Genomic DNA, 57,671 nt, shown 5'->3' on the forward strand with positions numbered 1-57,671 from the left:
TACAAATGTAATCGTTGAAATTTCAAATGGGGATTTCACTCTTTTTTTATTTAAGGTATTGATTTTTTCTCCAAGATGATATACTTTAGAAAAGTAAGTGAGCATTTGTTTTAAATAACTTTTGTTCATTTCATCAGCATCCTTTTTATGTTTGTTTGTGGTAAAACTATTATAAAAAGGATGCTTTCTTTATGCAATTTTTTTCTCTATATTTTCCAGTAAAAATCGGAAAATACCTAATTTCTACTTACTATTTCTTAACCATTATAAATCAACGGGCTTATCGCCCTAAAAATTTTCAAGTGCGAAATCTCTGTAATAATATAGAAATTTTTTTACATTTTATTTTTCAATTTGACGAGTAGATAAAAAACAAAACTATCAATAAGTATTTTTGCCTTTTTTTATTAATTTTATACAGAAAAAAGCTTAGAAGTTGATTAGCTTCTAAGCTTTTTGAGTTCTTCAAGCAATTTGTCATTTAATATTTTAATATGTGTTCCCTTCATTCCAAGGGATCTAGATTCAATAACTCCTGCACTTTCAAATTTTCTTAATGCATTAACTATTACAGATCTTGTAATTCCAACTTTATCTGCAATTTTACTTGCTACAAGAAGTCCTTCATTTCCTTCAAGCTCGCTGAAAATATGTTCAACAGCTTCAAGTTCTGAATATGAAAGCGTTCCAATAGCAAGTTGTACAACAGCTTTTTTCCTTGCTTCCTCTTCAAACTCATCCTGTTTTGAACGAATTATCTCCATTCCAACAATTGTTGCGCTGTATTCAGCAAGCACAAGATCTTCATCCGTAAATTCAGAATCATATCTTGCAATTATTAGAGTTCCAAGCCTTTCTCTATTTCCCATTATTGGAACAATAGTAGTTATCTTGTTATGATGCAGGCATTCTGTTTCGTTTTCAAATACACAAAGCCCTTGTTCTTTTATATTTGACTTTGTCTCAGTAATCTTTAATATTTTATTATTATATTCTTCAGGAAATTTTTGTTCAGCAAGTACTTTATTGTTTACAATTTCACATTCAAAGCCTGAAAAAAGGCTGTATCCTAAAACTTTACCTTTCCTGCTCACTACGTATACATTGCAGTCCATTATCTTACTTAATAGTTCACAGATATCAGTAAATATAACAGGTTCAGTTGCAGATTTTTGAAGTATTTTATTTAACATACGTGTTTTATCGAGTAATGTAAGCATTAATTTATCCTCACCTTTCTAAATAATATATTTATTCAAATCCTTTTCTTTAATGTATTTTTTCATTTTATCATTTACGTATGAATCATCAATTATAATCTTTTTTTCGTTTACATCCGGTGCTTGAAATGAAATATCCATCAATACTTCTTCAAGTACTGTATGAAGTCTTCTTGCACCTATATTTTCATATTGTTGGTTCATATAAAAAGATACTTCTGCTATTTTACTTATCGCATCATTTGTAAACTGCAAATCTATTCCTTCAGTTTTTAACAGTTCAATATATTGTTTTGTTAATGCATTTTTGGGCTTTTGAAGTATTTGCTCAAAATCTTCCTTTGAAAGATTTTGAAGTTCAACATGTACAGGAAATCTGCCTAATAGTTCAGGTATTAAATCAGTAACTTTGGATACATGAAAAGCGCCTGCAGCAATAAAAAGCATGTAATCTGTTTTAATTGGTCCATATTTTGTATTTACAGTACTTCCTTCAACTATTGGAAGTATATCTCTTTGTACACCCTCTCTCGAAATGTCAGGTCCATGGGAACTACCTTTTCCAGCTATTTTATCGATTTCATCTATAAAGACAATTCCATGCTCTTCAGCACGTTTTTTTGCTTCTTTATATACATCATCCATGTCAATCAGCTTATCGGCTTCTTCCTGCTGAAAAATTCTTAAAGCTTCTTTTATGGTAACCTTCTTTTTTTTCTTCTTCTTTGGGAAGATGCTGCCAAACATATCCTGCAGGTTAATATTTAAGTCATCCAAATTCCCGCCAGCTATTAAATCAAAAGGTGCTGATGAATTATCATCGACTTCAATTTCAATCATTGTATCATCAAGAAGTCCCATTTCAATCTGCTTTTTAATCTGCTCCTTTTTTAGATAGTTATCGTCGCTATTATCATCTTCTTCATCTTCTTCGTTATAAGATTTATCACTTTGCGTATTTGCAAAAAGATAGCCAAATGGATTTATAAAATCAGATTTTTTCTTTTGACTTGGGGCAAGATGTTCTGCAGTTCTTTCAATAGCGAGGTTTCGTGCTTTTAATTCTGTAATTTTATATTTTTCTTCTTTAACTATTCTTACTGCTTCTTCCATTAAATCTCTTATTATTGAATCAACGTCTCGTCCCACATAGCCCACTTCAGTAAACTTTGTTGCTTCAACCTTTACAAAAGGTGCATTAATAAGCCTTGCAAGCCTTCTTGCTATTTCTGTCTTTCCTACACCCGTGGGTCCTATCATTAAAATATTTTTGGGCATTATTTCTTCTTTAATATCGCTGCACAACAGGCTTCGTCTATACCTGTTTCTTAATGCTATAGCAACCATTTTTTTTGCGTCATTTTGCCCAATTATATATTTATCAAGTTCTTCAACGATTTTTTTTGGCGTTAGATTCTCCATAATATTACCCCCTTACCCACAGGCTATTATAGATTTTCAACTATTATGTTATTATTTGTATATACACAAATTTCTGAAGCAATTAATAATGATTTTTCTGCTATTTCTGCTGCAGAAAGATTAGAATGTCTATATAATGCTCTTGCTGCGGCAAGTGCATACATTCCTCCAGAGCCAATAGCAGCGATTCCATCGTCGGGCTCAATTATTTCCCCGCTCCCAGAAATTATGAGAATACATTCTTCATTTGCAGCAATCATTAAAGCTTCAAGCTTTTTTAATATTTTATCGTTTCTCCATGCATTAACAAGATCCACTGCTGCTTTTTTTATATTTCCGCTATGCTGCTGCAATTTTTCTTCAAACATTTCAGATAAAGTAAATGCATCCCCAACTGATCCTGCAAACCCAATCAATACTTTATTATTATATATTTTTTTTATTTTTTTTGCTGTACCCTTAATTATAGTATGTTCTCCCAAAGTTACCTGACCATCTCCGGCTATTGCCACATCGTTTTCTCTTTTTACTGCAACAATGGTGGTTGCTTTAAACATTTTGCCACCTTCCCCCTGAATTTAATATTGTTAGAATAGTGTGAAATGTTTTGAAGTTTGAATAAAAAACAATAATAAGAATATAGCATAAAAAGAATTAATAATCAATACATATTCGATTATCTTCGACATATTTATTTAATGAATTTATTGCTGTTTGCGAAATTTTCATATTTTTTAATCTTTTATCTCTTATTTTTTCCTTTAAGGGCGGCATTATTCCAAAATTAATATTCATGGGTTGAAAATTTTTTACAGTGCTATTAGAAATATATTTTGACAGAGAACCTATAGCAGTATTTTCAGGAAAAATAAAGGGCTCTTTATTACTTACAATCCTTGCCATGTTTATCCCTGCAAGCATTCCCATCGATGTAGATTCAATATATCCCTCTACTCCTGTAATTTGACCTGCAAACATTATTTTAGGGTATTTTTTCATCTGCAGAGTCGGGAGAAGAAGTTTTGTTGAATTTATGTAGGTATTTCTATGCATAACACCATATCTTACGAATTCAGCATTTTCAAGACCTGGGATTAATCCAAATACTCTTTTTTGTTCTCCCCATTTAAGGTTAGTTTGGAAACCAACTATATTGTATAAAGTTCCATCTGAATTATCCTGTCTTAATTGTACAACTGCATAGGGCTGTTTGCCTGTTTTAGGATTAATCAATCCTACTGGCTTTAATGGCCCATAAAGAAGAGTATCTATTCCTCTTTCAGCCATTTTTTCAACAGGCATGCATCCTTCAAATACGATTTGCTTTTCAAAACTTTTAAGTTCGGCTCTTTCAGCGTTTATAAGTTCAAAATAAAAGCGTTCGTATTCTTCTTTATTCATTGGACAATTAATATAAGCTTCTTCATCTCCCTTATTATATCTAGATGCTTTAAACACCTTTTCTAAATTTATTGATTCATATGTTAAAATTGGTGCTGCTGCATCGTAAAAAAATAAATACTCACTTTCAGTAATTTTCTTTATCTCTTCAGAAAGCAAATCTGAAGTTAAAGGACCTGTTGCAATAATAGTATAGCTATTTGTATCAATATTTGTTATCTCTTGCCTTATAACTTTAATATTAGGATGAGCCATTATTTTATTTGTTATGCAATCAGAAAAAGACTGCCTATCTACAGCAAGTGCCCCTCCAGCTGGAACAGAATTTTTGTCTGCGCACTCCATAATAAGTGATTTTAAAATTCTTAATTCTTCTTTTAAAAGTCCAACAGCATTTTCGATTTGATTAGATCTTAAAGAATTGCTGCATACAAGTTCTCCAAATTTATCTGTGTGATGAGCTGGTGTGAACTTTATAGGCCTCATCTCATAAAGATTCACTTTAATTCCCCTAATTGCAAGCTGAAAAGCAGCTTCACTTCCCGCAAGACCAGCTCCTATAACATTAACTTCCATAGATATCACCTTTCACTTTTTTTGTATTTACATTCTTCATTTGAACAAATTAATTGTTTATGACCTTTGTAATTCTTTTCAAATAGTATATTTCCACATTCGGGGCACTTTTCTTTTGTTGGTTTATTCCAGCTTACAAAGTTGCACTCTGGATATCTGCTGCATCCGTAAAATATTTTACCTTTTTTAGTTTTCCTTATCACTACCTTTGCACCGCATTTTGGACAAGGTGCTTCTATCTCTTCAAGTAAAGGCTTAGTATTTTTACATTCAGGATATCCTGGGCAGGCAAGGAATTTACCAAACTTACCCTTTTTTATAACCATATATTTACCACATTTATCACATTTAATATCTGTAACTTCTACAGGTTCCTCAACTTCAATTCTATTTATTTTTTCTTCTGCAGAATCTATTTGCTTTTTTAATGGAGTATAGAAATTGTCAACTATTTTTACCCAGTATTCTTTTCCATCTTCTATTTCATCTAATTTATTTTCCATTTGAGCTGTAAATTCTATATCAACTATATCTTTAAAATACTCTTTTAAAAGTTCTGTTACAACTATTCCAAGGTCTGTGGGATATAAAGATTTTTTTTCTTTAATTACATATCCTCTATCTAATATTGTACTTATAATAGGAGCATAGGTACTTGGCCTTCCTATTCCATTTTCTTCTAAAGCTTTAACCAAAGTAGCCTCAGTAAATCTAGCTGGGGGCTGAGTAAAGTGTTGAGCAGGATCTAATGACTTTAGATTTAAAACTTGACCAATTTTTAACTCTGGTATTTTATTTTTCTCATCTTCGTCATCATCAAAATCATATACTGTCAAAAATCCGGAAAATCTTAAAGTACTTCCACTTGCTTTGAATAAATAATTATTTGCTTTTATATCAACAGTTGTAGTGTCATATACAGCCTCTGCCATTTGGCTTGCAATAAATCTTGACCAAATTAATTTATATAATTTATACTGGTCTATTGATAAAGAATCTTTAATACTGTCAGGATCTCTATCTATCATAGTTGGTCTTATTGCTTCATGAGCGTCTTGAGCATTTGCTTTTGTTTTGAATGTTCGTTTTGTTGATGGTGTATAGCTATTACCATATTTTTTATTAATATATTTAAATGCATCTTCCTGTGCCTGAGAAGATATCCTTACAGAATCTGTTCTCATATATGTAATAAGTCCTACTGTACCTTCATTTTTTAAATCTATACCTTCATAAAGCTGCTGAGCAACTGACATTGTCTTTTTTGTTGTAAAATTCAGCTTTTTATATGCTTCTTGCTGAAGGGTACTTGTAGTAAATGGCGGAAGGGGATTTTTCTTCCTTTCTAATTTTTTTACTTCTTTTACTATATATTCTCCATTTTCAATTTCACTTATTATTTTTTCTGCCTGTTCCTTAGAGTCAATAGATATTTTTTCATTTTCGTTTCCATAGAATTTAGCTTCAAAAACTTTGTTTCCCTCTTTAAATTTGGCTGTTAAAGACCAATATTCCTTTGGAATAAAATCTTTAATTTCCTTTTCTCTATCACATATTAATCTTACAGCAACGGATTGAACTCTTCCTGCGCTAAGTCCCCATTTAACTTTCTTCCATAGTATCGGACTTATTTCATAGCCAACAAGTCTGTCTAAAATTCTTCTTGCCTGCTGAGCATCAACCAAATTCTTATTTATTGTTCTTGGCTTATTTATTGCTTCTAAAACAGCTTTTTTTGTTATCTCATGGAATTCAATTCTACATTTATTCATACTATCAAGACCAAGTATTGCAGCAAGATGCCAGGAAATAGCTTCGCCTTCTCTGTCAGGGTCTGTTGCTAATAGGATTTTATCAGATTTCTTTGCTTCTTTTTTAAGTTCATCAATGAGTTTACCCTTTCCTCTTATGGTTATATATTTAGGATTATAATTGTTTTCAACATCAACACCAATTTGGCTCTTAGGTAAATCCCTTACATGTCCCATTGATGCCTTAACTTTAAAGTTTTTGTCTAAAAATTTCCCTATAGTTTTAGCTTTAGCTGGTGATTCAACTATAACAAGGGATTGAGCCATTTAAATAACACCTCCGGTAAAATTTACACAATGTACAATAACTGTATTATAACAAACTTTTACATAAAATCAAGTTATGCATTTTATATAATAATTTCCATAAGCTCTTTTTATAATTCCTTTACACTCGAGTTTGCTTAGCATAGAAAGTAAATCTGCCGCATCTATATTAAGCATTTCCGATAGATTTTCAATAGTAGAACCATTACCTTTTAGACTATCTATAATTTTAGATTCCATCTCATCAAAAATTATATTATTATGATTTATATTTTCAAGTTTAAATTCTTCTAATATATCTTGACTGCTGAGTATAATTTTAGCTCCATCTTTTATTAGTCTGTTTGTTCCAATGCTGTTTGGACTAAAAATATTTCCTGGTACTGCAAAAACATCTTTGCCTTGCTCTAACGCAAATTCTGCAGTAATCAGTGAACCGCTTCTTTCTCCTGCTTCTACTACCATAGTATATTTAGATAGACCGCTTATTAGTCTATTTCTTTCAGGGAAATTGCTTGAATAAGGCTTAATATCTGGAAAATATTCTGTTATAACACATCCATTTTCTGATATTTCATACATGAGTTTTTTATTTTCAGACGGATAAATGTTTTTAAATCCGCTGCCCATTACAGCTATTGTTTTTCCATTGCTGTCTAATGCTCCTCTATGGGCACTCGTGTCTATTCCCCTTGCCATACCGCTTATTATTACAATTCCTCTTAAAGCAGTATCATATGACAGTTTATATGCAGCAGTTTTTCCATAATCGCTGGCTTTGCGTGCCCCTACTATTGCTAATGAATTATTTAGATTAGGCATTTTTCCTTTAATAAAAAATCCAACTGGTGGACTGTTTATATTTTTTAATATTTCTGGATACTCGTCATCGCAAAATAAAACTATATTAATTTTTTCTAATTTTAAATAGCTGATAATTTCTTTGTATATACTTAAATCTTTAGATTGCTTTATCATTTCTGATTCAATTATGTTTAAATTATATTTTAAATAATCTTTAGTATCCATTTTATAAAAAAGTTCTGGTGTTATTCCGCTTTTTAATGCATTTATTTTGATTTCATTTTTTATCTTCAAATTATGAAACCAAAGAGAAAATATTTTATCATCCATAGCATCCTCCATATTTTTAATTATCCCCAGTATTTTCTGTCAAGAGATCTATATTGAATTGCCTCAGCTATATGGTTTTCTTTTATTTCTTCACTTCCGTCCATATCAGCAATTGTCCTTGATATTTTAAGAATCTTATTATATGCTCTCGTGCTTAATATTAATGATTTAAATGCGCTTTCAAGAAGCAGCAGTCCCTTTTTATCAACTTTGCAATACTTTTTTATATGCTTAGTCTTCATTTGAGAATTATAGCTTATTTCATCATCTTTATAGCGTATACTTTGAATTTCCCTCACTTTCATTACCCTTTTTCTTATTTCTTCCGACCCTTCTTCCTTTTTATTGCTGCTTATTTCTTCAAATTTTATTGGCTCAACATTTATATGTAAATCTATTCTGTCAAGCAATGGTCCCGATATCTTATTTAGATAATTTTTTATTTGAATTTGAGTGCAGCTGCATTCTTTTAGCTGATAACCATAATATCCGCAGGGACAGGGATTCATCGATGCAATTAATAAAAATTTAGAAGGATAAGTATATTTACCTTTTACTCTTGATATTGATACGATTCCATCTTCTAAAGGCTGCCTTAGAGCCTCAAGTGTATCGCGCTTAAACTCTGGTAATTCGTCAAGAAAAAGCACCCCGTTATGTGCAAGAGAAACCTCTCCAGGCGCTGCATTTGTTCCTCCTCCAATTATTGAAATTGATGATGCTGTATGATGAGGATTTCTAAAAGGAGGATATAAAACAATTTTATTATTATCCTTTAACATTCCAGCTATACTATATAATTTTGTAACTTCTATAGCTTGTTCATAGGATAAAGGTGGAAGAATGGTAGGAATTCTTTGAGCTATCATCGTTTTACCGCCTCCAGGGGGGCCTGTCATAATAAGATTGTGATTTCCTGAAGCTGAAATTTCTATAGCTCTTTTTACAAATTTTTGCCCTATAACTTCACTAAAATCTATATCATATTTAGAAATATTTATTCTTTCAAAGTTTTTATTCTCTATTTTTTCTAAATAAATATCTTCATTAAAAAAATCTATTAATTCATTTAAATATGATATTCCATATATATCAATACCATCTATAAATTTAACCTCTTCAATATTACTATAAGGAATAAAAACTTTTTTAAATTTTGAACGTTTTGCTTCAAGAACCATTGGGAGTATACCGCGTACGCTTCTAACTTCACCATTTAAAGATAGTTCTCCTATAAATATGCAGTCTCTTATATCTGTATCCTTTATTTTGCCGCTGCTCATTAATATTCCTATTGCAACAGCTAAATCAAAGCATGGTCCTTCCTTTTTGATATCTGCTGGAGCAAAGTTAATTATTATTTTGCCTAAAGGAAATTCATATCCTGAATTTTTAATTGCAGAGCGAACTCTTTCTTTAGATTCTTTTATAACGGTATCAGGAAGTCCAACCATATTAAGTCCTGGCAGACCATTATGTATATCAGTTTCTATTTCAATAACAAAGCCATTTATTCCAATAAGAGATATTGAATAAGTCTTGCTTAACAAATTATCACCTCTATCAGTAATGATTATTTCCAGAAATTCTTAACATAAACAAAAGTACTATATGTTATATAGTACTTTTAAGAAAAAATATATAAATCAATTCCGTAATGTGCCAAATTAAGTGTTTTGATAAAATGTATAATTATTTTAATCAAAAGCATCTTTAATTATTAAAATAGATTTAACATTATCATTATTATCAAGAATGATTTCAACTACGTCAAAACGAACTTTAAAATTTGAATTTTTCTTTGATGCTAAATATAAACTTGCTATATTTTTTATTCTTGACTGCTTATATACATCCACAGCCTCCCTTGGATATCCAAAGGTTTGGCTCCTTCGTGCTTTTACCTCTACAAATACTAAAAAATTGTCATCCTTTGCAATAATATCTATTTCCCCATACTTCGTTCTATAATTTTTTTGAATGATTATGTATCCATTATCTTTTAAATGTTTTACCGCAATTTCTTCCCCCAATTTACCTGTAAGTTTATTATTCAACATAAATTTATCACCTATTTAAATAAAATTTTTAACAAATCCTTTTCTGTGTATTTCGCAAATACCAAATTTTTTAATTGAATCTATATGATCTTTTGTACCATATCCTTTGTTTTTATCAAAATTATATTGAGGGTATATTTTTGACATTTTATCCATATATGAATCTCTTTCAACTTTAGCAATGATTGAAGCAGCTCCTATAGAAACAGATAAATCATCTCCCTTTATTATCGGCATTTGAGGTATTAAAACATCATCAAGCTTTAGTGCATCTATTAAAAGATAATCAGGCTTTATTTTTAATCCTTCTATTGCTCTTTTCATAGCAAGTTTTGTTGCATTTAAAATATTAATATTATCTATTTCTTCAACAGTAGCATAACCTATTGAAAAATCTATACAATTATTTTTTATTCTTTCTGATATTTTAGTTCTTTGAGAATGGGACAGCTTTTTAGAATCTTTAATTTCTATTATATCTATTTTGGGATTTAATATGACAGCTGCTGCATATACAGGACCTGCGAGAGGCCCTCTTCCTACTTCATCAACACCAGCAATATATTTAAAATTTTTTTCATAAAGTTCTGTTTCATATCTTTTTCTATAATTGTATTCTTCATTTTTTTCCTTAAGCATCTCAAATTTGTTTTCATATTTTAATATAAGATTTTTAATGCTTTTTCTATCGTCATCTTTAAGGATTTCCTTTTGCTTCATAAACTGTTCATATGTGCATTCTGATAATATTTTTTTGATTTCATCAACGCTCATTTTCATTACAATCAACCTTTCTTGGCCTTTCAAGCGAAATCTTTCCCATTTTCCCATTTCGATAATCTTCAAGTATAATATTTGAAGTTCTTATAATATCAATGTTCCCGCCAGATACTACACATCCTCTCTTTTTTCCAATCCTCTCTATAGTTTCAATAGGATTATCTGAAAGTTCTATGTTATATCTCTCAGTTATAACATTTGGTTTTATTTGACTTATTTCTTTTATAAATTCAAAGGATAATTCTTCAATATCCAATACCTCATCCTTTATTGCTCGTGTAAATGCAAGGTGAAGAGCTGTTTTTTTATCATCGAATTTAGGCCAGAGAATGCCTGGAGTATCTAAAAGTTCAAAACTGCTATTTACTTTAATCCATTGTCTGCTTCTTGTAACCCCTGGTTTATCCCCTGTTTTTGCTGAAGACTTTGAAGTGAGCTTATTAATAAATGTTGATTTCCCTACGTTTGGTATACCTAATATAAGAGCTCTTATTGGTCTTCCTATTATTCCTCTTTCCATTTGTCTTTCAATTTTATCTTTAATCGTTTCTTTCACTATATTATATACTTTTTGAATATTTTTACCGGTTGATGAATCAACATCGATTGAATTATATCCCTTGCTTTTAAAATATTTTATCCACTCATATGTAACTGTATCTTCTGCAAGATCGCATTTATTTAGAATTACAATTTTAGGTTTATTCCCAATAATATTATCTATTTCTGGATTTTTGCTGCTTTCTGGTATTCTTGCATCTAATATTTCGATTACAATATCAATTAGTTTTAAACTTTCCGCTATTTCTCTTTTGGATTTTACCATATGACCTGGATACCATTGTATATTCATAATATTACCCTGCCCTTTTTAAAATTCTTAATATATTTTAACCTAATATATAAAACTTAGCAATTAAGATAAAATAAAACAGGACCTCTTGGCCCTGTTTTAATATTCATTATTCTATTATTTCTTTTACTCTTGTAGCTGACTTTCCTACTTTTTTCCTTAGATAATAAAGTTTTGCTCTTCTTACTTTACCTCTTCTTGTCACTTCAATCTTATCAATCATTGGTGAATGCACAGGAAATGTTCTTTCAACGCCAACTCCATAAGCTATTCTTCTAACAGTAAAAGTTTCTCTTAAACCGCCATTTTGTCTTTTTATAACTAAGCCTTCAAAAATCTGAATTCTTTCTCTGTTTCCTTCTTTTACTTTTACATGAACTTTTACTGTATCACCCACTCTAAAGCTTGGAAGGTCTTTTTTCATCTGCTCAGCTTCAATTGCTCTTATAATATCCATACTACTAACCTCCTTCTTCATAGACGTTCATACACGTTGCTGCAGAGGAACGCCCGTAATACACATATTGTATTTTAACACATATTTTTTTTTATTACAACATTTATTTCTCTTTTTTTCTATTTTTTATATCTTCAAGCATCTTCATATCTTCATTAGATAAATCTATTTTTTTCAAAAGATCAGGTCTTCTTTTATAAGTAATTTTAAGGGACTCGTATCTTCTCCATTTTCTTATATTTTCATGGTGGCCGGATAATAAAACATCAGGAACTTTCATTCCTCTAAATTCTTCCGGTCTTGTATATTGGGGATATTCAAGAAGTCCAGAATAAAAGGACTCATCTTCAAAACTTTCATTCGAGGATAAAACTCCTGGTATTAGTCTTGATACTGAATCGATTATTGCCATACAGGCAATTTCTCCACCGGTTAAAACAAAATCTCCAATAGATATCTCTCTATCTATCAAAGGCATTATCCTTTCATCTATTCCTTCGTAATGACCGCATATTAACATAACATGATTTATGTTACTTAATTCTTTAGATATATTTTGATTGAAAACTTCTCCTTTAGGAGACATTAAAATAGTATAGGGTTTATAACCATATATATTTTTAACGTAATCTACAGTATTATAAATAGGTTCAGCCTGCATAACCATACCTGCGCCGCCCCCATAGGGGTAATCATCGACTTTCCTATGTTTATTAGTTGTAAAATCTCTAATATTATATATATTAAGACGAATTAAATTATTATCCCTGGCTCGCTTTATAATACTGTAACTAAATATATCAAACATTTCGGGAAATAGAGTTAATACATCAAATATCATAGCAGTCCCTCGATAACATTTATTATCATTTTACCTTCATTAATATTAATAAGACTGACAACATCTTTTATTGCAGGGATGTAAAAAGTTTTTCCATCCTCTGCAGTAATTTCATATACGTCATTGCTTCCAGTAGAAAAGACAGATGTCAGTTTCCCAAGTGCTTTTCCTTTATTGTCAAATACATCAAGTCCTATAAGATCAGCTATAAAATAAGTATTTTCAGGCAATTTAACAGCGTTTTCTCTGTCTATATAAATATATTCACTTTTTAATTTTTCAGCATCATTCATTGAATCTATCCCTGAGAGCTTTAATATAGGAAATTGTTTAATATATTTTACTGCTTCAACGTTTGTTTTTACATACTCATTTTCTATTTTCCTAAAAACATATTTTAATTTATTAAATCGCTTTACATCGTCGGTTAATGGATATATTTTAACTTCACCCTTTATGCCATGAGTATTTATTATTTGCCCTATTTTTAGATATTCCTTCATCAAATCACCCTTTATATTAAAGAAGAGTTAGGATAGCCTAACTCTTTATATATTATATTATCTCAACAACTACTCTTTTATTCTGCTTTGTAGCTGCTGCCTTGACAACAGTTCTAATAGCTTTAGCTATTCTTCCTTGCTTGCCAATAACCTTACCCATATCTTCTGGAGCAACCCTAAGTTCAATGATAACTGATTGTTCTCCAGAGATTTCTGATACCTTAACAGCATCAGGATTGTCAACTAAAGATTTTGCAATAAGTTCAACAAGTTCTTTCATAATAATGCACCTCCATTATTCGATGATACCTGCTTTTTTAAATAAGCTTCTTACAGTATCTGATGGTTGTGCACCATTTGATAACCATTTCTTTGCTTTTTCTGTATCGATTTTAACTTCGGATGGTTCAGTTATTGGATTATAATATCCAATCTCTTCGATGAATTTACCATCTCTTGGTGATCTTGAATCAGCTACAACTATTCTGTAGAAAGGAGCTTTTTTAGCACCCATTCTTCTTAATCTGATTTTTACTGCCATTTACTTCACCTCCTTAAAAATGCCATAAATTATTTAAAGAAAGGAAATTTTATTTTCCCTTTTTTCATATTCTTTTGCATGTCTGCAAACTGTTTCATCATTTTTTTAGATTGTTCAAAACCAGTTAAAAGTTTATTTACTTCTTGAATTGAAGTTCCGGAGCCTGCTGCAATTCTTCTTTTTCTGCTTGAATTAATGATAGAAGGGTTTTGCCTTTCCTGTTTTGTCATAGACTTAATTATTGCTTCAGTATGTGCCAATTCTTTTTCATCTATATCAATGTCTCCAAGTTTGCTTGAATCTATTCCTGGTATCATCTTAAGCAAATCCTTCATAGGCCCCATTTTCTTCATCTGCTGCATTTGCTCTAAAAAATCTTCTAAAGTAAACTGCTGATGCATAAGCTTGCTCTGAAGATCCATTGCTTTTTTTTCATCTATTGCTTCCTGAGCTTTTTCTATTAAACTAAGTATATCTCCCATTCCAAGTATACGTGATGCCATTCTATCTGGATAAAACACTTCAATGTCAGTAAGCTTTTCACCAATACCGACGAATTTAATAGGCTTTCCTGTAACAGCCTTTACAGATATTGCAGCTCCTCCACGAGTATCTCCGTCAAGTTTTGTAAGAATAGCACCAGTAATATCAAGAGAATTATTAAACTGCTCAGCAACATTTACAGCATCTTGACCTGTCATTGCGTCTATTACAAGAAGTATTTCATTCGGTGTTACTGAATTTTTAATGTTAATCAGCTCATTCATCAATTCTTCATCAATATGAAGTCTGCCGGCTGTGTCTATGATTACATAATCACATCCGGATTTTTTTGCATTCTCAATTCCTGCCTTTGCTATATCAACAGGATTGATTTTGTCTCCGAGGGAAAAAACAGGAACATCAATTTGAGAACCTAATACTTGAAGCTGCTTTATAGCTGCAGGTCTATATACATCTGCTGCAACAAGCATAGGCTTTTTACTGTGTTTCTTTAAGTAAAGAGCAAGCTTTCCAGCCATAGTTGTCTTTCCGGCACCCTGCAATCCCACAAACATAATAACCGTTGGAGGTACAGGAGAAATATTAAGCTTACTTTCATTTTTTCCCATCAGATTTATTAATTCTTCATTTACTATTTTAATAACATGCTGTGCAGGAGTTAAGCTTTCCATAACCTCTTGCCCGACAGCTCTTTCACTCACTGAGTTAACAAAGTCTTTAACGACTTTATAATTTACATCAGCCTCAAGCATGGCAAGCTTGACTTCTCTCATTGCATCCTTAACATCTTTTTCAGTTAATTTGCCTTTGTTTTTAAGTTTCTTGAATGTTTGCTGAAGCTTTGAAGTTAAGCCCTCAAAAGCCATAAATAGCCCTCCTATTAAATATCTATAAGCTCATCGATTATATCTATTACGCTTTTAATTTCTGTATCATCAACTTTACTCATTAGTATATTTTTTGCTTTTATTAACTTTTCTCTCTGTATCATAAATCTTTTTACTAATCCAAGTTCTTTCTCATATTCTTCAAGAATCTTTTCGCTTCTTTTAACAATATCATGAACAGCCTGTCTAGACACTCCGAATTCTTCGGAAATTTCACTAAGGGACATATCCTCCTCATAATGCAAAGACATAAATAGTTTTTGTTTTTCAGTTAAAAGACCTCCATAAAAGTCGAGAAGAAGGGCTTTTTGACTAAATTTATCTATCATAATTAACACCCAGAATTATAATAACAAAATCTATTAATGCTGTCAAGTATTTTTACTTAACATTAAAAAATTGCATCAACAAAGGCCTTAGGGTTAAATTCTTGAAGATCTTCTATTCCTTCGCCTACTCCAATCATTTTTACAGGAATATTTAGTTCATTGCTTACGGCAATTACAATTCCTCCCTTTGCTGTACCATCAAGTTTAGTTAAGATAATTCCATTAACATCTGAAACTTCCATAAACTGTTTAGCCTGAATTAAAGCGTTTTGCCCAGTTGTAGCATCTAAAACAAGAAGCGTTTGTTTATATGCCTGACTATATTCTTTTTCTAATATTTTGTTGATTTTTCTAAGTTCTTCCATGAGATTCTTTTTGTTGTGAAGTCTTCCAGCAGTATCGCATATTAATATATCTGCTTTTTTAGCTTTTGCAGATTGTATAGCATCAAATATTACTGCTGCAGGATCAGAACCCTCTTGATGCTTTATTACTTCAATACCGCATCTTCTGCCCCATACTTCGAGCTGATCTATTGCTGCTGCTCTAAAGGTATCGCCTGCTGCAAGAGCTACCTTAAATCCTTTATTTTTTAAATAATATGCCATTTTGCCAATAGATGTTGTTTTGCCAACTCCATTTACACCAACAATAAGAAATACAGCAGGTGTATTTTCAGGTATTATTCCCATATCGTTATTGCCCATCATTTCAACGATGATTTCTTTAAGCGTTTGTTTTACGTTTTCAGAATCGGATATTTTATTTTCTTTTACTCTTTTTCTTAAGGTATCTATTATTTCTGAGGAAGTTTTGTAGCCAATATCCGACATTATCATAGCTTCTTCAAGTTCTTCAAATAGTTCTTCATCTATTTTTTTATTTAATGATAATACTTCTCCTATTTTATCTGCTAAGCTGTCCCTTGTTTTTGTTAGTCCTTCCTTTAATTTATCAAACCAGCCCATATTAATTGCCTCCTTTTAATTTTAGTGAAATAACTTTTGATATACCTTTCTCTTCCATTGTAACTCCATAAAGCATATCAGCAGCAGCCATGGAACCTTTTCTATGAGTAATAACAATAAATTGTGTATCCTTAGAATAATCTTTTAAAAATTTTGCAAATCTATTAACATTTGCATCATCAAGAGCAGCTTCTATTTCATCAAGTACACAAAAGGGTGTTGGCTTCATTCTGAGAATAGCAAATAAAAGAGCTATTGCAGACAGACCTCTTTCCCCTCCTGATAAAAGTGAAAGACTTTGAAGTTTTTTCCCAGGCGGCTGAACAATAATATCAATTCCGCATGTTAATATATCATCATTTTCAAGTTTTAAATCCGCAAAACCTCCTCCAAATAGTTCTTTAAATGTTTGATTAAAATTGTTTTTTATAATTATAAATTTTTCTTCAAATTGTTCTTTCATCTTTTTTTCAATTTCATTTATTATATCAATAAGAGAATTTTCAGCTCTTAAAAGATCTTCTCTCTGCTTTGATAAAAATTCATATCTTTCAGTTACTCTTTTGTATTCTTCTATAGCATTAACATTAATATCGCCTAAATTCTTAATTTCATTTTTTAAATCAGCAATTCTTATATTTGCTTCGGACATGCTTTTTAGAGTCTTTCTAAATTGTGCTGCCTGAGCCATACTTATCTCGTAATCATCCCAGACTTTTTTTGTATGCATATCTATTTCTGATTCAAGTTTTGATTTGGATATTTCTAACCTATGAATTGAGTTTATTAAATTCTTTATGTTTTCTTCTATATCATTAAAATTGCTTTCCTCCTTTGAAATCATTTGAGCAGTTTTCTTTTTATTCTCTTCTATATCATTGAAGTTTTTATTAAATATTTCTATGTCTTTTATAATTTTTTCTATCAACTCTTTATTCTTTACAATATCTTTTTCCAATAAAGCTGTTTTTTTATCAATATTCTCAATTTCATGATTTTGATAATTCAATTTCTGCTTGATTGAATCCAAATTCTTTTCTATCCTATTTATTTCATTATTAATTGCTTCTAAAGTTTTTAACTTTTCTGCTAAAGATATTTTTTTTGATGTTAGGTCAGTAGAAATATTATTTCTCTGTTCTTTTAAGTCTTTATAATTTAACTGTATGTTCTCAATATCATTTTCAATTCTTTTTTGATTTTCAATATAATCCTGTAACATTGATTTATTATAGTTTTCGTTTTCGGTATTTTTTTTGCTCTCTATATCAATTTGTTCAATCTCAATATTAACATCTTTAATTATTTCTTCAATATTTGAAATTTCTTTTTTAACTATCGCAAGTTTCTGATTTTCAGCTTGTATTTTTGATGATAATTCCATGATGCTGTTATTGTTTTCGTTAAGTTCTATCTTTTTAATATTAACTTTTTCAGAGTTTGAATATATTTCGTCTACAATCTTTTTTAAATTTTCCTTTTCTATTATTATTAAAGATTTAAGCTCTTCTATTTGATTTTTTCTTGAAAATATACCTGTAGTCTTAGCAGAATTGCTTCCACCTGTAAATGCGCCTCCAATGTTTATAACATCGCCATCAGCAGTAACTATTCTATAATTATAATTAGTTTTTTTAGCAATTATATTTGCTGTATCTAAATTATCACAAATCAATACTCTTCCTAATATATTAGTAATAGCATTTTTAAATTTTATATCATAATTAACTAAATCAGAAGCAACTCCTAAAAACCCTTTTATACTCTTTAATTGTTCATTGATTACAAATTCCTTGCCTTTAATTATCGATAAAGGTAAAAATGTTGCTCTTCCAATATTATTTTTCTTTAAATAATTTATAAGCATTATAGATGTTTCTTCATTATCAACCACTATATTTTGTATAGATGAACCTAAAGCAATTTCAATAGCTGTCTCTAAACCCTTAGGGACATAGATAAGATCGCTTATAGTTCCAAAAACTTTTCTGTTATCTTTATAATTTATTAGTATTGATTTTACAGCCCTATTAAAGCCCTCCATATCCTTATCCATATCTAAAAGGGTTTTATATTTTGCTTCAATTGTCTTTAACTTTTCAAAACAAAACTTATTTTCTCTATTAAGTTCATCTTCCTTTTTTTCAAGATTTAAAATCTCATAAGATATATCTGATGATTTTTGCTTTAAAAAAGCCATATCATCGCTGTAATTTTTGATAATTTTTGTTATGCTTTCTGCTTCTAAATTTAAAACATCTATTTTTTTATTTTTAGCATCAATTTCTTTTTTTAACTGCAGCTTTCTATTATTAAGACTTCCCATTAAAATGGATGATGAATTTATTTTATTATTTATATCAGAAATATCTTTAATAATTTGAAGTAAATCACTCTTTTTTGATTCTAATAAAGTTTCTAAATCATTACATTTGGTATTCAATCTTTCAAATTCTTTTTCTATTTTTTCTACTTCTAATTGTGCAGCATTAATATCCTGATTTATTTTTGATTTATTTGATAAAATCGATTCATGCTCAGTATTTAAGTTTTGAATATTTATTTTTTCTTCATCAAATTCTTTAATTAATCTTTCTTTATCATTGATTAAATTCTGCTTTCTTTCCTGAAGCAGATTTAAATTTCCCGATAAAGCCTCATATTTTTTTTCCAGCTCTACCCTTTCATTGTTTTTAAACTCATATTCTTTTTCTATTTCTGATAAATCTCTTTTGTATTTGGCAATCAACTGTATTTTTTCACTTTTTTTAAATTCTAAATCATCTTTACTATCTTCAAGACTATTAATTTGTGATAAGCAGTTGTTAAGTTTATTTTTAGCATTTTCATAGTTATAAAGTATTACATTTATATCTAATTCTTTTAATTCATCTCTTAGAGCTAAATATTTTTTTGCTTTATCTGACTGCTCTTTTAAAGGCTCAATTTGTTCATCAAGATTATTAATTATATCTAAAATTCTTATAAGATTTTGTTTTGTTGTTTCAAGTTTTTTTTCAGCTTCAAGTTTTCTAGTTTTATATTTAACTATGCCTGCTGCCTCTTCAAAAAGCATTCTTCTATCTTCTGATTTTGAACTTAAAATTTCTTCAATTTTTCCCTGACCAATCAAAGAATAACCATCTGTTCCTATTCCTGTATCCATAAAAAGTTCAGTAATATCTTTTAATCTGCATTGGGTGTTATTTATTAAATACTCGCTCTCTCCGGATTTATAAAGTCTTCTTGTTACTGTAATTTCAGAATAATCATATGGAAACATCTTCTTTGAATTATCAATTGTAAGCGATACCTCAGCGCATCCAAGACCTTTTCTGCTTTCTGTTCCTGCAAAAATTATATCATCCATCTTTGAACCTCTCAGGGTCTTTGCGCTCTGCTCACCCAATACCCACTTTATACTATCATATATATTGCTTTTCCCTGAACCATTAGGACCAACAATTGCCGTAATCCCTTTATCAAATTCTAAATCAACTTTATCTGCAAAAGATTTAAACCCTTTTATTTCAAGCCTTTTTAAGTACAATATAACACCCCTTTTATGTCAAACAGCTTTTATTTAAAAAGGGACTTACCCGGGCGGATAAATCCCTTTAAACACTATTTTAATTTTAAAATTTATATAATATATTGTCAACTTTTCATTTCTATAAAAAAGATAGGCTTTTGCCTATCTTGGTTGAACAATAAATTTTATTGCTGTTCTTTCTTCTCCCTCAATTTCAATTTCTGAAAAGGCTGGTATAACAACAAGATCAATCCCATTAGGAGCAACAAATCCTCTTGTGATTGCTATTGCCTTAACAGCTTGATTAACTGCACCTGCGCCTACCGCCTGTACCTCTGCAGACGCTCTTTCTCTTAAAACGGCAGCAAGTGCTCCTGCAACTGCTTTTGGTTGTGATTGAGCAGATACTTTTAGTACTTCCATCTATAATTCCTCCTTCAAATATATAGAAAATATTTCAACTAAATTATTCTATAAGAAAGAGGAAAATCCTTCTTTAAATTACTAATTTTATATATTTTTCAAATGACATTTTTTTATCTATTATACCATCTGAAATCAAAATTTCAAATCTGTCAATAGCATTATTTTGACATACTTTAATTTTTTTTGTAGAATAAAGTCTTACTAATTTATTGAAATATTTTTTCTTATCAGCAAAAAGTTTAGATATGTCCTTCGTATTAATGCTTATAGTGATTTCTAATGAATCTATAAAGTATTTTTGAATAATGTAATCAATTATAGAAATAAACAATAAAGATTCAACCAGTTCTCTAAATGCAGGATGAAAAGGACCTGCAATAACCTCTTTGTTAATGTTTATTTCATCTGTAGCTTGCAGCCCAAGTCTAATTATAGGTATATCGTTTTTAGAAAATAAAATGTATAATTTACTGCTGATATCTACAGCTTCATCTATAGTCAAAGGCTTATAACATCCTTTTTTGAATAACTCTTCCATTTTAGTGTTTTTAATAATTAATGCAGGATATATTCTGACAAAGTCAGGCTTTATTTTAATTATTTCATTTGCTGTAAAAATATCCTTTTCTAAATTATCAGATGGGAGACCAATCATCATCTGAAGTCCTAATTTAAAACCATATTCTTTAATTAAACGGCTTGAATTAATTACATCTAAAGATGTATGCCCTCTTTCTGCAATATTAAGAACTTCATCATCCATAGATTGAACTCCAAGTTCAATAACACCAACTCCATGGGTTTTAAGGTTTTTTAGAATATATTCATTTATATAATCAGGTCTTGTTGAAAGTCTTATATCATCTATTTTCCCATTTTCAAGGGCTGTTTTGGCTGCATCTAAAAGCTCATTTTGATAATCCATTGGAATACCTGTAAAGCTTCCTCCAAAAAAAGATAACTCAACAAAAGAATTTTCTCTATCTATTGTACTAAGATATTTATCAATTGTTTCTTCAACATCCTTTTTAGTAATTGTTTTTGTAATCCCTGTTATTTTTTTTTGATTGCAGAATATACAGTCATGAGGACACCCTAAGTGAGGTACAAAAATAGGTATAATATAATAATTCTTATTCATCTAAATCAACCCCGAGATTTTTTAAAGCTTGCTTTGCAGCTCTCTGCTCAGCTTCTTTTTTACTTTTTCCTTTGCCTTTTCCGCTGCTTTTGCCATCTATCTGAACTTCAATTTCAAAGGTTTTATCATGGGGCAGACCGGATTCACTTAATAAGTTATATTTTATTAAGCAATCCTGTCTTTTTTGCAAATACTCCTGAAGTTTTGATTTATAATCATTGAATATTTCATCTTTACTTACTGCATCAATTTTATCCTTAAGAAAATTAAGAACAAAATTTTTAGCTGCTTCATATCCTGAATCTATATATATGGCAGCAATTACAGCTTCTAAGGCATCAGCAAGAAGAGAATCCTTATTTCTTCCTCCAGTTAATTCTTCTCCTTTGCCAATACTTATATATTTATTTATCATAATTTTTCTTGCCATTTCAGATAGGGATGATTCACAAACAACGCTTGCTCTAATTCTTGAAAGCTTGCCTTCCTGTTTATCTTTATACTTTTTATAAAGATATTCGCTGACTATCATGCTAAGAACTGAGTCCCCTAAAAATTCAAGCCTTTCATTATGATTTAATATAGAAGGATGCTCATTTGCAAAGGAACTATGTGTAAGTGCTAAATCGAGAATAAAAAGTTTTTGAAATTTAACACCTATTATTTCTTCAAATTCTTTTAATTCGTTTATTCTATCTTTTGTCATAATATCCTCCAAAAACAAAGCCAAAGGTGAAAGTCAAATATTAATCAACTTTGCACCTTTCAGATATTAATGTATTAATAATTATAATTTAAGCATATTTCTTGAACACTACAACTGCATTATGCCCTCCAAATCCAAAGGAATTTGAAATAGCATACATTACATTTTTATTTATAGCCTTATTAGGAACGTAATTTAAATCGCATTCCTCATCAGGTGTATTTAAATTTATTGTTGGAGGTATTATATCGTTATTTATAGTTAGAGCTAATATAACGCCTTCAATTCCACCAGCAGCTCCAAGAAGATGTCCTGTCATGGATTTTGTTGAGCTTATCGGTATATCATAGGCTTTAGTACCAAAAACTTTTTTTATCGCTAATGTTTCAAACTTATCATTATATTCAGTTGATGTTCCATGGGCATTAATATAATCTATATCCTCAGGCTTTATATTAGCATCTTCTATTGCTCTTTTTATTGCAAGAGCTGCCCCTTCACCTTCAGGATCCGGAGATGTCATATGATATGCATCACAGCTTGCACCATAACCGGCTACTTCTGCATAAATTTTTGCGTTTCTTTTTAGTGCATGCTCAAGCTCTTCAAGTATTAAAATACCTGCTCCTTCCCCTATTACAAAACCATCCCTGTTTTTGTCAAAGGGTCTTGATGCTATCTGCGGATTTTCATTATTTTCAGATAGTGCTTTCATTGAGCTAAATCCAGCAACTGCGAGAGGAGTTATTGCCGCTTCGGTTCCACCAGTAAACATAATATCAGCTTCTCCTCTTTCTATTGCTCTATAAGCCTCGCCTATCGCATTTGTTCCTGAAGCGCAGGCAGTTACAATGGTTTCATTTATTCCACGAGCTCCAAGCTTCATAGCTACTTGCCCTGCAGGCATATTAGCAATCATCATAGGAATGAAAAATGGACTTACTCTTTTTGGTCCTTTTTCCTTTAAAGTTACCATTTGATCTTCAAAGGTTTCAAGTCCACCTACACCGCAGCCTAATATAACTCCAATCCTATCTCTGTTGATTTCATCAAGACATAATCCTGAATCTTCAAGAGAAAGCTTTGCTGCTGCTACTGCGTATTGAGTTGCTTTGTCCATTCTTCTGCTTTCTTTTTTGTCCATATATTTTTCTGCATCAAAGTTTTTAACTTCAGCAGCAATTTTCACATTAAATTCAGAAGTATCAAAATGTGTAATAAAATCTATTCCGCTTTTTCCACTAACTATATTATCCCAAAAATTATTAAGTTCACATCCAAGAGGACTTATAACTCCAAGTCCTGTTATTACAACTCTTTTTTTCATACTTATCCTCCTATACTTTGAGGCTCAGGTAAACAATGCTAACTTTTAATATATTTTAAAAAGCCCCGAATAAATCGGGACTATTTTTTTACATATCAGTATGTTCCTTTATGTAATCTACTACATCACCTACAGTTTGAATTCTTTCTGCATCTTCATCTGGAATTTCTATATCGAATTCCTCTTCAAGAGCCATTATAAGCTCAACGATATCAAGAGAATCAGCACCAAGGTCATCAATGAAAGATGAATCCATGGTTATATCATCTGAATCAACACCAAGTATATCTGAAATTCTTTCTTTTACTTTCTCAAATATCATTAAATTCACCTCCCTTCAAACAACTCACATATATAATATTACATAACCATTCCTCCGTCAACATTTATTACCTGACCTGTTATATAATTTGATTCATCGCAGGCTAAAAATAATGCTGTTTTTGCAACATCTTCTGGGTTTCCTGCTTTTTTTAAAGGTATTTTGTCTATAATATCTTCTTTTATCTTTTCATTTAAAACTTCTGTCATTCTTGTTTCGATATAGCCTGGAGCTATAGCATTAACATTAATATTTCTTGATGCAAATTCCTTTGCAGCAGATTTTGTAAGAGCTATAACCCCTGCCTTTGAAGCAGCATAATTTGCCTGTCCGGCATTGCCTGTTATACCTATTACAGATGACATATTTATTATTTTACCATGTTTTTGCTTTATCATGTATCTTGAAGCACATTTTATTGTATTAAAGCATCCTTTTAAATTAACATCTATAACCCTATCGAAATCTTCAACATCCATTCTCATTATAAGATTATCTTTAGTAATTCCAGCATTATTTACAAGTATATCAATACTATTATATTTTTCAATAATATTGTCTATCATATTTTTTACATCATCGTAATTTGACACATCGCATTTTATGCTTTCACATATTCCGCCGGATGAATTTATTTCTTCAACAACTTTTTGAGCAGATTCTGCATTTCCAGAATAGTTTACAATAACTATAGCACCTTCAAGTGCAAATTTTAATGCTATAGCTCTTCCAATACCCGAAGATGCACCGGTAATAAGTGCTACTTTTCCTTTTAACTTCATTTTTTCACTCCTATTCTATGATAGTTCCTTAAGTACCTTTTCAAAAGTTTTTATGTTTTCAACATTATAAATTGATTTGGTTTTATCTATTTTTTTTACAAAACTGCTTAATGTCTTAGAAGGCCCAATTTCTATAAAAGTATTTACTCCATCATTAATCAGTTTTATAATATTTTCTTCAAATCTTACAGGAGATGAGATTTGATATTTAAGCTTTACAATAGTTTTTTCAATATCATCGTCATAATATTCATTATCATAATTTGACAATATATTTATGGACGGACTTTGTATTTTTGAATTTTTTAATATCTCTTCAAGTTTTAAACCTGCATTTTTCATTAAGCTTGAGTGAAAGGGCCCGCTTACATTTAGAAGTACTGCTTTTAATGCTCCCTTTTCCTTTAATATTTCTGCTGCTCTTTGCACTAAAGCTTTTTCACCAGTTATGACAGTTTGACCTGGACAATTATAATTTGCAACTTCTATTGTACCGTGAATCTTAAGCTCGTTGCAGCAGCTCTCAACAATATCTCTGCTTATACCAATAATAGCCGCCATTCCACCCTCATAATCTAATGCAGCATTTTGCATAAGCTTTCCACGCTCATATATTATTTTAAGACCATCTTCAAAAGTAAATGCATTGCCATAGACAAGGGCTGAATATTCTCCAAGGCTTAAACCAGCTGCATAATCAGCTTTTATGTTATTCTCATTAAGTATTGAGGCAATAGCAGTTGAAGTTGTAAGAATTGCTGGCTGGGTGTTTTCGGTTTTTGATAATTCTTCATCAGGTCCTTCAAAACATAACTTTTTAATATCAATATTAAGTATATTATCTGCTTTTTCAAATATTCTTCTTACACACTCAAAATTATCATATAAATCTTTACCCATACCTGCGTATTGAGCGCCTTGACCTGCAAACAAAAATCCTATTTTTCTCATTTACACCATTCCTTTAACTTTGCAAAGTTTTCGTTATATTCTTTTATCAATCCATTAATGATATCATTACAAGGCTTAATATCATTAATTAATCCTGAAATCTGACCTGCCATTACTGACCCATATTCTATATCACCTAATACAGCTGCTTTTCTTAGAGCCCCTGCACCAAGCTTTTCTATTTCTTCCTTTGAAGCATTAGAATCTTCAAGCTTTTCAAATTCTCTCGTAAGCTTATTTTTTAAGCATCTAACAGGATGCCCTGTTTTTCTTCCAGTTGCAACAGCATCTCTATCCTTTGCTTCAATAATTGCATTTTTATAGTTTTCATGGACTATGCATTCAGTGGAGCAAACAAATCTTGTCCCAATTTGTACCCCTTCAGCACCAAGGGCGAAAGCAGCGAGCATACCCCTCCCATCACCTATTCCTCCTGCTGCAATAACAGGAATATTTACTGCATCAACTACTTGAGGCACAAGACAAAATGTAGTAAGTTCCCCTATGTGGCCTCCTGACTCAGTACCTTCTGCTATCACTCCATCAACACCTTCTTTTTCCATTCTTTTTGCAAGTGCAACTGATGGAACAACAGGGAAAATTTTAGTTCCATTTTCCTTAAGAGATTTTATATATTTCCCAGGGTTACCAGCACCAGTAGTTATTACAGGTACTTTTTCTTCTAATATTACTTTCATAACATCGTCAACATAGGGAGACATAAGCATTACATTTACACCAAAGGGTTTATTTGTAATTTCTTTTATCTTTCTTATTTGATTTCGAACATATTCTCCTTCTGCTCCGCCTGCTGCTATTATACCAAGTCCTCCTGCGTTTGATACTGCACCTGCAAGTTCATAGGTTGAAACCCAGGCCATGCCTCCTTGAAAAATAGGATATTCAATATTGAGTAATTCATTAACTCTTGTTTTCATAACATCCTCCTATATAATCCATTTAATTAATACTGCCCCATAGGTTAGGCCAGCTCCAAATCCAACAAGTAATATATTATCACCTTGTTTAATTTCACTCCTTATAAAACTGTCATAAAGAGTTACAGGAATGGAAGCTGAAGACATATTACCATATCTGTCTAATGTAATCCCAACCTTATCCATGGAAATACCAAGCCTTTTTGCAGCGGATTCTATTATTCTAATATTAGCTTGATGTGGTATGAGATAGTCTATATCTGAAAGATTTAGATTGTACTTTTCTAAAAGTTTTATTGCTGCTTCTGGCATCGCCTTAACTGCGAACTTAAATACTTCAGGACCATTCATAGATGTATAATGAAGTCTTTTTTCTACAGTTTCAAAGGAAGATGGCATCCTCGAGCCTCCAGCAGGCAGAGTTAAAAAGTTTCCACCAGCACCATTAGCCATAATAAATTCACCAATAATTCCATCTTCTTCAGTTCTTGAAATTACTACTGCACCACAGCCATCTCCAAAAAGTACGCAGGTATTTCTATCAGTAAAATCAGTAACTCTTGATAATATGTCACATCCAATAACGACAATATTTCTATAAAATCCTGTTTCAATAAATTGTTTTGCAATTGTAACTGCATATATAAAACCAGTACATCCTGCAGAAACATCAAAGGCAGCAGCATTTATTGCGCCAATGTTATTCTGTACAATCGCTGCAGTTGATGGATACATCATATCTGGTGTAACAGTAGCTACTATTATAAGGTCAACGTCTTTTGAATCAATATTAGCCATTTCTATAGCTTTTTTTGCAGCTTCAGATGAAATATCTGAAGCTGCTGTATCCTTATCAGCTATTCTTCTCTCTTTAATTCCTGTTCTTGTAACTATCCACTCATCTGATGTCTCAACCATATTCTCAAGGTCTTTGTTCGTTAAAACATTATTGGGTAAGCTTATGCCTATACCTGTTATCCCTGCATTATATTTCATTATATCTCTCCTATCAAATTATGACTTATATCGTCTTACTTCGTTTTTTATATCCTCAACAATATTACCATTCACACAAAGCATAGCCTGCTTTATTGCATTTTTTATAGCTTTAGAATTTGAACTTCCATGGGCTTTAATAACAGTTCCATCAACTCCAAGAAGTATTGCCCCGCCATATTCTGTATAATCAAATTTCTTTTTAAATCTTTTAAATACAGGTTTTAATATAAGGCCACCAATTTTTGATATTGTTGAAGATGTTATTTCTTCTTTCAAAATATCAAATATTGTACCAGCAACACCTTCAAATAACTTTAAAATTACATTTCCAGTAAAACCATCACAAAGAACAACGTCAATATTTCCATCAGGTATTTCTCTTGCTTCAATATTGCCTTTAAAATTAAGATTGCTTTCTTTTAAAACTTTAAAGCATTCCTTTGTAAAAGCATTTCCTTTTTCTTCTTCTGAACCAATATTCACAAGACCAATTGTTGGAGTTTGCTTTTTTAATACTTTCTTTGAATAAATCTCACCCATTATTCCGAATTCAAGTATATTTTCAGCTTTGCAATCTGCATTTGCTCCAGAGTCTATAAGCATAAAATAATTATTTTTTCCAGGAAGTACAGGTGATAAAGCTGCTCTATCAATACCTTCTATTCTGCCTACTATAAAAAGTCCCCCTGCAAGAATAGCACCTGTACTGCCAGCAGATATAAAAGCATCGCCTTTTTTCTCTTTTAAAAGCTTCATACCTACAACAAGTGATGAATCTTTTTTTCTTCTAATTGCAAGTGTCGGAGAATCATTATTCGTAATAATTTCTGTAGTATGTACTATTTCAATTTTATCTGAATATAAATTATTGCCTTTAATAACATCTTCTATTTTATCTTTATCACCAACAAGCAATATTTCAATATCATATTCTTTAGCTGCAAGATAAGAACCTTTTACAACTTCTAAAGGAGCATTGTCTCCTCCCATAGCATCGACAATAATTTTCATTTTTATTCCTCCTTACACTCATCAATAGAAACCAATATAAATTTTCCTCTGAAAACTTCCTGTTGATTAACATATATAAAAACCCAGACAAAAAATTTATTGCCTCTTGTTCTTACAATCTCACCTTTTGCTACAAGCCTTTCCCCTGCATAGACTGGTCTTTTATATTTAATATTTGCAACACCAGTTAATGCTGCCTTTGCGTCTACTATTGCAAGGGCTAAGGTTTCTGCCATAGCATATATATGCTGTCCCTTTACTACCTTAGTTTTTTCAAATACTAAACTATCATCTGTATCAAGTATAGAAATTGCATTTTTGCCTATTGTAATATCTATAAGTTCTCCTACAAATTCTCTACCAACAATTGCTTTAACCTTTGAAAATTTGTCCTCTGCAACATTTTTGATTCTTTCCCTAAGTTCAGGAATACCAAGTTCTAATCTATCTAATCTTATAGTTTGAACTGAAATTTTAAATTTATCAGCTAATTCTTCATCTGTTATGAATGGATTGCTTTTAATTATTTCTTGAAGTTTGCTTTGCCTTTGAACTTTTTTTTCCCTATTGTTCATAGGTCCCACTCCTTATATCTTATTTTATGACCTACTACTAATATTAAGTATATATAATATATCGTAATAAATCAATAAAAAATTTCAATATAAACAAAAAGAAAGTCCATACAGACTTTCTTTTAAAAAATTATTTTTCTATAACAGTTCTATTTTTGTAATATCCACAGTTATCGCATACTCTATGAGCAAGCTTCATTTCATGGCACTGTGGGCATTCAACCATTCCAGGCATTGAAAGTTTCCATGTCTGGGCTCTTCTTTTATCTCTTCTAGCCTTTGAATGTCTTCTCGCAGGATTTCCCATTATAACACCTCCTCAATCGCCTTTAAAAAGGTCTTTAAGTACTGCAAGTCTCGGATCAATTTCTCCTTTTTCGCAGTTACATTTGCCTGTATTCAAGTTCTTGCCGCATATTGAACATAATCCTTTACAGTCCTCGCTGCAAAGAAACTTAATAGGCATAGAAAGAATTATATTGTCAATAACCATGTTGCTCAAATCAATAGTATTGCCATCATAACTATAAGTATCTTCATCCTCATGAGCTTTAGAAAAAATCTCATCATAATCGATATTAAGCTCATAATTAAACGTCTCAAGACACCTTGAGCATTGCGCTTTTATAGAGGTACTTATTGTTCCTTTTACCTTTATAAGGCCTCCATCGTAATAAGCGCTTCCATCAACTTTCAAAGGAGACATAAGATAAAACTTAAAATCTTCCCTTTCAATGCTTTCCTTTTTAACAACAATTTCAAAGGGCAGAATTTCAATATTCCCTTTTATCAGCCCTGAAATATCAAGCAACATAAGCTCACCTCAAATAAGCCACAATTTATTATATAAATTTAATGTATAAAAGTCAAGCTGTTGTTAAATAATAAGCCAATCTTTATATAATTTTATCCTTATTTTCTTACGATATCCATTGTATCTCTTGCTATCATTAATTCCTCATTTGTAGGGATAAGGTATACTTTAACTTTAGAATCAGCAGTTGATACCTCAGTTAATTTTCCTCTCACTTTATTTTTTTCTTCATCAATTTTAACGCCCAAAAATTCAAGTCCCTTACAGGTTTCATACCTTGCTTCAGGAGAATTTTCTCCAAGACCTGCTGTAAATACTATAGCATCTACTCCTCCCATAGCAGCAGCATAGGCTCCTATATATTTTTTAACTCTATAGTAAAATACATCTAAAGCAAGTTTTGCCTTTTTATTTCCTTTTGCAGCTGCATCCTCTACATCTCTAAAATCACTGCTAACACCTGATAATCCCAAAACTCCTGATTTTTTATTCATAACGTTGTTAACTTCTTTAGAGGACAAATTAGCTTCATCTTGTAGGAAAGTAACAATTGCAGGATCTATATCACCACATCTTGTGCCCATTACAAGACCTTCAAGAGGTGTAAATCCCATGCTTGTATCTACTGATTTACCATTTAAAACTGCAGCAACGCTTGCACCATTTCCAAGATGACAGGTTATTATTTTGCAATCTTTAATATCCTTGCCAAGCTGTTCTGCAGCAATCTTTGATACATATCTATGAGATGTTCCATGGAATCCATATCTTCTAATACCATATTTTTCATATAATTCATATGGAAGAGCATACATATATGCATAATCCGGCATTGACTGATGAAATGCTGTATCAAAAACAGCAACCATAGGAGTGTTTGGCATCAATGCTTTACATGCGTTTATACCTATTAAGTTTGGAGGATTATGCAGTGGAGCAAGTCTTGAACATTCTTCTAAAACCTTCATAATATCATCATCAATTAAAATGGAAGATGAATATTTTTCTCCGCCATGAACAACTCTATGGCCTACAGCTGATATTTCACTCATATCGCTTATAACACCATGGTTTTTATCTGTAAGAGCATCTAAAACAAGCTTAATAGCATCCTTATGGTCCTTCATTGGATGCTCAATTACTACTTTATCTTTGCCTTCAGGTTTATGAGTTAAAACCGAACCTTCAATCCCGATTCTTTCTACAAGCCCTTTTGCTAGTAGAGATTCATTTTCCATGTTTATTAATTGGTATTTAAGTGATGAACTACCGCAATTTACAACAAGTATTTTCATATGTACATCTCCTTTTATTATAAATTTATTCCCTGTGCTTGAACTGCAGTTATAGCAACAACATTAACAATATCTTCAACGCTGCATCCCCTTGAAAGATCATTAATAGGCGCAGCAAATCCTTGGCATATAGGTCCGATTGCTTCAGCATTTGCAAGCCTTTGTACAAGCTTATATCCTATATTTCCAGCTTGAAGGTCAGGGAATATTAAAACATTTGCTTTTCCAGCAACATCACTTCCTGGAGCTTTTAGTGAAGCAACCTTTGGAACAATTGCTGCATCAAGCTGAAGTTCGCCATCTATCATTATATCAGGTGCCATTTCCTTTGCCAATTTTGTAGCTTCCACTACTTTGTCTACAAGTTCATGTTTTGCGCTTCCCTTTGTAGAGAATGAAAGCATTGCAACTTTTGGTTCAATTCCGCAAAGCACCTTTGCAGTTCTTGCACTTGTAACAGCAATCGATGCAAGTTCAGAAGCTGTAGGATTTGGATTTACAGCACAATCTCCAAACACGAATAATCCTTTTTCACCATAAGCTTCATTTGGAACTTCCATTACAAATACACTTGATACTATTGATATACCTGGCGCAGTCTTTATAATTTGCATTCCAGGTCTTAATAAATCTCCTGTTGAATGTACAGCACCGGATACCATTCCGTCAGCATCTTTAAGTTTTACCATCATTGCACCAAAATACATAGTATCTAATATCATTTCTCTTGCTTTTTCGATAGTCATTCCTTTGCTTTTTCTCAGCTCATAGAGCTGCTGTGCATAAAACTCTGATTTCTCAGAAGTTTTAGGATCTATTATTTTTATTCCTTCGATATTAGCTCCTTCCTTTTGAGCAGCATTTTTTATTTCTGATTCATCGCCAAGAAGTATTATTTCTGCTAAACCTTCTTTTTTAATAATTTCAGCAGCTCTTAAAGTTCTTGGCTCGCTGCCTTCAGGAAGAGCAATAACTTTTAAATCGCTTTTTGCCTTTGACCATATTTTTTCCATTAAGCCCATCTTTTTTCCTCCTCAAATATAAAATTAAAATGTTTATATTTATATAAAATTGAAAATATATATTATTATATGTTAATATATATTTCTGTCTATAATTATAATTTGTTTATTTATTAAAAATAAACTAAAATAATAATAAAATTAAAAACAATGTTTATGGAGGTTTTTATGACCACAACAGGAATAATCGTTGAATATAATCCACTTCATTATGGTCACATATATCATCTTAATAAAACAAAGCAATTAACAAATTGTGATTCAATTATTGCTGTAATGAGCGGCAATTTTGTCCAAAGGGGTGAACCTGCAATAATAAATAAGTGGGCAAGAACAAAGGCAGCGCTCTTATCAGGAGTTGATTTAGTTATTGAACTCCCAGTTATCTACTCTATAAGCAGTGCAGAGGGTTTTGCCTTTGGTGCCGTTTCAATATTAAACTCCCTTGGCATTATCGACAATTTATGCTTTGGAAGTGAGATAGGTAATATAGATAAACTGTATTACATATCTAAAATATTATATGAAGAACCAGAAGAATACAAGTATATACTAAAAAAATACATCAAATCTGGTTTATCCTTCCCCAGTGCCAGACAACAATCGCTCTACAAATATATAATAGATAAAAATGATGTCAATGTAAATATAAATGATATCGAAAATATAATAAAAAATCCAAATAATATACTATCTATAGAATATATAAAATCATTAATTAAGCTTAGAAGCAATATTAAGCCTTATACAATAGAAAGAATTATAAATTCTTATAATGATGAAAATTTGACAGGTATGATTTCAAGCGCTACCTCGATAAGAAAAAATATTTATAATGAGGAAATAAAAAATGCTCTTCCAGAGTACTCCTATGAAATAATAAAAAATGAAGAGAAAAATGGGAGAGCACCTATAACAATTGATGATTTTTCTAATATATTGCTTTATAAATTACGATCTGAAGAGATTAATTATATTTCCTCAATAGCGGATGTTTCAGAAGGACTTGAATATAAAATAAAAAGAGCAAGCGAGGATTCTGTTTCAATAAATGAACTCATTGAAAATATAAAAAGTAAAAGATACACATCAGCAAGAATAAAAAGAATACTTTTATATTCTCTTCTTGGAATAACAAAGGAAATTTATGATAAAAAAAAGAAACAGCCTGCTGAATATGTACGAATACTTGGCTTTAACAGCAGGGGGAAGGAGCTTATAAAATCTATTAAAGAAAAAAGTTCTATACCATTAATCACAAATCCATCGCAAAAGGATACTAATATTTTAGAGCTTGATATTAAAGCAACGGATTTTTATGTACTTGGTTATAAAAATAAGATTTACACCAGTGCAAAGCAAGATCTTAAAGTTCCTCCTGTAATAATTTAGTTTCATTTGAAGTGTTTTTTAACTTTTCATTTATTTTTTCTCTTATTACGTCTAAAACTTCTAAAGTTGCTTGTTCTCCCTTTTCTGTACATAAATCTACAAGATCAAATCTTGTCGGGTCGATATCGTTTAAATCGACCCTTATCATTATATCTGCATCCTGTTTTTTCATTAAAAAAAGCTCTCTCTCCATTAAATCTATAGATTCATATAATACATTAAATATACTTTTACAATTGCTGCTATTGAGATTAAATCCCACATCAACACCAATTACCAAATCCGCACCCATGCATTTTAGAATCTTAGCAGGTACTCTTTCTATTACACCTCCATCGACTAAAATCATATCGTCTTTAAAATAGGGTACGAACACACCAGGCACTGAAATACTTGCTCTTATAGCTTCATGTACCTTTCCATCTTTAAATATCACTATATTTTTATTTTTTAAATCCGTTGCTACAACGTATAAAGGTGTTTTTAAATCCTTAAAATCACAATCCTTAGTAATAAATTTTAATATGCTTTGTATTTTATCTCCCTTGATGAATCCATTTCTTGGCACCACAACATCTAAATAGGCTTTTTTAGGTAGCTCTTTAAAAAGAGCCTTAACATATTTAAAATCAATTCCTGCACAATAAAGAGAGCCGATAAGTGCACCTGCGCTGCTCCCTGATACCATATCAATGGGTATATCATATTTTAATAATGTTTCAATCACTCCGATATGTGCAAGTCCTCTTGCAGCTCCTGAACCTAAAGCAAGACCTATTTTAAATCTGTCTTTCATATCTTTCACCTTTCTTTCATAGAATATAATGAATTATTCTAAAAAGGTACCGATATGAAATATATATTTACGATTATTATAACTATTACTTTTTTTATGTGTTTTATTTTAAAAAAAAATATCAAAGCAGTTACAGCTTTGATATCAACATTTCTTATTTTATTAATATTCTATCCTAAGGCTTCGATAAATGGTGCTAAAGAAGGAATTAATCTTTGGATGTTTATTGTTATACCTTCACTTCTTCCTTTTTTTATAATAAATGATATGCTTATGTCATTAAAAGTTCCTGAAAATATAGCAAAACTTTTTGCGCCAGTAATAAAATTATTATTCAACACTACAGGTTATGGAGCCTATGTATTTATTATGAGCATTTTTTCAGGATATCCATCAGGAGCAAAAATAGTAAATGATTTAATAAAAAGCAAAAAAATAAGCGTTAAGGAAGGACAAAAAATATTAACATTCAGCAGCACTTCCGGACCTTTATTTATAATTGGAGCAGTAGGTTCAGGAATGCTAAAATACAGCATAGCAGGTTATATACTTTATATTTCTCATATACTTGGAGCTATACTAAATGGAATACTTTTTAGATTTATATTAAAAGATGCTGATAAAAACAAATTTAACTATAATAACAATTTCTATAGTGAGAATTATTATTCATCCTCAGAAATATTTTCAAAGGCTATAAGCAGCTCCCTTATCACATGCGGATTAATAGGGGGATATATTATTATGTTTTCAGTAATAATATATTTGTTAAGAGAAATACAATACTTTGATATAATTGGATATTTACTACAAAAATTTTTCCATTTGTCAAGCTTTTTTACATTCACAATTAAAAGCTTGTTTGAAACATCCCTTGAAATATCTAATGGTGCAAAGATAATTTCCCTAATGGATAAAAGTTTTACTTATAAAATGTGTTTGTTAAGTTTTATTATTGCTTTTAGCGGTTTATCAATAATAGGTCAGGTGTCTGGCATTTTAAGTAAAAGTGGAATAAATATTAAGTTATATGTAATTTCAAAGGTATTTCACGGTATTTTTTCTTCTTTGCTCTGCTTTATATTCATAATGTTATTAAATATAAGAGTCTTTGTTTTTAATATAAAAAATTCTGCATCTGTATTGAATGTAATTGTATTATTAGAATTACTGCTTATTATCATATTAATACTAAATATTATTAGCTATAAAATAAAATTCTCAAAAAACTAAAATTACTTTACTTTATTATTTAGTCTGACACTTTTCATTTTTAATAATATATCAGTTATAATTTCACCCGGAACAAGTTCCTTTATGCATCCGCCATACATTGCAACCTGCTTAACAGCGCTTGAACTTAAATATGAATATTTATTGTTTGTCATCATAAATAAAGTTTCAACTTCTGCATCAAGCTTATTGTTAAGCAGTGCCATTTGAAACTCATACTCAAAATCGGATACAGCTCTAAGCCCTTTAATAATAACCTTGGCATTTCTTTTATGCATATAATCTATTAAAAGACCTTTAAAACTATCAATTTCAATATTGGGTATATTTTTTGTTGCTTTATTAATCAATTCTACCCTCTCTTCTAATGTAAAAAGAGGATTTTTTTTATCAGGATTTTCAAGTACAGCTACGATAACTTTATCAAATATCTTTGAAGTCCTTTCTATTATATCAATATGACCATTCGTAATTGGATCAAAGCTGCCTGGATAAACTGCTATTTTACTCATTTATTTCCTCCTTGTTCCAAAATGATATTCGTACTCTTCCATATTTTTCAGTTCTATATTTTGTAAAATGACCTATCTTATCTGGTATTATATCGTTTTCATCATATTCAGTTATTATTATTCCATTAGTATCAAGTAAATTATAACAATCTATATTTTTTAATGATTCAATAATTAGATTCCTTCCATAGGGAGGATCTAAAAATATAATATCGAATTTTAAATTTCTTTGAGCACACTTTTTTAATACAAAAAATGCATCATGATTATATAGCTCACAATTAGAATTAAATCCAAGATTTATAACATTTTCTTTTAAGTAACTAAAAGCTGTTTTATTTTTTTCGCAAAAAATACAAGATTTTGAGCCACGGCTTATACATTCAAGTCCAAGATTTCCGCTTCCTGCAAATAAATCTAAAATAAAAGAATCAGGAATACGGTTATTTACTATATTAAAAATGGATTCTTTAACTCTATCGAGTGTAGGTCTTGTATTATTTCCTTCAGGTACTTTTATTTTTCTCCCTTTTGCAATTCCAGTTATTATTCTCATGTTATCACCCACCTTATTTTAACACAAAAAATGAAATATATTATAATTTCAAAATAAAATTAAACTTATATTTAAAATTTTTTATATAAATTTATTTTTAGTTGAAGGTTGTTTGGTCTATTTTTGCATTAAATTTATTCTCTATCTCCTTTATTAAGTTAAAATATTCTTTTTTGTATAACATATTCTTTTCAAGCATTTCTCTTGCTAAATCTCTTGTTTGCTTTAGTATATCTATGTCTTTAAATGGATCTGCCAATTTGAGCTCTAAAGGTCCATGCTGCTTTGTACCAAAAAATTCACCAGTACCTCGAAGTTCCATATCCTTTTCGGCAATTATGAATCCATCGCTGTTTTGTGTCATTATTTTTAAGCGCTTTCGAGCCTCATCTGTTTTTGCTTCTGAAATTAATATGCAATATGATTTATAACTTCCTCTTCCAACTCTTCCTCTTAATTGGTGTAATTGGGCAAGTCCAAATCTATCGGCATTTTCAATAACAATAATTGTAGCATTAGGAACATTTATTCCAACCTCTATAACTGTAGTTGAAACAAGTATATCAATTTCTTTGTTTTTGAAATCATTCATAACCAAATCCTTTTCAATTGAATTCATTTTGCCATGTATAAGTCCAACATTAAATTTTTTAAAATATACTTCCTTCAATTTTTCATATGTTTCCACTGCAGATTCAGCTTCAAGCTTTTCAGACTCTTCAACAAGCGGACAGACAATATATGCCTGCCTTCCATTTTTTATTTCTTTTTTAACAAAATCATATACTCTATCTCTCATAGAAGGTCTTACAAAGTAAGTATCAATTTTTTGCCTGCCTGATGGCATCTCATTTATAATTGAAATATCCATATCTCCATATACAAAAAGAGCTAATGTTCGAGGTATAGGAGTTGCAGTCATTACAAGCACATGAGGATTATGTCCCTTATTTATAAGTTCTCCTCTTTGCCTGACACCAAATCTATGCTGTTCATCTGTTATAACAAGTGCAAGATTTTTAAATTCAACGTTTTCCTGTATTAAAGCATGTGTACCTACAACAATATCTATTTCTCCTTTTTTTATTTTCTCAATTATCTCTACTTTTTGTTTTTTAGGAGTACTGCCGATTAAAAGAGCAATATTAATGCTATAATTTTTTAGTAAAGACTTAAGAGATAAAAAATGTTGTTGTGCAAGTATTTCTGTTGGAGCCATTAAAGCTCCTTGATATTTATTCATAGCACAGTTAAAAAGAGCAATTATAGCAACAATAGTTTTACCGGATCCAACATCACCCTGTACAAGCCTATTCATAGGCTTTGATTTTTTCATATCTATTAGAATTTCTCTAATAGTTTTTGATTGAGCATTTGTTAATTCAAAGGGCAAAGATTCCTTAAATTCTTTCATTTCACTGCAAACAGGTATTGGATACGCATTTTCTAACTTTTCGAATCTTTTCTTTGCAGCAAAAAGTCCAAGCTGAAGAATCAGAAGCTCTTCAAATTTTATCCTTTCAATACTTTTATCTAAAGCAGCATAATCATTAGGATGATGAATATTTAAAATAGCTTTTTTAATATCATAAATTTCTTTTTGTTTTCTTATATCATCAGGTAAAATTTCATTAATTTCACTATCGATGTATTTAAGACACTCATCTATTATCTTTCTTAAAACCTTTTGCGATAGATGTTTATTACTCGGATAAATAGGATTAATTCCAAACTTAATATCTTCAATATCCTTTTCATACTGAGGCTCTATAATTTGTACCTCTCCCATTTTTTTTGATATTTTTCCATACAAAAAAACTCTCTGACCTATTTTAAAAGTATTCTTTATGTAAGGTTGATTAAACCAAACACCCACAATAAACCCAGTTTGATTTTTAAAAACCACACGGCTTATAGTTTTACCAGTGCTTGCTCTCCTATTAGCATATATTAATGATACATCCGCTATTATAGATGCTATATCTCCATCTTTCAGTTCATTGATAGGTTTTATATTCCTTCTGTCCTCATAGCTTCTTGGGAAATATAATATTGCATCTTTAACTGTATAAATACCTAAAGAATTTAAATATTTTAAAGTTTTTTCTCCTACTCCCTTAATACTTTTAATATCCATAAATATCACCTATAATAAAAAAGTTCGAATATAATATTCGAACTAATTATAACACATAATAACAATATTTATAATTATTATTCAACTGATATTATATAATAATATAAGGGTTGACCTCCATAATTAAAACTCACATCGCAATGACTAAATTTTTCATTTATATAATTTTGTATTTCCTCAGTATCATTTTCTTCAAGACCATTTCCAAAGAAAATTGTTATAAGCTCGCTGTTTTCGTCTACCATTTCATCTAAAACTTCTTTTGTGATTTTATTAATATCTTCACCTGACTTAATAAGTTTTCCATTCAATATACCAAGTATATTTCCTTCTTTAATATCAACATCATTAAATACAGTATCTCTTACTGCATAGGTAATTTGGCCAGTTTTTACTTTTGATATTGCTCTTAACATTTCTTCTTCATTATCTTTTGCATTTAAATCAGGATTAAAGGAGATAACAGCTGTTATGCCTTGAGGAATACTTTTTGTAGGAATTACAATAACATTCTTAGTGCTTACATCCTTAGCCTGCTGAGCAGCCATTACTATATTACCGTTGTTGGGTAGTACAAAAATATTTTTAGCATTAATCGAATTTATTGCTTCAAGTATATTCTGAGTGCTTGGATTCATAGTTTGACCGCCTTCAATTACAATATCTACTCCAAGGTCTTTAAATATACTTGTTAATCCATCACCTGCAGCAACGGTGATAATTCCAAACTCCTTTTCCTCCTCTTTCTGATTTGAAAAATCGTTATTAGAAACGTTATCATCTTCGCTTTCAATAATCGTTCTATGCTGTTCCTTCATGTTATCTATTTTTATTTTTGATAGTTCACCTAACTTTACAGCTTCTTCAAGTACTATTCCAGGATGATTTGTATGTATGTGTACCTTTATTAGGTTCTCCATACCAACTACAACTATTGAATCACCATAATCTGAAATTTTTTCTTTAAATCCTTCAAAGTAAGGTGTGCTTGATTTAATAAAGAATTCAGTACAATATCCAAACTTTATATCTTCTATTTCCTCAATTTTATCAAAGTTAGGTTTTGCTAAGTCTTTTTTATCTTCAATGTTTCCTAATGAAATTATTTCCCCTTGAAGCCATTTTAAAATTCCGCTGTATATGACTACTAAACCTTTTCCACCAGCATCAACAACACCTGCTTGTTTTAAAACAGATAACATTTCAGGGGTTTTATTTAATGTTTTAATTGCATGATCATAGACTTTTTTCATAAAATTTAAGAAATCAACTTCACTTTTTGCAATTTCAATAGCTTTATCGGCAGATTCTCTTGCAACTGTTAAAATAGTACCTTCTGTTGGCTTCATAACAGCTCTATAAGCAGTATTAGCGCCTTCTTTAAGAGCCATAGCAAAATCTTTGGTTGTTAAAGAGGTTTTGGTCTTTAATTGTTTTGAAAAACCTCTTAATATTTGTGATAGGATAACTCCTGAATTTCCTCTTGCGCCCATTAATGAACCCATTGCAGCAGCATCAGCTACAGCTTGAATAGATGTATCTTTTATTTTCTTTATTTCTTCAGCTGCAGACAACATTGTTGCTGACATGTTAGTTCCAGTATCTCCATCAGGTACAGGAAATACATTCAAGGAATTAACCATTTCCTTATTTTTTTCAAGTTCATAAGCTCCATTAAGCAGCATTTCTTTTAGATGTTGTCCTTCTATAATAGTATATTTCAAAGTTAGTACCTCCCTGCATTAAACTCTGATTCCCTGAATGTACACAGTTACATTCGATACCTTTATACCTGTTAATCCTTCAACAGAATACTTTACTTTTTGTATTATATTATTCGCAATTACAGAAATTTTTGTGCCGTATTCTACTATTATATAGAGCTCTACTGAAATACCTTCGTCCTTAGATATAATTTTTACTCCTTTGCTCAAATTATCTTTTTTTAAAAGCTCCCACAATCCATCTGTTGCCCTTTTAGATGCCATACCAACAACGCCATAGCATTCCATTGTGGCAGCGCCGGCTATATTAGCCAGAACTTCATCGGAGTATTCAATATACCCAAAATCATTATTTATTTTTATAGACATCTCAAAACCTCCTAAACAATTAATGAGCATCGCCGATATAATTCAATTCTTTGCTTTAATTTTATATTAAACAATTAATTTCTTCAAGATTATATTTAATATATTGAGATGTAAAGTATAAATACTTTACAATTAATTATTTATAATATATAATATCAATAGGTTCACATTCTGCACTTATAATTTTGTTGCAATCCTAAAATACATCTGATAAAATATTATTTGTTTAAAAGTGGTATTTTTGTTTGTCTCAAGCATAGGAGGTGTTACATTATGTCAAGAAGATGTGAAATCTGCAATAAAGGTTTAACCTTTGGAATTCAATACAGCCACTCACATCGTAAAACTAACAGAACTTGGGCTCCAAACTTAAAAAAAGTAAAAGCTATTGTTGGCGGAACCCCAAAGCGTATTTATGTTTGTACAAGATGCTTACGTTCTGGAAAGGTTCAACGTGCTCTTTAATATTTACTTTGTAAAAAAATGTGCTTATAAGCACATTTTTTTATTTACAAAAACAATACCACGAGATTCCAATCAATCCAATTCCAACAAGAGCTATCCACACTCTTATGGGCAATATTACTACAAGTATAATTCCAATTCCTAAAGCCCCTATTGATAATATCAGTCCTTCATTTCTGCACAACCTGTAAATTAGGCTTTTTTTTCTATGACCCATAGCTACAACCCCTAAAATTAATATTTATAATATATATTTATTCCAAGTACAATTAAAATCAATCCAATTAAAACAAACCATACCCAGCATGGGAGCCATATTGCGAGGAGTACTATTCCTGAAAGCATCAATAAAAATGCACATATAATTTTGCCTTTATAAAACTTCTGTTTAGACATTTTAATCCCCCCATGTCTTTTATATATTATATTATGAAAAAAATATAAATTTTGTTATTATATTAAGAGCATAAAAATAAAACAAAAAAACTTTTACATAAAAAAATCCCATCTTATCTCAGATAGGAATTTTTTTATGCTTATTTTATAATATATTATTTTCATTATTTTGTTTTATAACTAATATTTCACCTGAAACTATTTTAATTATACATTCATTGTTTACCATAACATTTGAAACACCGATTGGGTATCCAAATTTTATCGTATCATTATTAAGAGAATACAAAAGCCCTTCAGTAGTAACACCTTCTGCATCACCAAAAAAAGGAATAATCGAAATAATATCTCCTTCCTTACCTTTAAGTGATAACATATCATTACATAAGTATATAGTTTCATTTTCAGTTATTATATATCCTTGGGCTCCATAAGATTTTATAATATGTAATAATCCTATATTGCCAAGACTATGATCTATTCTGCTGCCAATCCCGGCAAATATACATAGTTCGCTGCATCCTAAATCAATTGCCTTATATATACATAGTTCTGTATCTGTATAATCTTTATTTTTAGGATATTTTTCAATACTAACATTCCTTAATGTATAAAAATCTAATATTTTATTATCAATAGAGTCAAAATCTCCAATAAGATAATCTGGAATTATATCACATGCATATGCGTACTTTGCTCCTCCATCAGCACATATTACGATGTCATATGAAGGGTATAGTTTTTTTAAAATATCAATATTTTCTATACCGCCATGTGCTATGATTAAAGCCTTCATCTTTGTTCTCCTAACTTTTTAAAATTTTCTACAGTTTTACTTACATCATCGCTTTCAAATATAGCAGAACCGGCAACTATTACATTTGCCCCAGCATCAATTACTTTTTTTACATTATTAAGGTTAATTCCTCCATCAACCTCTATGTCAATTTTAAGGTTTTTATTATCAATTATTTTTCTAAGTTTTTCAATTTTAAAAAGAGTATTTTCAATAAATTTTTGTCCTCCAAATCCTGGATTAACGCTCATTAAAAGGATTAAATCCACATCTTCAATAATATATTCAATAGTTTCAAGGGGAGTAGCAGGATTTAAAACTACACCAGGGCTTACTCCTAAGGATTTTATATTTTGTATTGTTCTATGAAGGTGCCTGCAAGCTTCAACATGAACCGAAATTATATCTGCACCAGCTTTTACAAATTGAGGTATATAATTATCAGGATTTTCTATCATCAAGTGAACATCAAATATAAGATTGCATCTATTTCTTAATGATTCAACTACTAAAGGACCTATGGAGATATTAGGGACGAAATGTCCATCCATTATATCTATGTGCAAAAAGTCTGCTCCAGCTTCCTCTACTTTTTTAACGTCATCATATAATTTTCCAAAATCAGCTGATAATATTGATGGGGCTAATTTCATCATCTTTTCCTCCTATTATTTTGAATTTCCTCAAGTATCTCAATATATGCATTGTATCTCTCAATAGAAATTAATCCATTATGAGCAGCTTCTTTAACAGCACACCCTGTTTCTTTAAAATGCATGCAGGATGTGAATTTACACTTCCCAATATAGTCTTTGAATTCTAAAAACATATATTGAAGGTTTTTAGGCTCAATAAAACTAATATCAAGGTTTGAAAAGCCAGGCGTATCAGCAATAAAGGTATTATTATCAATATCAATAAGTTCTGCATGTCTTGTGGTATGTCTGCCTCTTTTTACCTTTGAGCTAATATCCTGAGTTTCCATTTTTATTTTATTTTGTATTTTATTAAATATCGTTGATTTGCCAACTCCAGAAGGACCAGCAAATACAGATATCTTATCCTTTAAAAGACTCTTTAAATCATCGATTCCTTCATTTTTTAATGCATTAGTTTTAATCACTGTATATCCTGCTTTTTCATATATAGATTTAACTTTATCAAACATATTATTATCATCAAGGTCGGATTTATTTATACATATTATAGCTTTTATGTTGTATGATTCTATTTGTATTAGAATTTTATCAAGCAGAGTAAAAATAATATCTGGCTTTTTACAAGCAAAAACTACTACTGCCTGATCAATATTAGCAACAAGCGGCCTAATCAGTAGATTTTTTCTTGGAATTATTTCTTTTATTATACCTTTGTCTTCTTCTATTAATTCAATAAAAACTCTATCACCAACTATAGGTGTTATATTATTATTTCTAAACTTACCCCTTGCTTTACATTCTATGATTTTTCCTTCTTCTATTTTAACATAGTAAAATCCTGATATACCTTTTATAATAATACCTTTTTGCATACATTCCTCCTTCATTGCTGAGTATTATTAGAATTTTGCGTATCTGCTTCATTTTGATTTTCCAAAGAAGTATCAACTTTATTAATAGTTATATTTATTATTGTTTTTTCTCTTACTTGAACATTTGGAGCAACGTCTTGATCTATAACTACTCCATCAGCATAATTATTATCTACGCTGTAGCTTATAGTCCCAAGTGAAAGATTATATTTTTTTAATTCATTTTTTGCTTCATCGAGAGATTTTCCTAAAAGTGAAGGTACTGTTACAAGTTTTAATTCAGGTCCATCACTAATAATAATACTGATTTCCGTACCTTCCTGTACCATTGTTCCTTTTTCGGGACTTTGAGAAATAATTAAATCCTTTGAAACTTCATCACTGTTCTTTCTTTCTATAACTCCAATTTTTAAAGCATTTCTTTTTATTAATGATTCTGCAGCAATCAGGTCAAGATTAGTTAAATCTGGAACCTTTACCTCTTTAGGGCCTGTACTTATAACTACTCGTACAGTTGAATTTTGTTTAACGGTAGTATTTTCAGCAGGATAAGTCCTAATGACCTCTCCTGCTGGCTTTTTGTCACTAACTCTATTTGCAACTTCCATATTTAGTTTTTTACTTTCTAATACTTTTCTTGCCTCATCTTCATTTAATCCTATTATAGACGGGACTTTTACATCTTTAACTACAAAGAATTTATTATATGAGTAGATAAGAACTCCTGCTGAAAGCGATAATATAAAAATTGTCAATGCAGCAATAATAAATTTTTTATTTTTATTTTTACGTTTATTTTCATTCAGAGCATTATTTATATCTTTAATACCTATAATTTTTGTTTCATCCTCATCTTTATAGACCAAAGATGCATTAGGATTATCTATAGCTTTTGCTATATCATTTAACATTTCTTTAATGTTTTGATATCGTTTAGCCATATTTTTTTCCATAGCTTTTAAAACTATATCATTTACTGCAGCAGGAATGCTGTTTTCTATTTCTGAAGGATTAACTAATTCTTCCTGTATATGCTTAATAGCTATTGAAATAGGGCTTTCAGCATCATAGGGAAGTTTTCCAGTAAGCATTTCATACATTACAACTCCTAAGGAATAAATATCAGTTCTATGATCTGTATATCCTCCTCTTGCTTGTTCGGGTGATAAATAGTGAACTGAGCCTAATATTGTATCAGCACTAGTTATAGTAGAACTGGATGATGCTCTTGCTATACCAAAATCAGCCACTTTTACAATCTTATCATCAGTAATCAATATATTATGAGATTTAATATCTCTGTGAACTATTCCATTTTTATGTGCATGTTCGAGAGCAAGAGCTACCTGATTTATAATTTTAAGCGTTTCACGATAATCAATTTTCCCTTTTTCTTTTATATACTCCTTCAAAGTCTGGCCTTGAATCAGTTCCATAACGATATAATAGATGCCATCCTCTTCTCCAACATCATATATACTTACAATATTAGGATGAGAAAGACTTGCAGCTGATAAGGATTCCCTTTTGAACTTTTTTATAAATTCCTCATCAGATGTAAATTCTGGTTTTAATATTTTAATTGCAACTAATCTATTAAGCAACTGACATCTTGCTTTATAAACAAGTGCCATACCACCTTCTCCTATTTTTTCAAGAACAACATATCTTCGGCCGAGGATTTTTCCCGATATATTAATCATTTCTCATCCCCCCTTTTAGCGACTATTACAGATATATTGTCATATCCTCCTCTATCGTTTGCAATATTAATTAACTTATCAACAGCTAAAATGCCATATTCTATAATTAAATCTTTAATTTCATCATTGCTTAAATAGCTTGTCAATCCATCAGTACAAAGAATTATATAATCTTCTTCTTTAATGGTTTCATGTTTCGTGTCTACAACAACGTATTTTTCAGCACCTATAGCCCTTGTTATAAGATTTCTTTGAGGATGAGAAACTGCTTCATTTTCAGTTATACTTCCATTATTAATAAGCTCCTGTACATAGGAATGGTCCTCAGTAATTTTTTTTATTCCATTTTCATTTACAATATAAGCACGACTATCTCCAACATGTCCTAAATATAGCTCATCATTGCTTATTAGGCAGCATGTAATAGTTGTACCCATTCCACTATAATTTATATTGTTTTGAGATTCTTCATAAACTAAATTATTTGCTTTTACTAATGCATCTCTAATGAGTTCTTCATTATTATCATAAGTAATATAATTTTGAGAAATAAAATCTCTTACAGTTATACATGCAAGCTTGCTTGCTATTTCACCTGCATTATGTCCTCCCATCCCGTCTGCTACGATAATCAATGAATATTTATTGGTTTTAAAAACCATAATATAATCTTCATTAATGTCTCTAACTTTTCCTTTATCTGTTCTACATTCTATAAGCATATAACCACCCACACTAACTTTTTTCTATAAATCTTCTACGAAGCTGCCCGCAAGCAGCATCTATATCATTTCCCATTTCCCTTCTTACAGTTGTTTCAATACCCTTTGACAGCAGTATATCTTTAAAAGTATTTATTCTATTTTTATCAGGCTTAATAAACCTTTTGCCTTCAACTCTGTTCAGAGGTATTAGATTAACATGGCAAAGTATTCCCTTTAATTTTTCAGAAAGCTCAAAAGCATTTTCATCAGAATCATTAACACCGCTTATTAATGCGTATTCAAAGGTTATCCTTCGATTTGTTACTTTTATATAGTATCTGCATGCATCTAAAAGTTCTTCCATGTTGTATTTATTAGCAATAGGCATAATTTTTTTCCTTATTTCATCATTTGGTGCATGAAGGGAAATAGCCAGAGTTAATTGAAAATTTAAGTCTGCAAGGCTTTTTATTTGAGGAACAAGTCCACAGGTTGAAATGGTAATATGTCTCATACCTATATTGATTCCACTACTGTCATTTATTATATTTAAGAACTTGATTACATTATCATAGTTATCTAAAGGTTCTCCTGTACCCATAAGAACCACATTAGATATTTTATGTTTAGAATCATTTTGAACTGTTAAGACTTGCCCAAGCATTGCTCCTGCAGTTAGATTTCTAATTTTACCGCCTATAGCAGATGCACAGAAACTACACCCCATACTACATCCTGCCTGTGTGGAAATACATATTGTATTTCCAAATGAATAACTCATCAACACGCATTCAATATAATTCCCATCTTTAAGCCTCATAACATATTTAATTGTATTATCATATTTTGATTCAAATTTTGCTTCTATTTCCATATTACATATATAGCCGTCATTTTTCAACTTTTCCTTTAGGCTTTTATTAATATTTAAAATTTCATCAAATGTATTAACTCCTTTGTGTATCCATTCAAACAATTGCTTTGCCCTGAATTTTTGCTCATTTATCTTTATAATGTATTCTTCTAATTCTTTTTTTGTTAAATCTCTAAAATCTATCATAAAACTTCACCATTTTCTCTCAAATTTTGCTATAAAGAATCCATCGCAATTATTTATATTTGGGTATAGTTTTAAAAATCCTTTTTTACAATCATCATTTTTAAACTCTTTTGGAATATAATCGCATATATCTATTAAATCAAAGTTTTTATTATTTTTGAGAAAATCATAAATTATGTTTTCATTTTCTTCCTTTGTAATTGTACAAGTACTATATAATAAAGTTCCTTTTTGTTTAACATATTTAGCTGCATTGTTTATTATAGCTTTCTGAACTTTGCTTAATTCAATTATACTATTTTCGTTAATATTCCATCTTATTTCGGGTTTTTTTCTGATTAATCCAAGGCCGCTGCAGGGTGCATCAACTAAAACTTTATCTGCACTGTCCTTTAAATCTTCGTAATATAAAGTAGCGTCTCTTAATTGAGTTTTAATTATATCAATGCCTAACTTTTTAGCGTTTTCATTGATTAATTTTAATTTATGTTCATATATATCAAAGGCAAGTATTTCCCCTTTATTTGTCATTAGCTGTGCCATATGAGTCGTTTTGCCTCCAGGTGCACTGCACATATCAATAATCCTCTCTGAAGGCATAGGATTAAGTATTTTTGATGATAACATAGAAGCTTCATCCTGTATAATAAAATACCCATTATTAAACTCATAGGATTTTTCTATATTGCTATAGCCATTAAAAATAATTGATTCATGAAGTCTGCCGTTTTGTACTTCAATTCCTTTAGATTCAAATATTTTTACTAAGTCCTCTTTTGAAATTTTTAAAGTATTTACTCTAGCTGTAAGCTCTGAAGGAGTATTATTTTTTTTCATTAATTCTATTGTGAATTCTTCACCAAGTTCGTTTATGAATTTTTTTACAAACCATTCTGGATGAGAATATTCAATTGAAAGCCTTTTATACTTATCCTTTACATTTATAGAATTGAATATATCTTTGTTTCTTAAAATATTTCTTAAAACAGCATTTGTAAAGGATGCAGCTCTTGGTTCTTTTTGCTTTACAATTTCTACAGACCTATCTACTGCAGCAAAATCTGGAACTCTATCCATAAAAAAAATTTGATAAATTGCTATTCTAATAGAATTTAAAACCCATGGCGATATTTTGTTTATTCCATTTTTTGCAAATCTACTTATAACGTAATCAATTCTAAGTCTCCATCTTATTGTTCCATATAGTATTTCTGTAGAAAAGGCCCTGTCAACAGGGCTCAAATCATATTTTTTAAAATAATAGTTAAGTTTTATATTTGAATAAGATTTTTTTTCATCAATATCACACAAAGTCTTTACTGCAACTAATCTATCTTTATCTTCCATGAAAAGCCTCCATAAAAATGAATTTTTAATCCCTATCTCTTGCAATAAGAAGCAATCTTAAAAGTTGTGATATGGCAACAAATACTGCTGCAACATAGGTTAGCGCAGCTGCATTTAAAACTTTTTTTGCTCCATCTATTTCATTCTCATATAATATATCAGTATGTTCAAGCTGCATTAAAGCTCTGCTGCTTGCATTAAATTCAACAGGCAGAGTAATTACTTGAAATAATACAACCGCAGAAAACAGCCATATTCCTAAGTATATTAAATTAGTCCATCTTATGATAATCCCAATTATTACTAATATCCATGAAAGATTTGAACCTAAATTAGCAACAGGGACTAAACTGTTTCTAATTGTAATTGGAATGTATTTTTCATTATGCTGAATAGCATGACCTGCTTCATGGGCAGCAACACCAATCGAGGCTATTGAATCTCCATAATAAACATCACGAGAAAGTCTTAAAACCTTTGATGATGGATCATAATGATCTGTGAGCCTGCCAGGTATTACTTCAACTGGTATGTCATAAAGTCCATTTCTGTCTAAAACCCTTCTTGCAGCTTCAGCTCCAGATATACCTCTTAAAGAATGTACTCTTAAATACTTATTAAAAACCCTTTGTATTTTACTCTGCGCATAGAAAGTTAATAAAAGAGCAGGTATAAGTATTATAAATGTAGGATCATAACCATAATACATATAATCACCCCTATTTTACTATTTTACCCTTTTCAATTTTATGCCCATTTACATAGGAAGATACATCCATTCTTTTTCCTCCAACTTCTTGAAGTTCCTTTATAATTATTGCACCCTTGCTGCAGGCTATTTTTATTCCATCACTGCTTATTTCAACGATTTGACCAATTGTATTATAATTGAAATTTTCTTTATTTGCCTTCCATACTTTAATCATCTTATCATCATAGAAAAAGTATGCTCCCGGCCATGGTATAACACCCCTGATTAGATTATAAACTTCATTTGCATCTTTATTCCAATCAATATGCCCAAGTTCCTTATTAAGCATTGGTGCATAGGAAGACTTTGAGTCATCCTGTTTTTCAGGATTGATTTGATTTTTTTCTAACATATCCAATGTTTTAATCAATAATTCGCTGCCTATATACATAAGCTTATCATGAAGTTCACCTGCTGTTTCACATTCATCAATTTTTACTTCTTCTTTAAGAAGCATATCACCAGTATCGAGGCCAATATCCATTTTCATAGTTGTTATGCCTGTATATTCATAACCTCTTATAATTGCCCAATTTATAGGAGCTGCACCTCTAAGCTGTGGAAGAAGAGAGGCATGAACGTTAATACATCCGAACTTAGGAATATCTAATATTTCTTTAGGAAGGATTTGTCCAAAGGCAACCACTACTATAACATCCGGGGATATCTCTTTAATAATACTTAAACTTTCATAATCTCCCTTTAGTTTTTGTGGTTGATAAACAGGTATATTATGCATTAGTGCAGTTTCTTTAACAGGAGGAAGCTGCATTTTTTGTCCTCTTCCTTTTGGTTTATCAGGCTGCGTAAACACTGCTGCTACTTCGTGTTTCTCAATAAGTTTTTTCAGAGTAGGTACTGCAAACTCAGGAGTACCCATAAAAATAGCTTTCATATTTAAATATTCCCTCCATCCCTTTTGACTTTGTCAACAAATAAAATACCATCGAGATGATCAATTTCATGGCAAAGGGCTCTTGCTAAAAAATCTTCTCCTTCTATAATTATTTCTTCTCCATTTTCATTTAATGCCTTTACAACAACTTTTTTTGGTCTTTCAACGTTGTCTCTAACATTTGGTATACTAAGACATCCTTCTATGTCAATTTGAGAGCCTTCAGAATTTATAATCTCTGGATTAACTAATTTATAAAGACCCTCACCTATATCTACTACAGCAACTCTTTTTAGTATCCCTACCTGAGGAGCAGCAAGACCAACACCATTATTATGACGCATAGTTTCTACCATGTCCTCTAAAAGCATTTTTATCTTATCATCAACTTTATCTACTTTTCTGCTTTTTTTTCTTAAAATTTCATCACCCATTTTTCTGATTTCTCTTAAAGCCAAAATAATTCCTCCTTAAATCATATTATATGAATTTATATCCAAACTATAATTAATAGATGTATTAATAGTATTATAATTTAATATATAATTTAAATCATTTAATACATCATAAACCTTTCCTTTTAAAATTATATGCCATCTGTAAGATTTTTTTATTTTATATATATGGCATGGAGCAGGCCCTAAAACTTCCACATTCCTTCCTCTAATTATATTATTAACTTCATTTTTAATTTTTTTTGTAAATTCTATAAGCTCATTTTCATCTTCAGACATCAAAAGAACATTAAGAATATCTGAAAAGGGCGGATAATTAAGTGCACGTCTAATTTCTATTTCTTTATTATAAAATCCTATATAATCATGATTGCTTGAAAAAACAATGCTGTAATGTTCAGGTTCATAGGTCTGCAGAATGACTTTTCCTGCTTTTTCCCCTCTTCCTGCTCTTCCCGATACCTGAGATACAAGCTGAAATGTTCTTTCTGCGGCTCTAAAGTCAGGTACATTTAAATTAGTATCAGCAGCTATAATACCTACAAGGGTTACATTTTTAAAATCCATTCCTTTTGAAATCATTTGAGTTCCAATCAAAATGTCAGCATTATTATTTTTAAATTCATTATAAATTTTTTCATGAGCTCCTTTAATCCTCGTTGTATCTACATCCATTCTTAAAATTTTAGCATCCTTAAAGTTCTTTTTTATTTCTTCTTCTACCTTCTCTGTCCCTGCACCAAAGTATTTAATATATTTGCTTTGGCATTTGGGGCATAGTTTTGGTACATTATATTCAAATCCACAATAATGGCATGATAATTTTCCGCTGCTTACATGATATGTTAAAGGAACATCACAGTTTTTACATTTTAAAATATAGCCGCAGGATCTGCAGGATACAAAGGTTGAATATCCTCTCCTGTTTAAAAACAATATAGTTTGTTCCCCTTTTTTAAGATTATCAGATATAGAGGTATATAATTCTCTGCTAAACATCGATTTATTTCCATTTTTAAGTTCTTCTCTCATATCTATAACTGAAATATCAGGCAGTTTCATATTATCTACTCTTTTTAAAATTTGAATTAGATTATATTCGCCATTGACTGCTTTATAATAACTTTCCATTGAAGGCGTTGCAGAACCTAAAATTAAAAGACCATTATTTTCATTTACTATGTATTCTGCAACTTCCCTTGTATGATATTTCGGAGTCATTTCTGATTTGTATGAATACTCATGTTCTTCATCAATAATAATTAATTTAATATTATTCAATGGAGCAAATATTGCAGATCTTGCTCCTACAACTACTTTTACTTCTCCGCTTTTTATCCTTCTCCACTCATCATATCTTTCCCCATCCGAAAGCCTGCTATGAAGAACTGCAACAACATCTCCAAATCTGCCTTTAAATCTTTCAACGGTTTGTGGAGTTAGAGAAATTTCAGGTACAAGCACAATTGCATCATATCCCATTTTTATAAAATTTTCTACAGCATTTAGATATATTTCTGTTTTCCCGCAGCCTGTAACTCCATAAATAAGTGAAACCCTTTTACCTTTTTTATAGCTCTCTATTATATTATCAATTGTATTTTTTTGATCCTTTGTCAATTCAAATTTACCAAACGTATAATTATTTTTAACTGGATTCCTATATATTTCCTTTTCATATTTAGCAATAAGGCCTTTTTTTTCTAAACTTTTTACCACAGAACTGCTGCAGTCTGATTTTAATGATATTTCTTTTAAAGTAAGGGGAGTTTCGCTTGACATTATTATTTTTAATGTTTCTATCTGTTTTTTTAATTTTTGAGAGCTGTTTTTAATAAATTCATCACATTTTTTTATATCTGCTATTGAATATACTTCAACTTTTTTAACCTTTACCCTGCAGTCCATAATTCTATCAATTGCAATAATACCATCATTTTTCAAATCGTAAAGCGTTGATTTTGGAATTTTAAAATTTAAAACATTACATAATTTATTATAATCAATTGTATTATACTTTTTTATTGCTTCTACTATTTTTTTGTTTTTTACATAATTTTTATCAGAAAGAAATTTTATAATTAATTTTTCTTTGGAGTTTATGCCTGAGGGCATTATAGTCTTAAATGCTTCAATCAATGTGCAGTTATATTTTTGTTTCAGAAACATAGCAAGGTTAATCATACTATCATTAAAAAGAGGAACATCATCTATTATATCTATAATCTCTTTTAACTCCATATCTTTATTTATTACATCCTTAATATCAATTATTATCCCTTCAATAAAATTATTTCCTTTTCCAAAGGGAACAACTACTCTTTGACCTCTTTTAATTATTTTCTTCATATTTTCTGGTACATAGTATTCAAATTCTTTATCTAAAACTTTAGCAGTATTGTTTACTATAACTGAAGCAATCATTGGCATAATATACCCCCAATTATTATGAAAAAAAAGCGCCTTAGCGCTCATTTTTCAATATTTGATTGAATATTTCATGTGCAACTTCTTCCTTTGGCATATTAGGAAGCTCAATTATTTCACCAAACTTATTAATTATCTTTACTGTATTATTTTCAGTTCCAAATCCTGACTTTTCCATAGTAACATCGTTTGCCACTATATAATCAAGATTTTTTTTCTTAATTTTTGCCATAGCATTTGCAACAAGATCGTTGGTTTCTGCAGCAAACCCTACAATAATTTGATGTTTTTTAATTTTTCCTATTTCTAATAATATATCCTTATTTCTCGTTAATTCAATATATAGATCATCATCTGTTTTCTTTATTTTTAATTCACTTCTATTTGCAGGTCTATAATCTGCAACTGCAGCAGATTTGATTAGAATATCGATATCGTTAAAATGCCTTATAACAGCATCATACATTTCCTCAGCACTATATACATTAATAATTCTAACTCCCTCAGGAGGCTTAATATTTACAGGGCCTGAAATAAGTGTAACATCTGCTCCTCTATTTCTAGCTGCTCTTGCAATAGCATAGCCCATTTTCCCTGTAGAACGATTTGTAATAAATCTAACAGGATCAATATCTTCCCTTGTAGGTCCTGCAGTAACTAATACTTTTTTACCTTTTAAATCTTTATTTTTATATAGTAACATTTCTGTTAAATCAACTATATTTTCGGTTTCAGCAAGTTTGCCTTTGCCAATTGAACCGCAAGCGAGCCTTCCGCTTTGAGGTTCAATAAAGTAATATCCTAAAGATTTAAGAAAAGATATGTTTTTTTGCACAATAAAATTATTATACATATTTGTATTCATTGCAGGTGCGATTAAAACAGGTGCCTTTGTTGCCATTACAGTTGTAGATAACATATCATCAGCAATACCATTTGCTATTTTCCCTATAATGTTAGCTGAAGCAGGAGCAATCAAAAAGACATCAGCTCTTTCTGATAGAGATATATGCTTTATTTCAAAGCTTTTAGGTTCTGCAAACATATCTACTGTCACGTAATTTTGACTTAAGGATTGAAAACTAAGGGGCGTTACAAATTTGGTAGCTGATTTAGTCATAATTACATGAACATTTATGTTTTTTTTCTTTAAACTGCTAACAATATCTAAGGCTTTATATGCTGCAATACCACCTGTTACACCAAGAACAACAGTATTCAATAAAAACACCTCATTTAGAGAATATGCTATTTTATACCTGTTTTAACATTTTCAAAATTTATTTTACCTTCATTAATTTCATTTATTGCTATTGTTACAGGTTTAGTAGAATTAATATTTACAAGTGGGCTTTGACCACCTATAATCTGTCTTGCCCTTTTCGCAGTAACAACAACGAGAGAATACTTGTCATTTACTTTTTCAAGAAGTGATAATATTGGCGGATTTATCATGGAATTATTCATTTAAGCATCCCTCCTGTAATTGTATAAAAATATCAGATTGTTTAATCCTATCAACTCTGCATTTCTCAGCAATAATAATTGATTCTAATTTTTTAACAGCTTCTTCAATAACATCGTTTGTTACTACATAATTATACTTTGAAATATAGTTAATCTCTTGAAAAGCACATTTAAACCTTTTTAGAAAAGATTCTTCTGTTTCTGAACCTCTTTTTTTAATTCTATTCTTCAGCTCTTCCATAGAAGGCGGGAGAATAAAAATAAAAACAGCCTCAGGATATTTCTCCTTAATTTTTAATGCTCCTTGTATATCAATTTCAAGAATTACATCAAACCCTTCGTTTAAATTTTTATCAACAAAAAAGCGAGGAGTTCCATAATAATTATCGTATACCTGAGCATATTCAAGCAATTCATCCTTTTCTATCATGTCTTTAAATTTCTCTTGCTCAACAAAAAAATAGTTTATTCCTTCAACCTCTCCATTCCTTGGTCTGCGAGTTGTACATGATACAGAAAGTTTAAGTTTATTATTTCTGCTGATTAGAGCTTTACATAGAGTACCTTTCCCAGCACCAGAGGGTCCTGAAATTACTATAAGCAGCCCTTTATTTGACATTTTATTCTCCCTTCTATTCTTCATCCTCTTCATCAATATCTTCTTCTTCAGTCTTTTCTGAGAGCCTGTGAGCTACAGTTTCAGGCTGAACAGCAGATAATATTATATGATCGCTGTCAGTTATAATAACAGCTCTTGTTCTTCTGCCATAGGTAGCATCGATAAGCATGCCTCTATCCCTTGCCTCTTGTATGATTCTTTTTATAGGTGCAGATTCGGGGCTAACAATCGCTATAAGCCTATTCGCTGATACGATATTACCAAAACCAATATTTATAAGTTTTATTGCCATATTTTTTCCTCCTATTATTCTATATTTTGAATTTGTTCTCTTATCTTTTCAAGTTCACTCTTTATTTCTACAACAAAATTTGTAATAGACAAATCATTCGTTTTTGAACCAATAGTATTAGCCTCTCTATTCATTTCCTGCATTAAAAAGTCAAGCTTTCTTCCTACGGGTTCACTGCTATTTAGTGTATTAATAAGCTGGTCAATGTGGCTGTTTAGCCTTACTATTTCTTCAGTTATATTAACTTTATCTGAGAAAAATGCAACTTCATTTAGAAGCCTTGCTTCATCAATCTCAACATCTTTAAGATATTCTTCTACTCTTTGCCTTACTTTTGCTCTATAATCATCAACAACTATATAAGAGCGTTCTTCAATTTTACCTACACATTCTTTTATATAATTGCTTCTTTCAATTATATCTTTGCTTAATTTTAAGCCTTCATTAGTTCTCATGTCAATAAGCATATTTAATGCATTATCAAGGGCACCATTTAATGTATTCCATACCTTTTCAATATCTTCTTCTTTTTTTTCAACTTTAATTACATCAGGAGATTTTGAAAGGAGAGAAACTGAAATATCATCAATAAGATTAAACTTTTCTTTTAAAAGTACAAAGGAATTATAATATGCTTTTGCAAGCTGCTCATCTACTTCAATTACTAAATCTTCATCGCTGAATTTATCTTGAGTTATATAAACGTCTATCTTTCCTCTATTTATTTTTGAAGATATAGATTTTCTAATATTATCTTCTAAAACGTTTATCTGCCTTGGAAGTCTTATATTTATATCAAGATATCTGTTATTTACAGATTTTATTTCAACTGTAAAACTTCTTCCATTTTCTTCAATGCTTCCCCTGCCGTATCCTGTCATACTTTTTATCATCTAATCACCTGCCAAAAACATCAAATTATTTGCTATTCTTTTATAATATATTATTTTTTAATTCTTTCTCATTATACCTAATTATTACATAGTTTTTCAAGAGATATTTAATTTAAATTCTTTATTAAATAAAAAAGACCTGATAGCTTCAGGTACTTTTAAAACAAGATATGTTTTATACAAAATATAAAAATAATATTTTAAAAATTTATTTTATTTACATATTTACTATTCTATTCATAGCTTCAATAAGCTTGTTTTTATTAACTGTTAAAGATATCCTGCAATACCCTTCTCCAAAATCTCCAAAAGCATTTCCAGGAGTTATTAATACTCCTGTTTTCTCAAGAACTAATTTTGAAAATTCTTCAGAAGACAAATTATTTGGAACTTTAAACCAAACATAAAAAGTTCCTTTAGAATCGTATACATAATAATTTTTTTCTTTCAGCTTATCTTCAACTATTTTTCTCCTATCTTTATATATTTCATTAATGTATTCTGAAAAATCACTAACATAATTTAAAGCATATGCACCAGTTTGCTGAATAGCGCTGAATTGTCCCGAATCAAAATTAGTTTTGATTATCATAAGTTTTTTTATTATTTCACTGCTTCCTGCAACATATCCTAACCTCCATCCAGACATATTATAGCTCTTTGAAAGAGAGCCAAATTCAACAGCTATATTTTTAGCATAAGGAATTTCAAGTAAGCTCTTAGGTTTTATATCGGATTTATATATTTGAAGATATG

62 protein-coding genes (1 of these 62 running past the window's edge) are annotated in these 57,671 nt (G+C 30.4%); 3 read left to right on the forward strand and 59 right to left on the reverse strand.

What is annotated here, in order from left to right; genetic code table 11:
- Positions 1–440: 440 nt before the first annotated feature.
- The 34 genes from codY to pta form a co-directional block, all read right to left on the reverse strand.
- Complete coding sequence (gene codY, locus B5D15_RS08830; RefSeq protein WP_078696754.1) at positions 441–1,220, reverse strand: GTP-sensing pleiotropic transcriptional regulator CodY; 780 nt, start codon at positions 1,218–1,220, stop codon at positions 441–443.
- Between the two features lie 18 nt (positions 1,221–1,238).
- Positions 1,239–2,642, reverse strand: coding sequence for an ATP-dependent protease ATPase subunit HslU (gene hslU, locus B5D15_RS08835; protein ID WP_078696755.1), 1,404 nt, complete (start codon positions 2,640–2,642; stop codon positions 1,239–1,241).
- Between the two features lie 26 nt (positions 2,643–2,668).
- Entirely contained in the window at positions 2,669–3,199 is a 531-nt protein-coding gene (hslV, locus tag B5D15_RS08840; RefSeq protein WP_078696756.1) for an ATP-dependent protease subunit HslV, read from the reverse strand.
- A 97-nt stretch (positions 3,200–3,296) separates the two neighbouring features.
- Positions 3,297–4,628, reverse strand: coding sequence for a methylenetetrahydrofolate--tRNA-(uracil(54)-C(5))-methyltransferase (FADH(2)-oxidizing) TrmFO (gene trmFO / locus B5D15_RS08845; protein ID WP_479722848.1), 1,332 nt, complete (start codon positions 4,626–4,628; stop codon positions 3,297–3,299).
- Entirely contained in the window at positions 4,625–6,697 is a 2,073-nt protein-coding gene (gene topA, locus B5D15_RS08850; RefSeq protein ID WP_078696758.1) for a type I DNA topoisomerase, read from the reverse strand. The genes trmFO and topA overlap by 4 nt, the downstream gene beginning before the upstream one ends.
- A gap of 69 nt (positions 6,698–6,766) precedes the next feature.
- Positions 6,767–7,831 carry a DNA-processing protein DprA gene (gene dprA / locus B5D15_RS08855; RefSeq protein ID WP_179122242.1) on the reverse strand — a complete coding sequence of 355 codons (1,065 nt, stop codon included), beginning with the start codon at positions 7,829–7,831 and terminating at the stop codon, positions 6,767–6,769.
- Between the two features lie 20 nt (positions 7,832–7,851).
- A complete protein-coding gene (locus tag B5D15_RS08860) occupies positions 7,852–9,381 on the reverse strand; it encodes a YifB family Mg chelatase-like AAA ATPase (protein ID WP_078696760.1) in 1,530 nt (509 codons plus the stop codon).
- Positions 9,382–9,528: 147 nt separating this feature from the next.
- Complete coding sequence (locus B5D15_RS08865) at positions 9,529–9,891, reverse strand: YraN family protein (RefSeq protein WP_078696761.1); 363 nt, start codon at positions 9,889–9,891, stop codon at positions 9,529–9,531.
- Between the two features lie 15 nt (positions 9,892–9,906).
- Positions 9,907–10,671 carry a ribonuclease HII gene (locus B5D15_RS08870; RefSeq protein ID WP_078696762.1) on the reverse strand — a complete coding sequence of 255 codons (765 nt, stop codon included), beginning with the start codon at positions 10,669–10,671 and terminating at the stop codon, positions 9,907–9,909.
- Complete coding sequence (ylqF, locus tag B5D15_RS08875) at positions 10,655–11,524, reverse strand: ribosome biogenesis GTPase YlqF (RefSeq protein WP_078696763.1); 870 nt, start codon at positions 11,522–11,524, stop codon at positions 10,655–10,657. Before ylqF ends, B5D15_RS08870 begins: the two co-directional genes overlap by 17 nt.
- Before the next feature lie 109 nt (positions 11,525–11,633).
- A complete protein-coding gene (rplS, locus tag B5D15_RS08880) occupies positions 11,634–11,981 on the reverse strand; it encodes a 50S ribosomal protein L19 (RefSeq protein ID WP_078696764.1) in 348 nt (115 codons plus the stop codon).
- 103 nt (positions 11,982–12,084) lie between these two features.
- Positions 12,085–12,822: a tRNA (guanosine(37)-N1)-methyltransferase TrmD gene (gene trmD, locus B5D15_RS08885; protein WP_078696765.1), complete on the reverse strand. Its 738-nt coding sequence runs from the start codon at positions 12,820–12,822 to the stop codon at positions 12,085–12,087.
- Complete coding sequence (gene rimM / locus B5D15_RS08890; RefSeq protein WP_078696766.1) at positions 12,819–13,325, reverse strand: ribosome maturation factor RimM; 507 nt, start codon at positions 13,323–13,325, stop codon at positions 12,819–12,821. The genes trmD and rimM overlap by 4 nt, the downstream gene beginning before the upstream one ends.
- A 52-nt stretch (positions 13,326–13,377) precedes the next feature.
- Complete coding sequence (locus B5D15_RS08895) at positions 13,378–13,605, reverse strand: KH domain-containing protein (protein ID WP_078696767.1); 228 nt, start codon at positions 13,603–13,605, stop codon at positions 13,378–13,380.
- A 15-nt stretch (positions 13,606–13,620) separates the two neighbouring features.
- A complete protein-coding gene (rpsP, locus tag B5D15_RS08900; protein ID WP_078696768.1) occupies positions 13,621–13,866 on the reverse strand; it encodes a 30S ribosomal protein S16 in 246 nt (81 codons plus the stop codon).
- A 29-nt stretch (positions 13,867–13,895) separates the two neighbouring features.
- Positions 13,896–15,236 (reverse strand): signal recognition particle protein, encoded by a 1,341-nt coding sequence (gene ffh, locus B5D15_RS08905; protein ID WP_078696769.1) that lies wholly within the window; start codon positions 15,234–15,236, stop codon positions 13,896–13,898.
- A gap of 14 nt (positions 15,237–15,250) precedes the next feature.
- Positions 15,251–15,586 (reverse strand): YlxM family DNA-binding protein, encoded by a 336-nt coding sequence (gene ylxM, locus B5D15_RS08910; protein WP_143287259.1) that lies wholly within the window; start codon positions 15,584–15,586, stop codon positions 15,251–15,253.
- A gap of 62 nt (positions 15,587–15,648) precedes the next feature.
- On the reverse strand, positions 15,649–16,554 hold the full coding sequence (ftsY, locus tag B5D15_RS08915; RefSeq protein WP_078696770.1) for a signal recognition particle-docking protein FtsY: 906 nt from the start codon (positions 16,552–16,554) through the stop codon (positions 15,649–15,651).
- A gap of 1 nt (position 16,555) precedes the next feature.
- On the reverse strand, positions 16,556–20,104 hold the full coding sequence (smc, locus tag B5D15_RS08920; protein ID WP_179122243.1) for a chromosome segregation protein SMC: 3,549 nt from the start codon (positions 20,102–20,104) through the stop codon (positions 16,556–16,558).
- Between the two features lie 144 nt (positions 20,105–20,248).
- Positions 20,249–20,509: a stage V sporulation protein S gene (locus tag B5D15_RS08925; RefSeq protein ID WP_078696772.1), complete on the reverse strand. Its 261-nt coding sequence runs from the start codon at positions 20,507–20,509 to the stop codon at positions 20,249–20,251.
- A 73-nt stretch (positions 20,510–20,582) separates the two neighbouring features.
- Positions 20,583–21,653, reverse strand: a complete 1,071-nt coding sequence (locus B5D15_RS08930; RefSeq protein WP_078696773.1) for an elongator complex protein 3 — start codon at positions 21,651–21,653, stop codon at positions 20,583–20,585.
- Positions 21,646–22,359, reverse strand: a complete 714-nt coding sequence (gene rnc / locus B5D15_RS08935) for a ribonuclease III (protein WP_078696774.1) — start codon at positions 22,357–22,359, stop codon at positions 21,646–21,648. The genes B5D15_RS08930 and rnc overlap by 8 nt, the downstream gene beginning before the upstream one ends.
- Before the next feature lie 88 nt (positions 22,360–22,447).
- Positions 22,448–23,686, reverse strand: a complete 1,239-nt coding sequence (gene fabF / locus B5D15_RS08940; RefSeq protein WP_078696775.1) for a beta-ketoacyl-ACP synthase II — start codon at positions 23,684–23,686, stop codon at positions 22,448–22,450.
- A gap of 88 nt (positions 23,687–23,774) precedes the next feature.
- The gene (gene acpP, locus B5D15_RS08945; RefSeq protein ID WP_078696776.1) at positions 23,775–24,008 is read right to left on the reverse strand and encodes an acyl carrier protein; all 234 of its coding nucleotides are present in this window, start codon (positions 24,006–24,008) and stop codon (positions 23,775–23,777) included.
- A 38-nt stretch (positions 24,009–24,046) separates the two neighbouring features.
- On the reverse strand, positions 24,047–24,790 hold the full coding sequence (gene fabG / locus B5D15_RS08950) for a 3-oxoacyl-[acyl-carrier-protein] reductase (RefSeq protein ID WP_078696777.1): 744 nt from the start codon (positions 24,788–24,790) through the stop codon (positions 24,047–24,049).
- A gap of 15 nt (positions 24,791–24,805) precedes the next feature.
- Positions 24,806–25,741, reverse strand: coding sequence for an ACP S-malonyltransferase (gene fabD / locus B5D15_RS08955; protein WP_078696778.1), 936 nt, complete (start codon positions 25,739–25,741; stop codon positions 24,806–24,808).
- On the reverse strand, positions 25,738–26,679 hold the full coding sequence (gene fabK, locus B5D15_RS08960; RefSeq protein WP_078696779.1) for an enoyl-[acyl-carrier-protein] reductase FabK: 942 nt from the start codon (positions 26,677–26,679) through the stop codon (positions 25,738–25,740). The genes fabD and fabK overlap by 4 nt, the downstream gene beginning before the upstream one ends.
- A gap of 9 nt (positions 26,680–26,688) precedes the next feature.
- Positions 26,689–27,675 carry a beta-ketoacyl-ACP synthase III gene (locus B5D15_RS08965; protein ID WP_078696780.1) on the reverse strand — a complete coding sequence of 329 codons (987 nt, stop codon included), beginning with the start codon at positions 27,673–27,675 and terminating at the stop codon, positions 26,689–26,691.
- Between the two features lie 18 nt (positions 27,676–27,693).
- Positions 27,694–28,689 (reverse strand): phosphate acyltransferase PlsX, encoded by a 996-nt coding sequence (gene plsX / locus B5D15_RS08970; RefSeq protein ID WP_078696781.1) that lies wholly within the window; start codon positions 28,687–28,689, stop codon positions 27,694–27,696.
- A 2-nt stretch (positions 28,690–28,691) separates the two neighbouring features.
- Positions 28,692–29,264, reverse strand: coding sequence for a transcription factor FapR (gene fapR, locus B5D15_RS08975; protein WP_078696782.1), 573 nt, complete (start codon positions 29,262–29,264; stop codon positions 28,692–28,694).
- Between the two features lie 130 nt (positions 29,265–29,394).
- Positions 29,395–29,571 (reverse strand): 50S ribosomal protein L32, encoded by a 177-nt coding sequence (gene rpmF, locus B5D15_RS08980; protein WP_078696783.1) that lies wholly within the window; start codon positions 29,569–29,571, stop codon positions 29,395–29,397.
- 12 nt (positions 29,572–29,583) lie between these two features.
- Positions 29,584–30,078 (reverse strand): YceD family protein, encoded by a 495-nt coding sequence (locus B5D15_RS08985; RefSeq protein WP_078696784.1) that lies wholly within the window; start codon positions 30,076–30,078, stop codon positions 29,584–29,586.
- Between the two features lie 98 nt (positions 30,079–30,176).
- Positions 30,177–31,373 (reverse strand): acetate/propionate family kinase, encoded by a 1,197-nt coding sequence (locus B5D15_RS08990; protein WP_078696785.1) that lies wholly within the window; start codon positions 31,371–31,373, stop codon positions 30,177–30,179.
- 17 nt (positions 31,374–31,390) lie between these two features.
- Positions 31,391–32,395 carry a phosphate acetyltransferase gene (gene pta, locus B5D15_RS08995; protein ID WP_078696786.1) on the reverse strand — a complete coding sequence of 335 codons (1,005 nt, stop codon included), beginning with the start codon at positions 32,393–32,395 and terminating at the stop codon, positions 31,391–31,393.
- 168 nt (positions 32,396–32,563) lie between these two features.
- On the opposite strand from pta, the gene B5D15_RS09000 reads away from it, so the two are divergent.
- Positions 32,564–33,787, forward strand: a complete 1,224-nt coding sequence (locus tag B5D15_RS09000; protein ID WP_078696787.1) for a nucleotidyltransferase — start codon at positions 32,564–32,566, stop codon at positions 33,785–33,787.
- Here the strand turns inward: B5D15_RS09000 and B5D15_RS09005 are convergent.
- Positions 33,762–34,583, reverse strand: a complete 822-nt coding sequence (locus tag B5D15_RS09005; protein ID WP_078696788.1) for a patatin-like phospholipase family protein — start codon at positions 34,581–34,583, stop codon at positions 33,762–33,764. The genes B5D15_RS09000 and B5D15_RS09005 overlap by 26 nt on opposite strands.
- 54 nt (positions 34,584–34,637) lie before the next feature.
- Here B5D15_RS09005 and B5D15_RS09010 point away from each other — a divergent pair, with 54 nt between their 5' ends.
- Positions 34,638–35,816 (forward strand): hypothetical protein, encoded by a 1,179-nt coding sequence (locus tag B5D15_RS09010; RefSeq protein WP_078696789.1) that lies wholly within the window; start codon positions 34,638–34,640, stop codon positions 35,814–35,816.
- A gap of 2 nt (positions 35,817–35,818) precedes the next feature.
- Here the strand turns inward: B5D15_RS09010 and coaD are convergent, their stop codons facing one another.
- The 5 genes from coaD to B5D15_RS09035 form a co-directional block, all read right to left on the reverse strand.
- Positions 35,819–36,328, reverse strand: coding sequence for a pantetheine-phosphate adenylyltransferase (gene coaD / locus B5D15_RS09015; RefSeq protein ID WP_078696790.1), 510 nt, complete (start codon positions 36,326–36,328; stop codon positions 35,819–35,821).
- On the reverse strand, positions 36,321–36,884 hold the full coding sequence (gene rsmD / locus B5D15_RS09020) for a 16S rRNA (guanine(966)-N(2))-methyltransferase RsmD (protein ID WP_078696791.1): 564 nt from the start codon (positions 36,882–36,884) through the stop codon (positions 36,321–36,323). Before rsmD ends, coaD begins: the two co-directional genes overlap by 8 nt.
- Before the next feature lie 97 nt (positions 36,885–36,981).
- Positions 36,982–39,021: an ATP-dependent DNA helicase RecG gene (recG, locus tag B5D15_RS09025; protein WP_078696792.1), complete on the reverse strand. Its 2,040-nt coding sequence runs from the start codon at positions 39,019–39,021 to the stop codon at positions 36,982–36,984.
- A 77-nt stretch (positions 39,022–39,098) separates the two neighbouring features.
- Positions 39,099–40,745 carry a DAK2 domain-containing protein gene (locus B5D15_RS09030; protein WP_078696793.1) on the reverse strand — a complete coding sequence of 549 codons (1,647 nt, stop codon included), beginning with the start codon at positions 40,743–40,745 and terminating at the stop codon, positions 39,099–39,101.
- A gap of 18 nt (positions 40,746–40,763) precedes the next feature.
- Entirely contained in the window at positions 40,764–41,114 is a 351-nt protein-coding gene (locus B5D15_RS09035; protein WP_078696794.1) for an Asp23/Gls24 family envelope stress response protein, read from the reverse strand.
- A gap of 273 nt (positions 41,115–41,387) precedes the next feature.
- Between B5D15_RS09035 and rpmB the strand changes: the two genes are divergently transcribed.
- A complete protein-coding gene (gene rpmB / locus B5D15_RS09040) occupies positions 41,388–41,579 on the forward strand; it encodes a 50S ribosomal protein L28 (RefSeq protein ID WP_078696795.1) in 192 nt (63 codons plus the stop codon).
- A 40-nt stretch (positions 41,580–41,619) separates the two neighbouring features.
- Here rpmB and B5D15_RS15435 read toward each other — a convergent pair whose 3' ends face one another.
- From B5D15_RS15435 to B5D15_RS09125, 19 genes are all read right to left on the reverse strand, one after another.
- Positions 41,620–41,796, reverse strand: a complete 177-nt coding sequence (locus tag B5D15_RS15435; protein WP_179122244.1) for a hypothetical protein — start codon at positions 41,794–41,796, stop codon at positions 41,620–41,622.
- 17 nt (positions 41,797–41,813) lie between these two features.
- Entirely contained in the window at positions 41,814–41,975 is a 162-nt protein-coding gene (locus B5D15_RS15440) for a hypothetical protein (RefSeq protein ID WP_179122245.1), read from the reverse strand.
- A gap of 145 nt (positions 41,976–42,120) precedes the next feature.
- Positions 42,121–42,771 (reverse strand): thiamine diphosphokinase, encoded by a 651-nt coding sequence (locus B5D15_RS09045; protein WP_078696796.1) that lies wholly within the window; start codon positions 42,769–42,771, stop codon positions 42,121–42,123.
- Positions 42,768–43,427: a ribulose-phosphate 3-epimerase gene (gene rpe, locus B5D15_RS09050; protein ID WP_143287262.1), complete on the reverse strand. Its 660-nt coding sequence runs from the start codon at positions 43,425–43,427 to the stop codon at positions 42,768–42,770. Before rpe ends, B5D15_RS09045 begins: the two co-directional genes overlap by 4 nt.
- Positions 43,424–44,302 (reverse strand): ribosome small subunit-dependent GTPase A, encoded by an 879-nt coding sequence (gene rsgA / locus B5D15_RS09055; protein ID WP_078696798.1) that lies wholly within the window; start codon positions 44,300–44,302, stop codon positions 43,424–43,426. Before rsgA ends, rpe begins: the two co-directional genes overlap by 4 nt.
- Positions 44,303–44,313: 11 nt before the next feature.
- On the reverse strand, positions 44,314–46,005 hold the full coding sequence (gene pknB / locus B5D15_RS09060) for a Stk1 family PASTA domain-containing Ser/Thr kinase (RefSeq protein WP_078696799.1): 1,692 nt from the start codon (positions 46,003–46,005) through the stop codon (positions 44,314–44,316).
- Positions 46,002–46,727 (reverse strand): Stp1/IreP family PP2C-type Ser/Thr phosphatase, encoded by a 726-nt coding sequence (locus B5D15_RS09065; RefSeq protein WP_078696800.1) that lies wholly within the window; start codon positions 46,725–46,727, stop codon positions 46,002–46,004. Before B5D15_RS09065 ends, pknB begins: the two co-directional genes overlap by 4 nt.
- Before the next feature lie 13 nt (positions 46,728–46,740).
- Positions 46,741–47,769, reverse strand: a complete 1,029-nt coding sequence (gene rlmN, locus B5D15_RS09070) for a dual-specificity RNA methyltransferase RlmN (RefSeq protein ID WP_078696801.1) — start codon at positions 47,767–47,769, stop codon at positions 46,741–46,743.
- A gap of 6 nt (positions 47,770–47,775) precedes the next feature.
- Positions 47,776–49,116, reverse strand: a complete 1,341-nt coding sequence (gene rsmB / locus B5D15_RS09075) for a 16S rRNA (cytosine(967)-C(5))-methyltransferase RsmB (RefSeq protein ID WP_078696802.1) — start codon at positions 49,114–49,116, stop codon at positions 47,776–47,778.
- Positions 49,117–49,141: 25 nt separating this feature from the next.
- A complete protein-coding gene (locus tag B5D15_RS09080; protein ID WP_078696803.1) occupies positions 49,142–49,825 on the reverse strand; it encodes a zinc metallopeptidase in 684 nt (227 codons plus the stop codon).
- A gap of 10 nt (positions 49,826–49,835) precedes the next feature.
- Entirely contained in the window at positions 49,836–50,762 is a 927-nt protein-coding gene (gene fmt, locus B5D15_RS09085) for a methionyl-tRNA formyltransferase (RefSeq protein WP_078696804.1), read from the reverse strand.
- A gap of 2 nt (positions 50,763–50,764) precedes the next feature.
- Entirely contained in the window at positions 50,765–51,220 is a 456-nt protein-coding gene (def, locus tag B5D15_RS09090) for a peptide deformylase (protein ID WP_078696805.1), read from the reverse strand.
- 12 nt (positions 51,221–51,232) lie between these two features.
- Entirely contained in the window at positions 51,233–53,647 is a 2,415-nt protein-coding gene (priA, locus tag B5D15_RS09095) for a primosomal protein N' (protein WP_242948723.1), read from the reverse strand.
- Positions 53,648–53,681: 34 nt separating this feature from the next.
- Positions 53,682–54,875 carry a bifunctional phosphopantothenoylcysteine decarboxylase/phosphopantothenate--cysteine ligase CoaBC gene (gene coaBC, locus B5D15_RS09100; protein ID WP_143287264.1) on the reverse strand — a complete coding sequence of 398 codons (1,194 nt, stop codon included), beginning with the start codon at positions 54,873–54,875 and terminating at the stop codon, positions 53,682–53,684.
- 17 nt (positions 54,876–54,892) lie between these two features.
- Positions 54,893–55,111, reverse strand: a complete 219-nt coding sequence (rpoZ, locus tag B5D15_RS09105) for a DNA-directed RNA polymerase subunit omega (protein ID WP_078696807.1) — start codon at positions 55,109–55,111, stop codon at positions 54,893–54,895.
- Positions 55,104–55,730, reverse strand: a complete 627-nt coding sequence (gene gmk / locus B5D15_RS09110; RefSeq protein ID WP_078696850.1) for a guanylate kinase — start codon at positions 55,728–55,730, stop codon at positions 55,104–55,106. The genes rpoZ and gmk overlap by 8 nt, the downstream gene beginning before the upstream one ends.
- 13 nt (positions 55,731–55,743) lie before the next feature.
- Positions 55,744–56,022, reverse strand: a complete 279-nt coding sequence (gene remA / locus B5D15_RS09115) for an extracellular matrix/biofilm regulator RemA (RefSeq protein WP_078696808.1) — start codon at positions 56,020–56,022, stop codon at positions 55,744–55,746.
- A 14-nt stretch (positions 56,023–56,036) separates the two neighbouring features.
- The gene (locus B5D15_RS09120; protein WP_078696809.1) at positions 56,037–56,915 is read right to left on the reverse strand and encodes a YicC/YloC family endoribonuclease; all 879 of its coding nucleotides are present in this window, start codon (positions 56,913–56,915) and stop codon (positions 56,037–56,039) included.
- A 217-nt stretch (positions 56,916–57,132) separates the two neighbouring features.
- Positions 57,133–57,671, reverse strand: the final stretch of a protein-coding gene (locus B5D15_RS09125) for an aminotransferase class I/II-fold pyridoxal phosphate-dependent enzyme (RefSeq protein WP_078696810.1). 616 nt of this gene lie beyond the right edge of the window; only the last 539 of its 1,155 coding nucleotides appear in the window; its start codon lies off the right edge, out of view; it ends in the stop codon at positions 57,133–57,135.

Source organism: Caloramator quimbayensis (genome assembly GCF_900167605.1).
In the GTDB taxonomy this organism is placed as follows: Bacteria; Bacillota; Clostridia; order Clostridiales; family Caloramatoraceae; genus Caloramator_B; species Caloramator_B quimbayensis.

Bases quoted from the DNA above. Each gene is read 5' to 3' on its own strand.
- codY (WP_078696754.1), bottom strand. From the start codon at position 1,220: ATGCTTACATTACTCGATAAAACACGTATGTTAAATAAAATACTTCAA.
- hslU (WP_078696755.1), bottom strand. From the start codon at position 2,642: ATGGAGAATCTAACGCCAAAAAAAATCGTTGAAGAACTTGATAAATAT.
- hslV (WP_078696756.1), bottom strand. From the start codon at position 3,199: ATGTTTAAAGCAACCACCATTGTTGCAGTAAAAAGAGAAAACGATGTG.
- topA (WP_078696758.1), bottom strand. From the start codon at position 6,697: ATGGCTCAATCCCTTGTTATAGTTGAATCACCAGCTAAAGCTAAAACT.
- dprA (WP_179122242.1), bottom strand. From the start codon at position 7,831: ATGGATGATAAAATATTTTCTCTTTGGTTTCATAATTTGAAGATAAAA.
- B5D15_RS08865 (WP_078696761.1), bottom strand. From the start codon at position 9,891: ATGTTGAATAATAAACTTACAGGTAAATTGGGGGAAGAAATTGCGGTA.
- B5D15_RS08870 (WP_078696762.1), bottom strand. From the start codon at position 10,671: ATGAAAATGAGCGTTGATGAAATCAAAAAAATATTATCAGAATGCACA.
- ylqF (WP_078696763.1), bottom strand. From the start codon at position 11,524: ATGAATATACAATGGTATCCAGGTCATATGGTAAAATCCAAAAGAGAA.
- rplS (WP_078696764.1), bottom strand. From the start codon at position 11,981: ATGGATATTATAAGAGCAATTGAAGCTGAGCAGATGAAAAAAGACCTT.
- trmD (WP_078696765.1), bottom strand. From the start codon at position 12,822: ATGATATTTGATGTATTAACTCTATTTCCCGAAATGTTTGATATATTT.
- rimM (WP_078696766.1), bottom strand. From the start codon at position 13,325: ATGAAGGAATATCTAAAAATAGGGCAAATAATAAATACTCATGGCATA.
- B5D15_RS08895 (WP_078696767.1), bottom strand. From the start codon at position 13,605: ATGAAAGAACTTGTTGAACTTATTGCAAAATCTTTAGTTGACAATCCT.
- rpsP (WP_078696768.1), bottom strand. From the start codon at position 13,866: ATGGCAGTAAAAATCAGATTAAGAAGAATGGGTGCTAAAAAAGCTCCT.
- ffh (WP_078696769.1), bottom strand. From the start codon at position 15,236: ATGGCTTTTGAGGGCTTAACTTCAAAGCTTCAGCAAACATTCAAGAAA.
- ylxM (WP_143287259.1), bottom strand. From the start codon at position 15,586: ATGATAGATAAATTTAGTCAAAAAGCCCTTCTTCTCGACTTTTATGGA.
- ftsY (WP_078696770.1), bottom strand. From the start codon at position 16,554: ATGGGCTGGTTTGATAAATTAAAGGAAGGACTAACAAAAACAAGGGAC.
- B5D15_RS08925 (WP_078696772.1), bottom strand. From the start codon at position 20,509: ATGGAAGTACTAAAAGTATCTGCTCAATCACAACCAAAAGCAGTTGCA.
- B5D15_RS08930 (WP_078696773.1), bottom strand. From the start codon at position 21,653: ATGAATAAGAATTATTATATTATACCTATTTTTGTACCTCACTTAGGG.
- rnc (WP_078696774.1), bottom strand. From the start codon at position 22,359: ATGACAAAAGATAGAATAAACGAATTAAAAGAATTTGAAGAAATAATA.
- fabF (WP_078696775.1), bottom strand. From the start codon at position 23,686: ATGAAAAAAAGAGTTGTAATAACAGGACTTGGAGTTATAAGTCCTCTT.
- acpP (WP_078696776.1), bottom strand. From the start codon at position 24,008: ATGATATTTGAGAAAGTAAAAGAAAGAATTTCAGATATACTTGGTGTT.
- fabG (WP_078696777.1), bottom strand. From the start codon at position 24,790: ATGAAGTTAAAAGGAAAAGTAGCACTTATTACCGGTGCATCTTCGGGT.
- fabD (WP_078696778.1), bottom strand. From the start codon at position 25,741: ATGAGAAAAATAGGATTTTTGTTTGCAGGTCAAGGCGCTCAATACGCA.
- fabK (WP_078696779.1), bottom strand. From the start codon at position 26,679: ATGAAAACAAGAGTTAATGAATTACTCAATATTGAATATCCTATTTTT.
- B5D15_RS08965 (WP_078696780.1), bottom strand. From the start codon at position 27,675: ATGAAATATAATGCAGGGATAACAGGTATAGGCATAAGCTTACCCAAT.
- plsX (WP_078696781.1), bottom strand. From the start codon at position 28,689: ATGAAAATTATTGTCGATGCTATGGGAGGAGACAATGCTCCTTTAGAA.
- fapR (WP_078696782.1), bottom strand. From the start codon at position 29,264: ATGAACAATAGGGAAAAAAAAGTTCAAAGGCAAAGCAAACTTCAAGAA.
- rpmF (WP_078696783.1), bottom strand. From the start codon at position 29,571: ATGGGAAATCCTGCGAGAAGACATTCAAAGGCTAGAAGAGATAAAAGA.
- B5D15_RS08985 (WP_078696784.1), bottom strand. From the start codon at position 30,078: ATGTTGCTTGATATTTCAGGGCTGATAAAAGGGAATATTGAAATTCTG.
- B5D15_RS08990 (WP_078696785.1), bottom strand. From the start codon at position 31,373: ATGAAAATACTTGTTGTAAATTGCGGTAGTTCATCACTTAAATACCAA.
- pta (WP_078696786.1), bottom strand. From the start codon at position 32,395: ATGGGCTTAATGGAAAAAATATGGTCAAAGGCAAAAAGCGATTTAAAA.
- B5D15_RS09000 (WP_078696787.1), top strand. From the start codon at position 32,564: ATGACCACAACAGGAATAATCGTTGAATATAATCCACTTCATTATGGT.
- B5D15_RS09005 (WP_078696788.1), bottom strand. From the start codon at position 34,583: ATGAAAGACAGATTTAAAATAGGTCTTGCTTTAGGTTCAGGAGCTGCA.
- B5D15_RS09010 (WP_078696789.1), top strand. From the start codon at position 34,638: ATGAAATATATATTTACGATTATTATAACTATTACTTTTTTTATGTGT.
- coaD (WP_078696790.1), bottom strand. From the start codon at position 36,328: ATGAGTAAAATAGCAGTTTATCCAGGCAGCTTTGATCCAATTACGAAT.
- rsmD (WP_078696791.1), bottom strand. From the start codon at position 36,884: ATGAGAATAATAACTGGAATTGCAAAAGGGAGAAAAATAAAAGTACCT.
- recG (WP_078696792.1), bottom strand. From the start codon at position 39,021: ATGGATATTAAAAGTATTAAGGGAGTAGGAGAAAAAACTTTAAAATAT.
- B5D15_RS09035 (WP_078696794.1), bottom strand. From the start codon at position 41,114: ATGTCTATAAAAATAAATAATGATTTTGGGTATATTGAATACTCCGAT.
- rpmB (WP_078696795.1), top strand. From the start codon at position 41,388: ATGTCAAGAAGATGTGAAATCTGCAATAAAGGTTTAACCTTTGGAATT.
- B5D15_RS15435 (WP_179122244.1), bottom strand. From the start codon at position 41,796: ATGGGTCATAGAAAAAAAAGCCTAATTTACAGGTTGTGCAGAAATGAA.
- B5D15_RS15440 (WP_179122245.1), bottom strand. From the start codon at position 41,975: ATGTCTAAACAGAAGTTTTATAAAGGCAAAATTATATGTGCATTTTTA.
- B5D15_RS09045 (WP_078696796.1), bottom strand. From the start codon at position 42,771: ATGAAGGCTTTAATCATAGCACATGGCGGTATAGAAAATATTGATATT.
- rpe (WP_143287262.1), bottom strand. From the start codon at position 43,427: ATGATGAAATTAGCCCCATCAATATTATCAGCTGATTTTGGAAAATTA.
- rsgA (WP_078696798.1), bottom strand. From the start codon at position 44,302: ATGCAAAAAGGTATTATTATAAAAGGTATATCAGGATTTTACTATGTT.
- pknB (WP_078696799.1), bottom strand. From the start codon at position 46,005: ATGATTAATATATCGGGAAAAATCCTCGGCCGAAGATATGTTGTTCTT.
- B5D15_RS09065 (WP_078696800.1), bottom strand. From the start codon at position 46,727: ATGCTTATAGAATGTAGAACAGATAAAGGAAAAGTTAGAGACATTAAT.
- rlmN (WP_078696801.1), bottom strand. From the start codon at position 47,769: ATGATAGATTTTAGAGATTTAACAAAAAAAGAATTAGAAGAATACATT.
- rsmB (WP_078696802.1), bottom strand. From the start codon at position 49,116: ATGGAAGATAAAGATAGATTAGTTGCAGTAAAGACTTTGTGTGATATT.
- B5D15_RS09080 (WP_078696803.1), bottom strand. From the start codon at position 49,825: ATGTATTATGGTTATGATCCTACATTTATAATACTTATACCTGCTCTT.
- fmt (WP_078696804.1), bottom strand. From the start codon at position 50,762: ATGAAAGCTATTTTTATGGGTACTCCTGAGTTTGCAGTACCTACTCTG.
- priA (WP_242948723.1), bottom strand. From the start codon at position 53,647: ATGCCAATGATTGCTTCAGTTATAGTAAACAATACTGCTAAAGTTTTA.
- rpoZ (WP_078696807.1), bottom strand. From the start codon at position 55,111: ATGAATAATTCCATGATAAATCCGCCAATATTATCACTTCTTGAAAAA.
- gmk (WP_078696850.1), bottom strand. From the start codon at position 55,730: ATGTCAAATAAAGGGCTGCTTATAGTAATTTCAGGACCCTCTGGTGCT.
- remA (WP_078696808.1), bottom strand. From the start codon at position 56,022: ATGGCAATAAAACTTATAAATATTGGTTTTGGTAATATCGTATCAGCG.
- B5D15_RS09120 (WP_078696809.1), bottom strand. From the start codon at position 56,915: ATGATAAAAAGTATGACAGGATACGGCAGGGGAAGCATTGAAGAAAAT.